Raw genomic sequence first — 57063 nt, 5'->3', positions numbered from 1 at the left:
CGGCCTGGCCGGCCGGCCGGAAGCCGAAAACCTGGTCGGCATCTATGCGGGTCTCGCCGAGATATCGAAGGAGGCAGTGCTGAAAGAGTTCGGCGGCCAGCAGTTTTCGGTGTTCAAGCCGGCGCTGGCCGACCTTGCCGTGGAAAAGCTGGCGCCGGTCGCCGGCGAAATGCGCCGCATTTCCGACGACCGCGCCTATGTCGACGCGGTGCTCAGGGATGGCGGCGAGCGGGCCGGCCTGCTGGCCGAGGCGACGATGAAGACCGTGCGCGACATCATCGGCCTGCTGCAGGGTTAATCTGCAGCCAATATCGCTACATCCGCCGGTCGCTTGCGGCCGGGCCGTGGCGGTGGCAGATTGCGACCGAAACTATTTGAGGTAGAATATGGTCTCCAAACGCCTCAGCCGCGAAGCCGGCCATCGCCGCAAGTTTTTGGCGATCATCGACGACACGCCCGAATGCGAACGGGCCGTCGTCTACGCCTCGAAGCGCGCGCAGAGCACCAGCGGCGTGCTGGTGCTGCTCTATGTGATCGAGCCGGACGATTTCCAGCATTGGCTGGGTGTCGAGAAGATCATGCGCGAGGAGGCCACCGCCACCGCGCGCGCCGCACTTGACAGCTATGCCAACAAGGTGCGCCAGAAGCTCGGCATCGAGCCGGAACTGGTGGTGCGCGAAGGCAAGCCGACGGAAGAGATCCACAAATTGATCGAGGAGGACCAGGATATCGCCATCCTCGTGCTGGCCGCCGGCGCCGGCAAGGAAGGGCCGGGCCCGCTGGTCGGCGCGGTCGCCGGCAAGGGCGCCGCCTTCCCGATCCCGGTGACAGTGGTGCCGCAGAACCTGTCAGACGAAGAAATCGACAGCCTGGCCTAAGGTGTGCTGATATTCAGGTGAGGCCGGCCTGCAAACGGCGGCTTCCTGTGCTTACTACAGCGCCGCGCGCCTTGTTGGGCGCGCAAAGGACGCTCTAGAACTCTGATTTTGCGCATGACCTTCCGAAATCAAATTCGATTTCGGAGTCATGCGCGTACCCAAAAGTACGCTCCGCTCCGGTTCTCGGAAACCGTCATTTTCGGCCCGGCCTGACCTGAATCTCAACACACCTTGGCGCAAAATCCCTGGCCAGCGCAAAAATCGAAGTGCTACAGCCCTTGCACGTCCAATAAGGACGCGCGGCGCTGTAGACGAAAATTCATTCTCTCGGGCGGCCGTTCCGGCGATGGCTTTCGCTTGAATGTCCTGCCGATAAGGCCTATTTAGAATTATTCCAAACTATATGCCCGAACGGGCTCGGAGACGTCCATGTTCATCCAGACCGAATCGACGCCAAATCCGGCGACATTGAAGTTCCTGCCCGGCAAGGAAGTGCTTGTCGAAGGCACCGCCGATTTCCGCGATGCCGACAGCGCTGCCGCGGCTTCGCCGCTGGCCGGCCGGCTGTTCGAGATCCCCGGCGTGACCGGCGTCTTCTTCGGCTATGATTTCGTCACCGTGACCAAGGACGGCCCCGACTGGCAGCATCTGAAGCCGGCGATCCTCGGCGCCATCATGGAGCACTTCATGTCCGGCGCGCCGGTCATGGCCAGGGCCGGCCCCGCCGCCGAGACCAGCCAGACCGGCGAATTCTACGACAAGGCCGACGAGGAACTGGTCATCACCATCAAGGAACTGCTCGACACGCGGGTGCGTCCGGCCGTCGCCCAGGACGGTGGCGACATCACCTTCCGCGGCTTCGAGAACGGCACCGTGTTCCTGCACATGAAGGGCGCCTGCGCCGGCTGCCCGTCGTCGACGGCGACGCTGAAGCACGGCATCCAGAACCTGCTCCGGCATTTTGTGCCCGAGGTGCAGCAGGTCGAACAGGTCTCTTAAGATCAAAGGACGTCAATTCGCCCTTCGCGCGACACAAAAAACCGGGCCAAATTGCCCGGTTTTTTGCTTTGGGACGTCAGTTGTTGCCTAGACGGTCCGCGTATGAGTTCTAGAGAACGATGACCTTGGCGCCGACGGAGGTGCGGTCGTAAAGGTCGATGATGTCCTGGTTCATCAGCCGGATGCAGCCCGACGACATCGCCTTGCCGATCGAGTTCCACTCCGGGCTGCCATGCAGGCGGTAGCCTGAATCGCCGCCCTTGTTGAATAGATACAGGGCGCGCGCGCCGAGCGGGTTGGTCAATCCGGGATCCATGCCGCCGGCAAATTTGGCGAGTTCCGGCTGGCGCTTGATCATCGCCGATGGCGGCGTCCAGGTCGGCCATTCGCGCTTCGCCGCGATGCGGGCGGTGCCGCGCCATTCAAAACCCTCGCGGCCGACGCCGATGCCGTAACGCATCGCCTCGCCGCCGCCCATGACATAATAGAGGAACTTGTTCTGCGTATCGACGACGATGGTGCCCGGCTTTTCACCGGTGTCGTAGCTCACGATCTGCCGGCGGTACTTGAACGGCACCTTTTCGATCGGAATGCGCGGCAGTTGATAGCCCGCATCGGTCATCGGGCCATAGTTGTTGGTGAATATCTGCGAGCCGATGGTGCTGCAACCAGCAATAGCCGTCGACAGCGCAAGTGCGGCGACGATTGCGAATGACTTCATGCGCATGAAAAGGTCCGATGCCCCGCCCGAAAGATAGCGGCACGAGACGGCCGCCTTGTCGCCATCATTCATGCTGGCATTTGCTTTGCTTGCCAAGCGGGCGATGCCTATATGCAGGGGCTTACATGCCGGTAAGTCCGCAGCTGTGGCTTTTCGGCAACGGCACTCATAAGATTATGTAGGAAATTCAATGGGGCGGTCCGCCAGGCCGCCGGAAGTTAGGGAACCAATCATGAATGTCGGAGATGCCGCCCAGCGTTCCGGCCTGCCGGCCAAGACCATTCGCTACTATGAGGAGATCGGCCTGATCCGTCCGGCGCGGGCCGGCAACGGCTACCGCGACTATTCGGGCGACGACATCCACCGGCTGACGTTTCTGCGCCGCGCGCGCAATCTCGGCTTTTCCATCGACGACTGCCGCCAGCTGATGGCGCTCTACCAGGACCGCAGCCGCGCCAGCCATGACGTGCGCGAGATCGCCGCCGCGCATGTGACGGCAATCGAGGAGAAGGTGCGCGAATTGCAGTCGATGCGCTCGACCCTGCAGAAGCTGATCCATGCCTGCCACGGCGATGACCGGCCGGACTGCCCGATCCTGGACGATATTGCGGGGGCGGTTTTGCCATCTGACAAAGTCGTTCCCGCACAGGTGTGAAGGTTGCGCGGCTAGGCTAGGTGGTGCTATTCGTGCCGCCAGATCTTGTAGGCTGAGATCACCAGAATTGCCGCCAGCAGTGGGAGCAGGATTTGCTCGGGGACCACGCCAAGCAACTGCCCGCCGATATATGTCCCGACAATCGAACCGCCAGCCATGGCCAGCAAGAACGCCTTGTTCCTGCCGATGACCGAAAAGCTCTGGTCGCGGCTGTAGCGGGTGAAGCCGACGAGCATCGTCGCCAGGCTTACTGCCAGCGATAGAGAGCCCGCCAGCTTGATGTCGGCACCGAACAGAAGCACAAGCGTCGGGACGAGCAGTTCACCGCCTGCCACGCCGAGCAGGGATGCCACGACGCCGACGGCAAACCCAGCAATGATCCCGGCAACGATCAATGCGGCGACGACAGCCAGGCTGGCGGCCTTGTTCAAGATCACGGCTTCAAGGGCGGCAAACCGAAACAGACCGATCAGGAACGGCGAAATTCTGCACCGCCAAGCCCGATCAAGCCGCCAAGCGAACCAACGCCAGTTCCAACTGCAAAGGCACCAAGCCACGTCGCTCAATCATTGAACCGCTATGCCGTGGCGAGACCCGGAATGCCAGCCGTTTTGCAGGTTGGGTTTGGCCATGCATCGTTATCGGCGGAGGGTCGATGATTGATCCAGCTACAGTGCCGATCAAGAAGTACCATCGACACGCTCGGCTATGGCGAATGCCTGCAGGTTCCTTGCCTTGCCGTGGTCTTCTTCGGCGTTGGCGATGATCGAGAAGAAGGCCGCACGGGCGATGTCCGTCTTTGACGCGTTCGGGTGTTCCTTCCTGGCCGCTTTGATCAATTGCTTGGGTGCCATGTCAGGCGTCACGACCCGCATCAGGGTGTCGGCTACCGCCTGCATCTCGTCCGCGTTCATCATCCACACTCCCTAGAGCTACCCGCATTTGCACAGTATCTCATATAGCTAATGTTTGGAACTTGCGGTGTCCGTTTGGGAACCAGGATTTCACGCGAAAACCACATTTCAAGCGCGCCTTTGAGTGCCTCCCAGAAAACGGGTTCAAACCGTGAACAAAGTCTGGCATGATGCCGCCATGCCAATTATCTCGCCGATTCCTCTCAATCCCCTGATCGATGGCCGCCAGTCGGAACGCGCGATGCTGGTTCGGCGCGGCGTGCAGCGGCTGCTCAGGGAGATGGGCGCGCATGTGCTGCCGGAACTGTCGCTGGCGACCGGGCGCCGCGCCGACCTCGTCGCGCTGACCCGCCAGGGCGACATCTGGATCATCGAGATCAAATCCTCGATCGAGGATTTTAGGGTCGACCGCAAATGGCCGGATTACCGGCTGCACTCCGATCGGTTCTTCTTCGCCACCCATCCCGGCGTGCCCTTGGAGATCTTTCCGCAGGAATGCGGTTTTATCCTTTCCGACGGCTACGGCGCCGAAATCCTGCGCGATGCGCCCGAGCACCGCATGGCGGCGGCAACGCGCAAGGCGCTGATGCTGAGGATCGCGCGGGCCGGAGCAGCGCGGCTGCTGGCGGCGGAACTTGCCGGCGTGGCGGTGCCGGCGCTGGAGGGCGAGAGCGAGTAGCTGGAACGTTTGTGCTCTTCCTTGACCCTTCGAGCTGCCCCACATCCGCCTGCCGGCACCTTCTCCCGGTACAGTGACGGGGAGAAGGGATCTGGCCGCGACCTTGGCGTCCTTTCTTGCAACGCTGGAAATTGGCGAAATCCTTTGCGAAGGCGTCTTTCTCCCCGTCTCTATACGGGAAGAAATGCCCGGCAGGGCAATGAGGGGCGGCGCGACGTTCGTCGGCTACTCTTCGTCCTCATCCATCCCATTCGCCGCCGGCGCCAACAGCAGCACGGCGGCGCCGAGGATGGCGGCGATGAAGGAGCCGGCGAGGATGCCGACTTTCACCGCGTCCTTGAGCTCGACATCGCTGGCGAAGGCGAGCAGGCCGATGAACAGGCTCATGGTGAAGCCGATGCCGCAGAGCAGCGAAATGCCGACCATGTGCAGCCAGCCGGCATTGACTGGCAGATCGGCGAGGCCGAGCCGGATGGCAAGCGCACAAGAACCGAACACGCCGACCAGCTTGCCGGCGACGAGGCCGGCGGCGACGCCCAGCGTCAGCGGCTCGACCAGGGCGGCTGCGCTGAGGCCAGCAAGCGAAACACCGGCATTGGCAAAGCCGAAGATCGGGATGACGACAAACGGCACTATCCTGTGCAGGCCGTGCTCGAGCCGGTGCAGCGGGGAATGGTCTGAATCCTGACTGAAGCCGGGGGTGATCTTCAAAGGTATGGTCAGGGCCAGCGCCACGCCGGCGAGCGTGGCGTGGACGCCTGATTTCAGCACCAGCACCCACAGGACGACACCAAGCAGGAGATAGGGCCGCAGTGTCAGCACCTTCATGCGGTTGAGCACGACGAGCAGAGCGATGACGGCGAAGGCGGCGCCGAGATAGGCGAGCGACAGGCCGCTCGTGTAGAACATCGCGATGATGATGACGGCGCCAAGGTCGTCGATGATGGCGAGCGCGGTGAGGAAGACCTTCAGCGACCCCGGCACGCGGCTGCCGAGCAGCGACAGCACGCCAAGCGCAAAGGCGATGTCGGTGGCGGTCGGGATCGCCCAGCCGGACAGGGCGGCTGGATTGTCGCGGTTGATGGCGACATAGACAAGTGCCGGCACCAGCATGCCGCCGGCAGCGGCGATGCCGGGCAGAGCGCGGCGCGGCCAGGTCGAGAGCTGGCCGTCCAGCATCTCGCGCTTGATCTCCAGGCCGACCAGCAGGAAAAACACCGCCATCAGGCCGTCATTGATCCAGTGCGATACGCTGAGCGGTCCCAGATAGGCGTGAAGGGCATCGAAATAGGTTTCGGCCAGCGGCGAATTGGCGACGACCAGCGCCAATGCCGCGGCTGCCATCAGGACGATGCCGCCTGCCGCCTCGCTGGCCAGGAATTCGCGAAAGATGGAGGTCGGCCGCGGCTTCTGGTCCTGCATGTCGTCTCCGTCGTGTCGCCTACCAGCCGGCAGGGACAACATCACCCTGTGCGATGATGCGCAACCGCCGATGTTACAGTGCCACGCGACCTTGGCGCGCGCAAAGAGGTCAGGCGTTAGCGCGGCGCTCGTTTGGCGAGTATCCGCTGCAGCGTGCGGCGATGCATGTTGAGACGGCGGGCCGTCTCGGAGACGTTGCGGTCGCACATTTCGTAGACGCGCTGGATGTGCTCCCAGCGCACGCGATCGGCCGACATCGGGTTTTCAGGCGGTGCGGCGCGTTCGCCCGCAGTGCGGGTAAGAGCCGCGAAAACCTCGTCGGCATCTGCCGGTTTCGACAGATAGTCGATGGCCCCCAGCTTCACCGCCGTAACGGCGGTGGCGATGTTGCCGTATCCGGTGAGGATGACGGCGCGGGCGTCGTCGCGCTTCTCGCGGATGGCGGCGACGACATCGAGGCCGTTGCCGTCGGCGAGCCGCATGTCGACCACCGCGTAGGCTGGCGGATTGGCGCGCGCCTTGGCCACAGCCTCCTCGACGCTCTCGGCCGTCTCGACCACGAAACCCCTGGTCTCCATGGCGCGGGCAAGGCGCGTGAGGAATGGCCTGTCGTCGTCGACGATCAGCAGCGAGGTGTCCTCGCCCTCAACCATTGCGCCAATCGTTTCGTCGCCATTCATCGTCTTGACATTCCTGCTGCCCGAATTTTACGCAGATATAGTTTTGGAGCGCTATTGTCCAATTCAAGCCGTGTCAAACATGGTGGCCGAAGCCGATTCAGGATTGAGAAAGACGCTGCGCGGCCACGATATCCGCACGACGGCGCCCTCGCCCGGCTCGTTTGAATTGCGGAAATCGAGCGTGGCGCCCGAGCGTTCAAGCAGGGTCTTGGCGATGAACAGCCCCAGTCCGAGGCCGCCGCCGGCCTCGGTGCCCTGGCGTGTCGACATATAGGGCTCGCCGATGCGATCGATGATTTCGGGAGGAAAGCCCGGCCCGTCGTCGGTGATCGAGAAGGTGACCGTTGCCTCGTTCCAGCTCCAGCGCACGGTGACGCTCTTGCGGGCAAAATCGACGGCGTTCTCGACCAGATTGCCGAGGCCGTAGATGACGCCGGGATTGCGCCGTCCCACCGGTTCGGGGCCGATGCGCTCGCCGGGGAGAAGCTTGATCGAGATGCCGAAATCGCGGTGCGGGGCGGTCATCTCCTCGACCAGCGAGGTCAGCGGCAGGCGGGAGAGATGCGCCTCGCCCTCGGAGGACAGGCTGGTCAGGCGTTTGAGGATCTCGCGGCAACGCTCGCTCTGCGAGCGCAGCAGCGTCACGTCCTCGCCGTATTTCGGGTCATTGCGGAGCGCCTTCTCCATCTCCTTGGCAACAAGCGTGATGGTGGCGAGCGGCGTGCCGAGCTCATGCGCGGCGGCAGCGGCAAGGCCGTCCAGCGCCGACAAATGCTGTTCGCGCTGCAGCACCAGCTCGGTGGCGGCAAGCGCGTTGGCGAGCAGCCGGGCTTCCTCGGCCACGCGGAAGGCGTAGATCGCGGTGAAGGCGATCGAGGAAAACACCGCCATCCACATGCCGGCGACGTAAATGAACGGCATCTCCAGCGGCGCGCCCTCGTACCAGGGCAGCGGCAGATGGAAGAACACCAGCAGGCTCGCCGTCACCATCACCAGCGCGCCGAGGATGGCGGTCAGGCGCAGCGGCAGCGACGTCGCCGAGATGACCACGGGCACGGTGACCAGCACTGAAAACGGGTTGGTGAGGCCGCCGGTCAGGTAGAGCAGACCGGCAAGCTGCAGGCTGTCGATGGTCAGGATGGCGAAAGCCTGCAGCGGGGTCAGCCGATGCGCCGCCGGATAACGGAAGGTCAGCAGCAGGTTCATCCAGGCCGAACAGGCGATCAGCGCGAAGCAGAGACTGACCGGCAGCGGGAATTTCAGCCCGTAGGCAACGACAAGGACGGTCAGACTCTGGCCAACAATGGCAAGCCAGCGCAGCCTGATCAGCGTGTTGAGACGCAGCCGCTGGCTTTGCTGGAAGTCGGGCGCCCGCAGGATGTTTATCATGGCCAAGGATTATAGCCGGAAAAGGAGAAAGGCTAGGTCCCCCGCGGTTTGGCGCGGCTGGTGGCGGTGGCGAGAAGCGGGTTCTCCGGCCAGACATGCCGGGGATAGCGGCCACGCATCTCGGCTCGCACATCGGCCCAGGAGCCACGCCAGAAACCGGGTAAGTCACGCGTCGTCTGGATCGGTCGGTGCGCCGGTGACAATAGCTCGAGCGTCAGCGGCACCGCGCCGTTGGCGATTGAGGGATGCAGGTCGAGACCGAACAGCTCCTGGACGCGGATCGCCAGCACCGGCCATTCACCGTCATAGCGGATCGGCACGCGGCTGCCGGATGGAGGGTCGAAATGGGTCGGCGCCAGCGCCTCGATCCGGCGCTGCAGATCGTGCGGCACCAATGCCATGAGGCCGGCCGAAAGCACGCCCGGATCGATCGCGGCAAAGGACGCCGCGCCGGAAAGGAAGGGCAGCAGCCAGTCGTCGAGGCGGTCGATGAGCGCCGCATCGGAAACATCTGGCCAGGGCGCGCCAAGCCCGCGATGCAGCCAGCCGAGCCGTTGGCGCAGCGTTTCGGCCTCCTTGCCCCACGGCAAAAGCGACAGCCCGTGTTGGCGCAGGGCGTCAAGGATGGCGCGATCGGCGGCGATGCCGGCCGGCGCCGGCAGCATGCGTTCGGACAGGGTGATGGCGCCGAGGCGAACGGTTTCACGCACACGCACCGCACGCCTGTCGCGGTCGAAACTGGTTTCGCGGTTTGTCTCGATCTTATCGGCGAGCAAAGCGCGAATGTCGGCTTCGTCTATCGCCGCCGCTGCCGTAATGCGGGCGTTCTGCGCCTTGCCCTGCAGATCGGCGACGACAAGCCAGGTTTCGCCCGCCAGCGGGTCGGCGGCGTCGAGCATGGCGCCTGAACCGTTGGCCAGCACGAAACGGCCGCGCTCTCCGCGCGCCCTGGCGACGCGGTCCGGCCAGGCATGAATGAGGAGAGCACCGGCGCTGCCCTCCCCCCCGAGGGGAGGGTCGGCGAGTGAGCCTTGCCCAGCAAGGCGAGGGAGACGGGGTGGGGTCGGCGATGGCGTGCCCGACCCAATCCCACCCCGATCCGCTTCGCGGATCGACATACCGGGGCGAACCACGGGTCTCGCCCGTCCTTCGGTCCCCCTCGAAGGGGAGGGTGAAGCCTGTTTCGCCAGCCGCTCGGCGAGTTGCCGGGCGGCGGTGGCGCGCGGCGATCTTTCGGATCGGAACCGAAGCAGCCGCCGTTCGAGGGCGGCGCCGTCGCCGCCCAGGCCACGCTCGGTGAGCAGCACGGCGAGCATGGCCGCTTCGAACGCCCGGCCGGTGTTTGCCACCTCGGCGACCATGTGAGCCAGCCGCACAGGCAGTGCCAGCCTGCGCATCGCAGCACCCGATTGCGTCAGTCGCCCTGCCTCGTCAATGGCGTCGAGCGCGCGAAGCAGCGCCCTTGCCTCGTTGAGTGCCGGGGCCGGCGGCGGATCGAGGAAGCAGAGGCTCGACGGGTCGGCGACACCGAAGGCGGCGCAATCGAGCAGAAGTCCGGAAAGGTCCGCCTCGAGGATTTCCGGCGGCGTGAAGGCGGGAAGTGCCGCGGTCTGCTCGGCCCGCCACAACCGGACGGCGACGCCGGGCTGCGTGCGGCCGGCGCGGCCGGTGCGCTGGTCGGCGGAGGCTTTGCTGACCCGCACCGTCTCCAGCCGCGTCAGGCCGCTGGCCGGCTCGTAGCGCGGCAGGCGCGACAAGCCGGAATCGATGACGACGCGCACGCCGTCGATGGTAATCGAGGTCTCGGCTATCGAGGTCGCCAGCACCACCTTGCGGCGGCCGGACGGCGCCGGCTTGATCGCGGCGTCCTGCGACTTGTTGTCGAGCATGCCGTAGAGCGGCACGATGTCGGTGTCGGCACTGACGCGGCCTTGCAGCCGCTCGGCGGTGCGCTCGATCTCGCGCTGGCCGGGCAGAAAGGCGAGCACGCTGCCGCTCTCCTCGGCAAGGGCCGCGCGGATTGCCTTGGCCATCGCGTCCTCGATGGCGATGCCGGCCGGCCGCTCGTCGTAGCGGATGTCGACGGGAAAGGCGCGGCCTTCGCTCTCGATCACCGGGGCGCCGGAAAGCAGCCGAGCGACGCGCGCGCCGTCGAGCGTCGCCGACATGACCAGCAATCGCAAATCGGTCCGCAGCGCACCTTGCACATCTAGCGCCAGCGCCAGACCAAAATCGCCGTCGAGCGAGCGCTCGTGGAACTCGTCGAAGAATACCGCCGAGACACCGGGCAACTCCGGATCGTCGAGGATCATCCGCGACAGCACGCCTTCGGTGACGACAAGGATTCTGGTCCTCGCAGAAGTGCGGTTCTCCATCCGCATGGCATAGCCGACCGTTTCGCCGGGCTCCTCGCCGAGCAGTTCGGCCATGCGACGGGCGGCTGCGCGGGCAGCGAGCCGGCGCGGCTCGAGCAGAATGATCTTCCCCGTGCCGAGCCAAGCTGCATCGAGCAGCGCCAGCGGCACCAGCGTCGTCTTGCCGGCGCCGGGCGGCGCCACCAGCACGGCACTGTTGCCATGGCCGAGCGCTTCACCGAGCGCCGGCAGGACGGCGGAGACCGGAAGCTCTGGCAAGGGTTTTCTGGTCATTGTTTCAGGGATGCATCCATCCAATCTCGCGGCAGGTCGGTCGCGCCCCGCATATCAGCGGTGGCGGTCGCCGCGCAACCGGGCAACGGACCAACTCAAAGCGGGTCCACCCCTCGCCATAGTCAAAGGCGGAAGCCACCGACGATGACGCGGCCGAGGAGCGACAGGAAGTCGGATATTTCCTAATAGAACGGCGCGGCCAGGATCACCGCCCAGATACAAGCAAATTATGCTGCAGCGCAGCGACGAATTCGCTTGCGTTGTTTAGTAAAAATTGCATCACTAAACAAATTACTAAACATCCGCCGCTAAACTGCGTCGTCATGTTTAGACCCCTGAGGAGGGGGTTGAGGTTTTTGAAACCGTCATCCGGGCGCGTTTCGCAAATGGGAGGAAGGCATGAAATCGACCTTGAAACTGACGTTGGGACTGACATCGGCGATGTTTGCGTCGACCGCCGTTTCGAATGTCGCGCAGGCTGAAGATCTGACGCTTTGCTGGGCAGCCTGGGACCCGGCCAACGCGCTTGTCGAATTGTCCAAGGATTTCACCAAGGAAACCGGCATCGGCATGAAATTCGAATTCGTGCCGTGGACCAACTATGCCGATCGCTTCCTCAACGAACTGAATTCCAAGGGCAAGCTGTGCGACCTGATCATCGGCGACAGCCAATGGATCGGCGGCTCGGCCGAGAACGGCCACTACGTCAAGCTGAACGACTTCTTCGACAAGGAGAAGATCAGCATGGACGACTTCGTGCCGGCGACCGTCGTCGGCTACTCCGAATGGCCCAAGAACTCGCCGAATTACTGGGCGCTGCCGGCCATGGGCGACGTCGTCGGCTGGACCTATCGCAAGGACTGGTTCTCCAAGCCGGAACTGCAGAAGGAATTCAAGGAAAAGTACGGCTGGGATCTCGCAGCGCCGACGACCTTCGACCAGCTGAAGCAGATCGCCGAGTTTTTCCAGAAGCGCGAGATCGACGGCAAGACGGTCTATGGCGCATCGATCTATACCGAGCGCGGCTCCGAAGGCATCACGATGGGCGCCATGGACGGGCTCTACAGCTTCGGTTTCAAATATGAGAATCCCGACAAGCCATACGAGATGGACGGTTTCGTCAACTCCGAGAAATCGGTGAAGGGTCTTGAGTTCTACAAGGCGCTCTATGACTGCTGCACGCCTCCCGGGGCTTCCAACAGCTACATGGGCGAAGGCGTCGACGCCTTCAAATCCGGCCAGGTGGCAATGCACATGAACTTCGCCTTTACCTGGCCAGGCCTGCAGAAGGACGAAAATGTCGGCGGCGACAAGATTGGTTATTTCGCCAATCCCAAGGGGCCCGACGGCGATCAATTCGCCCAGCTTGGCGGCCAGGGCATCTCGGTGGTCTCTTACTCCGACAAGCAGGAGGCTGCGCTCAAATACATCAAGTGGTTCGCCAACAAGGATGTTCAGGCCAAATGGTGGTCGCTCGGCGGCTTTTCCTGCCTCAACGCGGTCGTCAAGGATCCAGGCTTCCCAGCCAGCCAGCCTTACGCGCAGACCTTCCTCGACTCCATGGCCATCGTGAAGGATTTTTGGGCAGAGCCCAGCTATGCGCCACTGCTGCAGGCGTCGCAGAAGCGCTTCCATGATTACGTCGTCGCAGGCCAGGGTTCGGCCAAGGATGCACTTGATGGCCTGGTCAAGGACTGGACCGAGGTCTTCCAGGACGACGGCAAGATGTAGTTGGGGCAGTATCCAATCGGCTCCTCCCGAGCCACGACCGCGTGTCCCGTGCCACCCTTGGCACGGGACACAGCTCAGATAAATTCCACTGTCGAGACGACCCAAGTGACCGAAGCGGGACTGACCATGCTCAATCGGACTGCGGACAGCGTCGCCCGGGCTACGCCTGAGCCGTTGGCCCGCAAGGTCCGAGGCATCAGCGACAAGGGCCTCGCCTGGCTGTTCATCTCGCCGACGATCCTGTTGCTGCTCGCCGTCAACATCTTCCCGCTGTTCTGGGCGATCTATCTGTCCTTCACCAATTACCGCGCCAACCGTCCCAACGAGGTGGTCAGAAACGTCGGCCTTGCCAACTACAAGCGCATCCTCGGCGACCAGGACATCTGGATCGCCATGCAGACGACGGCGCATTTCGTGTTCTGGACCATCCTGCTGCAAACGCTGATCGGTTTTACCCTGGCCTGGCTGATCGATCGGAAGTTTCGCGGCCACGCCTTCTGGACGACCATCATTCTGGTGCCGATGATGCTGTCGCCGGCAGTGGTCGGCAATTTCTGGCGCTTCCTCTACGAGCCGCAGATCGGCCTGTTCGCCTATGCCATCTCGTTCGTCACCGGCATTCCGGCAACGCAGATCGGCATGCTCTCCAACGTGTCGCTGGCGCCGTGGTCGATCGTCATCGTCGACAGCTGGATGTGGACGCCTTACGTGATGCTGATCTGTCTCGCCGGCCTGCGCTCGATCCCCGAATACATCTATGAGGCTGCCGAGGTCGACCGCGCCTCCAACTGGCGGCAGTTCTGGTCGATCACGCTGCCGATGGCGCTGCCCTTCATCATGCTGGCGGTACTGTTCCGCGGCATCGAGAACTTCAAGATGTTCGATATGGTCAACCTCCTGACCGGCGGCGGACCGGGATCGACCACCGAGGTCGCCTCGATCACGCTGAAGCGGCAGGCCTTCGAAAGCTGGCGGACCGGCTATTCCTCGGCCTTCGCCATAATCCTGTTCGTTGCGGTGTTCGGGCTGGCCAACATCTATGTCAAGGCGCTCAACAAGGTGAAGCAGAGATGAGCCTGACGTCAGCCCATTCTGTTGTCGCACCCTCCGCGATTTCGAAGCGCGTCGCCGGCACAATTATCGTGCTTTACGCGCTGATCTCGATCGTGCCGCTGTTGTGGATCTTCGCCACCAGCTTCAAGACGCCGCCGGACTCGATCGCCTATCCGCCAAAAATCCTGTTCCAGCCGAGCCTCGAGGGCTACTGCAATCTGTTCTCGACCCGCACCCGGCAGACACCGGAATACATCAACGCGCTGGGACCGGCGACGGGCATCTGCGATGAGACAGTGCGCAAGCGCAACATGGTGATCGCCGGCCCGTCCAATTTCATGCCGCGCTTCGTCAATTCGCTGATCATCGCCTTCGGCTCGACCTTTTGCGCGGTGTTCCTCGGCACATTGTCGGCCTATGGCTTCTCGCGCTTCAAGGTGCCGCTGGCCGACGACCTGCTGTTCTTCATCCTGTCGACGCGCATGATGCCGCCGATCGCGGTCGCTATTCCCATCTACCTGATGTATCGCGAGATTGGCCTGTCGGACACCGCGCTCGGCATGATCCTGCTCTATACGGCGGTCAATGTGTCGCTCGCCGTGTGGCTGCTGAAGGGCTTCATCGACGAGATCCCGCGCGAGTACGAAGAAGCGGCGATGATCGACGGATATACGCGGCTGCAGGCCTTCTGGCGCACCGTGCTGCCGCAGGCGACCACCGGCATTGCCGCGACCGCCATCTTCTGCCTGATCTTCGCCTGGAACGAATATGCCTTCGCCGCACTGCTGACCTCGGGCACGGCGCAGACAGCACCGCCCTTCATCCCGACCATCATCGGCGAAGGCGGCCAGGACTGGCCGGCGGTCGCCGCAGGCACGACGATCTTCCTGGTGCCGATCCTGGTGTTCACCATCCTGCTCCGCAAGCAGTTGCTGCGCGGCATCACCTTCGGCGCGGTGCGCAAATGAGCCTGACCCAACCCGCAAAACGCAAGTCGCGCTGGCCGCGTGCGTTCCGGCGCGGCCTGATGGAGAACGTCGCCACAGCGATCATTGCCATTGGCTTCCTGATGCTGTTCCAGCCGTTCGCGCTGCCGCTCTACACCTATTCCTTCATCACCATGCTGGCCGGCACGGCGATGTTCATCATCGTCTCGAAGTTTCCGGAGTAGACGATGGCGGAGATCAGGGTCGAGCATCTGAGGAAGGCATTCGGCGATTTCGTCGCCGTGCAGGATTCCAACTTCGTCGTTAGAGATGGAGAGTTCTTCGTCATGCTGGGGCCGTCGGGTTGCGGCAAGACGACGACGCTGCGCATGATCGCCGGCCTGGAGTTGCCGACCGGCGGCAAGATCCTGCTCGGTGGCGAGGACGTTACCATGCGGCGTGCCCGCGAGCGCGACATCGCCTTTGTCTTCCAGCTGTTCGCGCTCTATCCGCATATGAATGTGCGCAAGAACATCGGCTTCCCGCTGCTGGCGCAAGGCACGCCAGGCATCGAAATCCGCCGGCGCGTCGAAGAGACGGCGAAGCTGTTGCGCATCGACCATCTGCTCAACAAGTCGGTTTCCGGTCTTGCCGGCGGCGACCGCCAGCGCGTGGCGCTCGGCCGCGCCATCGTGCGACGGCCAAAATGCTTCCTGATGGACGAGCCGCTCGGCACGCTCGACACCGAATTCCGCGATCTCATGGTGCATGAGCTGCGCGAACTGCACAACCGCATCCACGCCACCACGGTCTATGTCACGCATGACCAGATGGAAGCGATGTCGATGGCCGACAAGATCGCGGTTATGAACCACGGCGTCATCGAACAGTTCGGCACGCCGCGCGAAATCTATGACCGGCCGGCGACCATGTTCGTCGCCGATTTCATCGGCTCGCCGCCGATGAATTTTCTCGGCTTTGGCGGCGGGCTTTCAAAGGGCGCCAGGGAGATTGTGGTGCAAGGCGCCAAAGTGGCAGTGCCGGAGGTGCGGGAGGACATCGCGCCGGCCGAAATGGCGCTCGGCATCCGACCGGAACACATCCGCTTCGACGACGCTTCGAAGCTGCGCGGCGCCATCTATGGCACCGAGTATCTCGGCAGCACGCAGATCGTTGCGGTGGAGACATCCGGCGGCATCATCAAGGCGCGGGTGCCGGCCGAAATCCGGCTCAATGCGGGCGACCATGTCGGCCTGGCGCTGAGCAGCGCACGGCTGTCGCTGTTCGAGAAGGGCTCCGGCCGCGCGGTGCGAACCGCAATCCATGACGGGGCTTCCCAGGGAAGAGCGCATCATGGCTGACGTGCAGATCAATGGTGTGACCAAGAGCTTCGGCGAACATGTCGCCGTGGACACTCTCGATCTGCACGTCGCCGACGGCGAATTCGTCGTGCTGCTCGGCCCGACTGGGGCCGGCAAGACGACGACGCTCAGACTTATCGCCGGATTGGAACGGCCGGAAACAGGCTCGATCCATATCGGCGGCCGCGATGCGACAATGCTGTCGCCGGCCGAGCGCGACACCGCCTTCGTCTTCCAGCAATATTCGCTCTATCCGCATCTGTCGGTCTTCGAAAATCTGGCCTTTCCGCTGCGCTCGCCGGCGCGGCGGCTGAGCGAGGACGCGGTGCGCCGCCGCGTCGAGGATGTGGCCAGGATGGTGCGCATCCATCACAAGCTCTCCAGCCGCTCCACCAAGCTTTCCGGCGGCGAGATGCAGCGCGTCGCCATCGGGCGCGCTTTGGTGCGCAAGCCCTCGATCTATCTGATGGACGAGCCGCTGTCGTCGCTCGATGCCAAGCTGCGCGCCGACCTCCGGCTCGAACTGAAGCGCATCCAGGCCGAGGTCGGCGCCACCATGCTTTATGTCACGCACGACCAGATCGAAGCGATGACGATGGCCGATCGCATCGGCATTCTTGCCGACGGCGTGCTGGCGCAGATCGGCACGCCGCGCACCATCTACTCGGAGCCGGCAAACCTTCATGTCGCCGCAAGGCTCGGCCAGCCGGCAATCAATCTGTTGCCGACCGGCCTGCTGCCGGATGGCGACATGCCGGCGGGAACCAAAACGATCGGCGCGCGTACAGAACATCTGTCGATCGGCAAGGCATCGAATGGCCCCGCCGACGGCGTTGTTAACTGGGTCGAGCATCTGGGCGACCAGAACCACCTGCATGTGACGGTGGGAAGCAGAAAGCTGGTGACGCTGACCGATCCCGACATCCAATTGGAAAAGGGCGACCGGGTGATTATCCGCTACCGGGCGCCGCTGTTCTTCGACCAGGCCGGAAACAGGATTGCAAACCGATGAGCCCCGGGACATTGGAAAAGAACGGGACACTGGACAAGACTGCGACACTGGACAAGACCGGGACGATGGACAAGCTTGACCTGAAGACGCTGATATCAGTCACCGCCGACACGATTGCCGCTCACGCCGAAGAGCTGACCAGGCTCGACCAGGCAATTGGCGACGGCGACCATGGGCTGAACATGAAGCGCGGCTTCGAGGCGGTGCGCGCCGAGGCCGACACGTTCGCGACAAAGCCGCTGCCGGACGCTCTGAAGGCGATCGGCACCAAGCTGGTAATGACCGTCGGCGGGGCTTCGGGCCCCTTGTTCGGGACGCTGTTCATGGCGCTCGGCAAAGAAATTTCCGTAGAGCCGGATCGCGCCAATCTGATGTCGGCGTTCGGCAAGGCGATCGAGGCGGTGGCAGCCAGGGGCAAGTCGCAGGTCGGGCAGAAGACCATGCTCGACGTGCTGCAACCGGTGCATGACGCCCTGCTGCAGGGAAAGACCGGATCGGAAATCGCCGATGTCGCGGACAGTGCTGCCGATGCCACCGTGCCGATGAAGGCCTTGCGCGGGCGCGCCTCGTTTCTCGGCGACCGCTCCATCGGCCATATGGATGCCGGGGCACGCTCGACCGCGCTTCTGGTGCGGGCTGTCACCGAGACCATCGAGGGGCAAGCATGAGCAATGTCGGCATCGTCATCGTATCGCATTCACCGCTGGTCGCCGAGGGCACGGCCGACATGGTGCGCCAGATGGTCGGCGACGAAGTGCCGCTTGCATGGTGCGGCGGAAACGGCCATGGCGGGCTGGGAACCAATGTCGAGGCGATCATGGGCGCGATCGACAAGGCCTGGTCGGAGGCAGGTGTCGCTATACTTGTCGATCTTGGCGGCGCCGAAACCAACAGCGAGATGGCGGTCGAGATGATCGGCGAGCCGCGCGCGCACAAGATCATCGTCTGCAACGCGCCGATCGTCGAGGGCGCGGTGATGGCGGCGACGGAGGCGTCCGGCGGCGCCTCGCTCAGGGAAGTGGTGGCGACGGCACACGAATTGTCGCCATCGTGAATGAACAGGAATTTTGACTCAATGTCCGCATCGGCTGAAGCCACCGTTCTGATCACCCATGAGGTCGGCCTGCATGCGCGCCCTTCGGTGAAATTCACCAAGCTCGCCAAGACGTTTTCGGCCGAAGTCGAAGTGGCGCTCGCCGCCAACGGTCCTTGGTTCGACGCCAAGAGCATCGTCAAGGTGATGGCGGCCAAGGCGCCGAAAGGCACGGTGCTGCATATCAGAGCCAAGGGCGACGGTGCCGGCGAGGCGGTCGGCGCGCTCGTCGAGCTGGTGCGGCGCGACTTCGACGAGGGCGTGGACCATGCCCGAACCGCTTAAGCTGAAGGGAATCCCGGCTTCGGCCGGCTATGCCGAAGGGCCGCTGTTCAACCTCGACCCGGTCGTCGCGCGCTATAGAAGTAAAGCGACCGCAGCTGACGAGAGGCTCGCGCTCGAAACGGCAATCGGCACAGCGACAGGCCGGCTTGCCAAGCTGATCCAGGCAACCGAGGGCGATGCCGCCGACATTCTCGAATTCCAGCTCGCCATGCTGGAGGACGATGCGCTGACCGGCCCGGCCTTTGCCGCGATTGCCGCCGGCCAGCCGGCCGATGCGGCATGGCGGCAGGCGCTTGACGCCGAAATTGTCGGCTACGAAACGTCGGATCAGGATTATTTCCGGGCACGCGCCGCCGACATGCGCGACATCAGAGACCAGGTGCTTCGCGCGCTGACCGCGGACAGCGCGGCTGCCGCGCCGACAGGCGCCATCTTCTACGGCGAGGACATCGCGCCGACGCGCTTTCTCGAAACCGACTGGAGCGCCGGCGGCGGCATTGCGCTGAAGGCGGGCAGTACCGCCAGCCACGTCGCCATGCTGGCGCGCTCGCGCGGCGTGCCTATGATCGTGGGGCTCGGTGCTTCGCCGGCTGATCTTGCCGGCGTCGCCCTGCTCGATGCCGAGCACGGCGGCATCGTGTTGAGGCCAACAAGGGCAGAGGTCGAGGCGTTCCGGCAATCGTCGTCGTCTTTCGCGGCACGTCGCGACAGGGCGGAAACTTTTTTGACTCGGCCGGCGGTGACGAAAGCCGGCACTGCGGTACGGGTGCAGGTCAACATCGCCGATCCGTCCGATGTCGACGGTATCGATGTCTCGACCTGCGATGGCGTCGGGCTGATGCGGACCGAGTTCCTGTTCGGCAAGACGCTGCCGGACGAGGAAACGCAGTATCGCGCCTACCGCAAGGTGCTCGAATGGGCTGAAGACAAACCGGTGACTATTCGCACCGTCGACGCCGGCGGCGACAAGCCGGTGCCGGGCTTCACCGTCGAAGAGGGCAATCCGTTTCTCGGCCTGCGCGGCATCAGGCTATCGCTGGCGAGACCGGAGGTTTTTCGGGTGCAGATCAGGGCGCTGCTGCGCGCCGCCTTGCATGGCAATCTCAAGGTGATGTTCCCGATGATCGCAGTGTGGGACGAGTATCAGCGAGCAGCTGCGCTCTTCGCCGAAGAGCAGGCCGAGCTTGCCGCGCGCGGCGTCGCGCAAAAAATGCCGCCGCTCGGCATCATGGTCGAGGTGCCGTCGGTGGCGATCGCTCCTGAGGCGTTTGCCGAGGTCGCCTTCTTCTCGATCGGCTCGAACGACCTGACCCAGTATGTGATGGCGGCGGCGCGCGACAACGCGTCGGTCGCGCATCTCAATTCGATCAGGCATCCGGCCGTGCTTCGGCTGATCGCCTCGGTCGCAGCGTTCGGCCGCGCGCAAAAGATTCCGGTCAGCCTGTGCGGCGACGCCGGCGGCGATCCGGCGGCGATCCCGGCGCTGATCGAGGCCGGCCTGCGCGACCTTTCCGTGGTTCCCGCCCAGCTCGCAATGGCCAAGGCGGCCATTGCGGACGTCTCGATCTAGGCACCGGCATGGCCGAAACCAAGAAGACGCCTGAAGCCGGCTCCGAAGAGGCGATCCGCGCCTACAAGACGATCCTGTCGCAGGTCCTCGACCAGCGCCCATCCGGCATGCGCCAGCGCCTCGCCGACGCGTTGGGCAAGCATCGCAGCTTCGTCACCCAGATTTCCAGCCCGGCCTACTCGATCCCGATCCCGTCAAAACATTTGCCGGCTATTTTCGCCGTCTGCCATTTCAGCCCGGCCGAACGCGACCATTTTCTTGCCGCCTACCATCAGGCGCATCCGGGAAAAATGTCGCTGGCATCCGGCATGCGCAAGACGCGGCATGTTTCGCTCATCGTTCCCGATTTCGGCGACGACAAACAGAACGCGGCGCTCGACAGGGCGGTCAACGATTTCATCCAGAAGATCACCAGCATCGCCGGCAAGGGCGGGACATAGTCGCGCCACGTTCAGCTATTTCGGGAGAGACGGCCATGAAGAAGTTTCTGAATTCTGTGGACACGGTGCTGACCGAAAGCCTCGACGGCTTCGTTGCCGCCCATGCCGACATCCTTGTGCTTGGCGACGAGCATAAATTCGTGCGCCGCAGGACACTCAAGCCCGGCAAGGTAGCGCTGATTTCCGGGGGCGGCTCTGGCCACGAGCCACTGCATGGCGGGCTGGTCGGGCATGGCATGCTGGATGCCGCCTGCCCCGGCCAGGTGTTCACCTCGCCGACGCCGGACCAGATGATGGCGGCCGCGGAGGCGGTCAACACCGGTGCCGGCTGCCTGTTCATCGTCAAGAACTACGAGGGCGACGTGATGAATTTCGACATGGCTGCTGAAATGTCGGAGGGTGTGATGCAAGTGGTGGCCAATGACGACGTCGCGGTCGAGAACTCCTCCTACACCACTGGCCGACGCGGCGTTGCCGGCACGCTGGTGGTCGAGAAGATCCTCGGCGCCGCGGCCGAGCAAGGCATGGCGCTGAAGCCGTTGAAGGCGCTTGGCGAACGCATCAATGGCGCGACGCGCTCGATGGGCGTTGCGCTGACCAGTTGCACCGTACCGGCCGCCGGCAGGCCGACCTTCGATATCGGCGACGGCGAGATGGAATTCGGCGTCGGCATCCATGGCGAACCCGGGCGCCGCCGCGACGCGTTGAAGAGCGCCGACGCCATCGCCGAGGAGATCTGCGCGGCGATATCTGGCGATCTCGGTGACAGGGCAAAAGGCCCGGCGCTGCTTTTCGTCAACGGCTTCGGCGGCACGCCGCTGATGGAGCTCTACCTGATGTACAACAGCGCCCGGAAAATCTTCGAGAAAAACGGCGTGACGGTCGCCCGTTCACTGGTCGGGTCCTATGTGACATCGCTCGACATGGCCGGCTGCTCGATCACGCTGACCATGCTCGACGATGAGACGACCGCATTGTGGGACGCACCGGTGCATACGGCTGCGCTGCGCCGGGGGATGTAGCACGGCCAACACCGCGCCACGGCTATAGCAACAGTATTAAGCAAGTAGGCGCTTTCTACGACCTGGCCGGTTGCGGCGATAAAGCGGCGGTCACGTCCATTTCGACCAAAGCGAGGTCGCCAAGACGAATTTGCACGTGCTTGCAAAAACAGCATACGCTATTTCCAAGGACAGAAACATTCCTGGGAGAAAGCTGGATGGCGTCACGCTACCACGAGGTCTATGACGGCTGGAAACGCGATCCGGAAAAATTCTGGGCGGATGCGGCCAAAGCAATCGACTGGTTCTCGCCGTTCGAAACGGTCTTCGATGCGAATGCCGGCGTCTATGGGCGCTGGTTTGGCGGCGCCTCCTGCAACACCTGCTTCAACGCCGTCGACCGCCACGTGGCGGGTGGCCGCGCCGATCAGATCGCGCTGATCCATGACAGCGCGATTTCCGGCACGGTCAGGAAATTCACCTATGCCGAATTGAAACGCGAGGTGGTCGCGCTGACGTCGGTGCTGAAGAACCGCGGCGTCCAAAAAGGCGATCGGGTCATCATCTACATGCCGATGGTGGCGGAAGCTGCGTTTGCCATGCTTGCCTGCGCCCGTATCGGCGCCGTGCATTCGGTCGTCTTCGGCGGCTTTGCTTCGCACGAGCTCGCCACGCGCATCGACGACGCCAGGCCGAAGCTGATCATTTCCGCCTCTTGCGGCCTGGAGCCCGGGCGCGTCGTCGCCTACAAGCCGCTGCTCGACAAGGCGATCGAGATGTCGCGGCACAAGCCCGAAGCCTGCCTCATCCTGCAGCGCGATCAGCTGCGCTGCGAGCTAAAGGAGAACCACGACATCGACTATGCCGACGCCGTCGCCCGCGAGCGGGCCGCGGGCGCCAATGTCGACTGCGTTCCGGTGCTCGCCACCGATCCGCTCTACATCATCTACACGTCCGGAACGACCGGCCAGCCCAAGGGCATCGTGCGCGACAATGGCGGCCACATGGTTGCGCTGAAATGGTCGATGGAGAACGAGTTCGGCGTCAAGCCGGGTGAGGTGTTCTGGGCGGCTTCCGACGTCGGCTGGGTGGTCGGCCATTCCTACATCGTCTACGGCCCGCTGCTGCATGGCTGCACGACGGTCCTGTTCGAGGGCAAGCCGGTCGGTACTCCCGACGCCGGCACCTACTGGCGGGTGATATCAGAGCATGGCGTGGTCGCGCTGTTCACCGCGCCGACCGCATTCCGCGCCATCAAGGGACAGGACCCCAAGGGCGAATTCGTCCCGAAATATGACCTGTCGAAATTCCGCACGCTGTTCCTCGCCGGCGAGCGCGCCGATCCGGAAACCATCAAATGGGCGGAGCAGAAATTGAACGTGCCGGTAATCGACCATTGGTGGCAGACCGAGACGGGCTCGCCGATGACGATCAACCCAGCCGGATTAGGGCTACTGCCGGTGAAATACGGCTCGCCCGGGGTGCCGATGCCCGGCTACGACATCCGTGTGCTCGACGATGCCGGCCACGAAGTGCCGCGCGGTACGTTGGGCAATGTCGTGGTCAAGCTGCCGCTGCCGGCCGGCTGCCTGCCGACGCTATGGAATGCCGATGACCGGTTTCGCCAAGCCTATCTCGAGGAATTCCCCGGCTTCTACAAGACGGCGGATGCCGGCATGATGGACGAGGACGGCTATTTGTTCGTGATGGCCCGCACCGACGACATCATCAATGTCGCCGGCCACCGGCTGTCGACCGGCGCCATGGAGGAGGTGCTGGCCGCGCATCCGGACGTTGCCGAGTGCGCTGTCGTCGGCGTGGCAGATGCAATGAAGGGCCAGGTCCCGCTCGGCTTCGTCGTGCTGAATGCCGGTGTCACGCGTGACAGCGCCACCATTGAGACCGAGGTGGTCACGCTGGTGCGCGAGCGGATCGGCCCGGTCGCCGCCTTCAAGACGGTGGTCACGATCAAGCGCCTGCCCAAGACACGCTCCGGCAAAATCCTGCGCGGCACCATGCAGAAGATTGCCGACAAGGAAGACTGGACAATGCCGGCGACCATCGACGATCCGGTCATTCTCGACGAAATCACCGCGGCGCTGAAGGGACGCGGAATCGGGCTTTAGCTGCTTTCGGAGCGCGGCAGGCGGATCGCGGCTTCGGACGAATTCACGAATTCATCCTGCACTGCAATCGTCTGTTGTGCAATGCAGCAATAGCCCTTAAACCTTTGCGTGGGGGGCCATTCCGAAGGCACGGCATGGCTCAGCAAAAAACAACATTCGGCGGCGTCGACATCCTGCGTTTTGTCGCCGCTGTCCTCGTGATGGTCTACCACTACGGCTTCTGGGTGTGGGCGTTCCCCGAGGGCGTTTCGGCGCGTGCGACGGGCGGCATCCCGCCGCATCCGGAAATAGGCGGACTGGTCCAATTCGGATGGGTCGGCGTCCAGATATTCTTCGTCATCAGCGGCTTCGTCATCGCCTTCAGCGCCGAGCATTCGACACCGCTGCGGTTTTTCGAGGCAAGGGTGAAACGATTGGCGCCGGCCGTCTGGATCTGCGCACCAGTCACCGCGATGGTGCTGCTTCTCGTCGATCTCAGTTGGCCGACGGACGCTGTCACCACGCTCATACGCACCGCCCTGTTCGTTCCGTTCAACCCCTGGGTCGACAGCGTCTACTGGACGCTCGGCATCGAGATCGCCTTTTATGCCATCGTCTGGATCCTGCTGCGGCTCGGCCGCTTCGACCTGATGGAAGCGGTGGCAGTTGCGCTCGGCGCGATCAGCACGCTTTTCTGGTGCCTGTACTATCCATTCGACTGGACGGACCTTGCCGAGGCGCGCTGGCTCGACCTGCTCCTGGTGCATCACGGATGTTTTTTCGCGACAGGTGTGCTGTTCTGGCTGATGCGTTTCAAGGCAGTGACGCCCGCCCGCCTTGTCTTCTGCGCCTTGTTCCTGGCCGGCGGCGTGCTGCAGATCATAAGTGCTGTCGACGTCCGCAGCATCAAGGTCGAAGCCGCGATGCCCTACGGGCCACCGATCGTCCTGTTCCTCGCTGCCATGGCGCTGATGGCGTGGTCGTTACGGCTCGACCTGTCCTGGCGCGGCTGGCGCCGGATCGGCCTGATGACCTACCCTCTCTATCTGATCCATAATGTCGTCGGCGCAGCCATTCTCGGCGCCTTGATGCGTGCGGGAGTGCCATACCTGCTTTCGGTGGTCATCGTCGGGGCGACAATGATCGCCGCGAGCTGGCTGATTGCGATCGAGGCCGAACCGCGCATCCGGCTTCTGCTCGACCACACCATCTTCCGCTACCGTCTCAAGGCGGCGTAACGCGCCAGCGTTGTCACGCCGGTTCCTGGCTGCAAACGTCCTACGGTGGAATGTCCGGCACAAAGCAGGGTGCGGACGCTTTTGCGCGACCCGTCGCGGCTCGGCGACCTGATCAAGCGAGGAAATCGACCGGCACCCTAAGGAACGTCATTCGCTACCGACCCTACCGGCTCGTGCACAGGCTGCCGGTCGTGGTCTGTTCGAGGGGCATTCGTCTTCGCTCACGACGGCCTCGGCCCGGTATCGGCCCGACGGCGGAAGACGACGATCTGCCGGTCCTACAGACCGGCCTCAGCTGTTCACCTTCGTCCGCGCTTCCGACTTCTCCAGATAGTATGACGAATATCTGTCGAAGAATTTTTCCGAGCCGCCGATCGATCCATACTTCGCCAGCTTCTTCAAATCGACCTTGTTGAGGACGACGCCGACGATCTTGTTGGCGATATAGGATTCCGAACTCAATATGGATTGCACCATCGCACGCGGCGTGCGCCCCCACTCGGTCACGAGCACGAAGCCGTCGGCAAGCGGCGCAAAGGCCTTGGCATCGACCACGGGGCCGAGCGGCGGCAGATCGACGACGATGTACTGGAAGGTCTCCTTGGCATTGTCGATGAAACGCCGCATCCCGGCCGACGACAGAAGCTCGCTTGTGTGCGAGAAATGACCGCGCGGCACGGCGGGGACGATCGCCAGCTTGGTCTGCCGGTCGATCTTGCCGACGGACTGCCAGGTCTGCCCACTCACCACCGCTTCCATCAGGCCTTGCTCGGCCTCCATGCCAAGGCTGCGGCTGAGGCCGGGGTTACGCAGGTCGCCGTCCACCAGCAGCGTTTTCGACCCGTTGGCGGCAAGCAATCCGGCCAGATTCGCCGCCACGGTTGACTTGCCCTCGCCGGGAAGGACCGAGATCACGCCAATGACCCGGCTGCCTTGCCCTTCCATCACCACGTCGAAGGCAATCTTGGCGCTGCGCAGCGTCTCGGAAAACATCGATGCCGGGGCGTCGATGCTCACCCGCATGCGCGCGCGTCTTTCAGCCGCCGATGGTGATGGGGCGGTTTTGATATCCGCCTGACCGTCATCGCGCTTGTCGTCCTTGGCGACCTTGCTGCCAATGATCGGCAGGTAGCCGAGGAATTTGAGGCCGACGCGATCGCGAACGTCTTCGCCGGTTCTGAAGAACCGCTCCCTGAACTCATTCAGGCCACCAACCCCGGCTCCCAACATCACGCCAAGCACGAGCGAAAGTCCCAGCACTATGGACGTGCGCGGGGTTGCCGCGGACTTCGGCAGCGTCGCGTCCGAGATGACGCGGATCTTGCCGACCGGGAAGGATTGCTGCTGGGAGGCTTCCTCGTAGCGGCCAAGGAACGTTTGATAGAGCGTCGAGAGCGCCGTTGCCTTCTGCTCCAGTTCGCGCAGCTTGACCTGCGACTGGTTGTCGATGGAACTCTTGCCAGCCGCTAACGCGACATTTGCACGGAGCGCCGTCTCGCGCGCGAGAGCGACTTCGTATTCGTTGCGGTAGCTTTCGGTCAATTGCTTCAGCTCGCCGAATATCTGCGCCGATATGTCGGCCCTTTCCTTGGCAAGTGCGACCGCCTGGGGATGCTCAGCCCCGAAATTGGCTTCGATATCCTGCTGCCGCTTGGCGACAGTGAGATAGCGGGTCTTGAGCGTTGAAATGATCGAGTTGCTCGGCTGGTCGGCGGATATCGCGGCGTCCCTGAATGCGTTGTCCGAACCGCTTTCGACGATCGACTTGTATTGCTGGTAGCGGGCGCTGGCGCGGGCGGTGTCGGCCTGCGCCTCAATGAGCTGGCCATTGAGGTCCGACAGTTGCTTGTCACTGATCAACTGGCCGTCATCGACGGCCAGCCCATGTTCGGCCCTGAACTTCTCGACGGCGAGCGCCGCTGCCTGGGAGCTTTCGCGAAGCTCCGTCAGCCGACCTTGCAGCCAGACCGCCGCCCGCTCGGTCGCATCGAAGCTCGCATCGAGCTGATCGGCGAGATAGGCGTCGGCATAGGCTTTGGTAACCGCGGTCGCAAGTGCGGGGTCCGTGGCCTGGTAGGCGATGGAGATCACATAGGCGCGACCGATGCGCTCGGCTTGCACCTCGTCCTGCAGTTTGAGGATTGCGTAATCGCGCCGCGACGAGGCAATCATCGCGTCACGCGTCGCCGGGTCAAGCTGAGTAACGTCGGCCGTACCCACGGCGGGATTGGGACGGAAATACCGGACCACGCCGCGCACAAAACCGGCAGCCTTCGACACGGCCGACGTCGGAGGGTTCATGAAAGCGTCGTTCTGATCGAGCTTCTGCTTGTCGACGACCACCGCCGCCAGTCTCGCCGAGTGGAGTATTTCGATCTGGCTCAGAATGGCGGAGTCGGTCTGCATGCTGACCGACGCCGCCGAGACCTCGTCAACGACCTTGTTCAATCCTTCGTCGATCAGCACACGGCTCGTCGCCATGTAGGTGGGAGGCGTGGTCTGCAAATAGAGCACGCCCAGAAAAAGTCCGATGGCAGCGCATGCCGCAACCACCTTTGCCTGCCTTGCTGCCATGCCGAGCAGGCGCTCGACATCGATGAAATCGTCGGCGCTGACTGGGTCCGAACTCGGCAATGGTTTCCTCTTGTCGAGAGGAAAATTGGCATAATTCATCTTCGGTCCAATTCAAGTTTGCATCTAGAGCGGCGGTCTCTCAAGTCGAACGCGCCGCCGCTCTATTTTTGTTTGAGCCTCGGATCCCAAACCCTGTCTCCACTCGGGTCCGCTGCTCTCGTTTTCAGGCGCTAGAGCGGGAGCATCAGCATATGCCCTACGCAAGCTTCATGCCAGCCACCGCGAGACCTGGGCAGTCAAACATATCGGCATGTCTTGCGTCACCATTCATATGCTTGCTCCCAGAAAATGGGCTTTATGCGGCTTCTACCCGGCGCTCATGCAACCGGACGAACTCCTGAAGCATCTCGAAGATCGGTCCCTTCATGTCGTCGCGCGCCAGCGCGAAGGCGACATTGGCCTGGATGAACCCTTCCTTCGAGCCACAATCGAACATCCGGCCGTTGAAGGGCTGCGCGAAGAAAGCCTGGCTTTGCGCAAGGCGGACCATGGCGTCGGTCAGTTGGATCTCATTGCCGGCGCCGCGCTGCTGATTGCCGAGCAGCCCGAATATTTCAGGCTGCAGGATATAGCGGCCGTTGATGTAGTAGTTCGACGGCGCATTCGCCGGAGCCGGCTTTTCGACCATGGCGGTGACCTCGAAGCCCGAGCCGACATCGGCGCCGCAGCCGACGATGCCGTATTTGCTGGTCTCGGTCGGGTCGCAGCGCTCGACGGCGATGACGTTTCCGCCGGTCTGCGCATAGAGGTCCGCAATTTCAGCGAGACATCCGCGACCGCCGAAGGACACCATGTCCGGTAACAGCAATGCGAAGGGTTCATCGCCGATGACTTCCCGGGCGCACCATACCGCATGGCCGAGACCTTGTGGTGACTGCTGCCGGATGAAGCTCGTCGCACCAGCCACGGGAAGCAGGCTTTCCAGCGCCTGAAGCTGCGCCGTCTTGCCGGTCTGCTCCAAAGTTCCGATCAATTCTGGATGCAGGTCGAAATAATCCTCGATGACCGCCTTGTTTCGGCCCGTCACGAAGACAATGTGCTCGATGCCGGCTTCGAACGCCTCGTCCACCGCATATTGCACGACAGGCCTGTCGACGACCGGCAGCATTTCCTTCGGCATCGACTTGGTCGCCGGCAGGAATCGCGTTCCAAGCCCCGCTACCGGTATGACTGCCTTCCTGACTTTCTTCATTGCATATTCCTTCTGAGGAGATCGACTTCAACCTGTCGCAGGCCGCGAAAACTATTTTTCAGCTGCCTGCACCCTTCACCTCCCCCGCACCCACGGCAAATTGCGCCGCCAACCTTCGCAGCCGAACGGCGATCGGCATGCCCATATGCCAAACCGCCGCCGGATCGCTGAGCGCCGTCCACACCGCCTTGAGTGGGGATCGCGCCTTGATGTGCTGGACCAGAGAAAGGAACGACGCCGCCTTGCGCAGGCTGCGCGTGCGCCTTGCGAAAGCGGCTGCGGCCTTTGCGTCCATCGAATGGGCTCTGGCGAAAACGAGGTCGGCCTTACGCATCGACTCGACGTGATGAAGTTCGAGCACGCGGGAAATGGAGCCGGTCCGGATATGGTAGACATAGCCGGTCGTCGGCTCGACCACGCACTTGCCGCCCTTGGCCAGAGCACTGGCCAGCAGGATGTAGTCCTCGCCGATGATCAGGCTTTCGTCATAGCGAAGCCCGTTTTCGTTCAGAAACCGGCGCTGGAAGATCGGTTTGAGATAACCGAGATTGAACCTGGATTCGAAGACCACATTGCCGGCAATATAGTCCGCCAGCGAGATTTCACTCAAACCCTCGAGATAGTCGGCCGGGAACATCGTCTCTTCGGCAACACCGTCCTCGCGAACCACCTGGAGATTGTCGACTGCGATCGCGGCGCCCGCTTTCTCGGCGCGGTCAATCATGGTGCAGATCCGCCCGGGATAGACCGCGTCGTCGGAATCGAGGACCGCCACCCACCTGCCGCGGGCAAGCTCAAGGCCGACATTCCTGGCGCCGCCTGGACCGCGGTTTTGCTCAAGTGCGACGACGCGGACGATGTCTTCGGGGTAGGATCGCGCCAGATCGAGCGTCCGGTCGCGCGACTGGTCATCGACGACGATCACCTCCACGCTCACATCGCGCTGGGCGATGGCGCTGGCTATCGCCCGCTCGATGGTCAGCTCCGAATTGTAGGCGGCAATGACAAAGGTGACGTCAGGCTGCACGCTTGCCCCCTTCCTGCGGCGAGGGCAGGCCGTATTGGCGGATTTCACGCACGCCGACAAGACCGCTCACGACGCCGACATGCATGATGCCGCGAAGCACGCTGCGGTTCCTGCGCACGGGACTGATGGCGACCGGGATTGCCGACGCGAAACAAAAGACCGCCTTTGCCGAGGCGAGGCCGACTTGCCTGACCAACGCGAGGCCATGCGCGTCGCGCCCCAGCAGGTGTCCATGCGTCTGCCCGACGCGGAACCGGCGGCGACGGAGCCAGTCGAAAGCCGCCCTGGCGCGCGGCACCACTTCATCGACCCAGGCCTGCGGCGAAAAGGCGATGCGACCGCCGGCCTTGACCATATGGTCGAAGAATTCGGTGTCCTCGCCACCGGTCTGACCACGCGCCAGGCTGAATCGCCGGCCGCGGAGGCTGTCGGCGCCCATCCTGAGCAGGACGTTGCAGGTGTAGCCGGTGCGGATCTCGCCGCCCACCCAGACGGGCAAGGTGGAGTGAAAATCGCCGCGGCGCATCCAGTTGGGCGCATCCGGCCGATAGCGCGCCCGCACTGGCCCGAGCACGGCGGCAGCGCCACTCAAGTCCGCCGTCGCAACCAGTTCGACAAGCCATCTCGAGGATGCCGTTTCGTCGTCGTCGAGGAAGGCGACGAAATCCGCCGTGCTGGCGTCGAGGCAAGCATTGCGGGCGATTGAGATGTTGCGTGCCGGGCAATGACGATAGCTGATCGGCAGCTTCAGCGTCTGCGCCAGCGTCGCCACCAGCAGTTCGGCCGTTGGCCCGTCATCATTGTCGGCGACGATGACGCGGATGTCGAATCCCGAAGGCAAGTCCAGGGCGGCGACCGAGCGAAGCGTGTCGGCAAGCTCCGGCCGCCTAAACGTGCAGACGCAGACGTCGACGCTGCGGTTTTTTTCGGCCACACCCATCACGCCACCCTTCTACGTTGCAATCGCGGTCCAAGCAGTTGCAGCCAGAAACCGACGGACCAGCCGAAATGCATGACCATCGCCGAAATCCCGGCAAGGGCGCTGTCCGGATTGCGCTGGCTGATCGCAATCCACACGCCATAGCCGAGACAAACCGACGCCCACACCAGAATCGGCATGACTGCCAGCCAATGCACGAAGAAAAAGGCAGAGAGAAGGACGACAGGGAACACCAGGAGCGGCACCATCTGCCGGACCTTCGGTATCATGCGGTGCTTGAGAACGTTCTTTGCCCGGCCGCGGCCATAGCCGAGATACTGGAAATAGAGGCCGGCGAGCGACGAGCGCGGGTAATAGATCATTTGCGTCTTGCCGCTCATCCAGATCCGGTAGCCGGCCTTGCGCAGCCGGTAGTCGAACTCCGCATCCTCGTTGTGGCTGAACGTCTCGTCATAGCCGCCCACCGCCTTGAACGCCGAAATCCGCATCAGCGCATGGTGACCGTGGTCGACCCACTCTCCCGCCGAGAGATGCCGGTGCTTGGAGCCGCCCGTGCCGAGCTTGGAATTCTGTGCAGCCGCAACCGCGTTCTGCACTGTGCCGCTGCCGCTGGTCAGCATCGAGACGACGACCGAATCGGCGCCGGTGGCCAGCGCCTCTTCGATCAGCCGATCGCAATAATCCGGAGGGTAGCCGCCATGCGCGTCGATGCGAATGAAATATTCAGCCCCATCGCCGTACCTGGCGATGGCGAGATTGATCGCCGCGCTCTGGAGGCGCTTTTCATTGTCAAGAAGGATGACCCTCGGATCCTTCCTGGCGATCTCCTCGACGATCGCCCTGGTGCCGTCCGTGCTACCGCCATCGGCAACGATGATCCGGGCGCCGAGCCTTTCGGCGGCCGGTCGAAGTTCATGAACAAGCGCACCGATGTGAGCCGCTTCGTTCAGGCACGGAATCACGATCAGGTTGGACGGCATTTCGGTCTGCATCATCGGCCCATGTCCTTCCCTAGCCATCCTAAGCCAGTGCCTCGGCAGCATATGAACCGGGCGCGACCGTCAACCCGCGAAGCTTCTCGACGAGCGCCCGGCAATCGCTGCGATCGTGGCTCCAGGTTCGCGGATTTCGGGCAAGAACACGCGCCCGCAATTTCCCGAAACGATGGTCCTCCAACTCGCCCAAGGCAGTCTCGAGTGCCTCGGGAGTTGCTTGAGGCAAGAGAACACCGATTCCCTGCTGGTCGAGGAACCGGCCGGTTTCGGTGTGGCCCATCGAGATCGGCACGGCGCCGAAGCGGCAGCCCTCGTAGAGGCGGTTGGGCAGCAGCCATTCAGAATTCAGCCCCTGCTCGAAAAAATCGATGGCCCAGGAAAAATGAACCTCACGGTAGATCGTCGCCATATCTTCGGGATTCCGATAGGGTCCGCCAAACGAGAGCCAGGGCTCAGATTCGACGAAACCGTGGAAATCCGGAAATTCGGAAAGCGCCGGACGGCCCCTGAGGATGATTTCGAAGCGGCCCTCAAGTCGCCGGGAAAATTCGGCCAGCAGTTCCAGGGAGCGGCGGCATCGGAGCGCGCCGAACCAGCCGATCCGCCAAGGCGGAGCGACGGGCTCCGCCGCCGTGCGATCATTCAGCGAAACCGCGGCAGGCTCGAAATATTTGTTTTCGAGCAGTTCGACCGGCGCGGCAATCTGCCCGAACGGCTTGAAATAGTTTGCGATGAAGGCCGGCGAACTGGTGACCAGCAGCTTTACATCCCTGGCCAGATAGCGCTCCGCGCCGCGCATCGCCTTGCCCAGAAAATCGTCGCGAAGCATCAGGCGATGGATGTCGAGACACTCATAGACGATCGGCACGGTTGCCTGGAATGCCGATTTGGCACGCCGGGCAAGCGCCAGCATTTCCAGATTGCGCGCGATGATGAGGTCGGGTCTTGGCATCGAACCGAGTTTCGACCTGATCGAAACCGCCGCCTGGGTGACCGCTGCCAGCCGCTGGGCGAATCGCCCATCGCGCGTTGCGCCAAGATCGATCGGATGCAAGCCCTCGACCTCGGCGATCGGGCTTGCTGACCGGCGAAAGCCTGCCAGTGTGACCTGGGCACCGCCTGCCTTGAGCATTATGATCCGCCGGCGCACTGCCGGATCGGAGACGTCGTGCACCAAGTACAAGACATGCAGCATGAAAAACTCGACCGCTGTTGGCCCGCCCGAAAGAATCCTAGTACAGCTCGTGCTGCATCGCAACATTTTTGGTGCAGCGTAGCAAAAATCAATGTTTTTTGTTGCGCTGCAATATTATTGCCGTAGTTTGATGGTGGCATCGGGCATGGGTCGGGACTCCGGGACCGGCACGAAAATCAGGGACCCTGAATTTGCAAGCCAATGCATTCGACCCGCCAGAGGGCTCTCTCCGCAGATCGGTCGGACGCGGCGCTATCATCACGGCTTTGGCGCAATCGGTGCGGGTTGCGACGCAGATCGTCTCCGTCATCGTGCTGTCGCGCCTGCTCTCGCCGCAGGACTTCGGCGTCGTGGCGATGTGCGCGCCTGTGCTGGCGTTCATCGCGCTGTTCCAGGATTTCGGCCTGACCCAGGCGACGGTTCAGAAAAGCGGAATCAAGCATGAAGAGGTCAATTACCTCTTCTGGGTCAATGTCGCGGTTAGCGCATTGCTCGCCTGCGTGCTTGCCGGCGCGGCGCCTCTGGTCGCCGCCTTCTATGGCGAACCGCGGGTGTCTGGTCTGGTGGCAGCACTCGGGCTGCAGATCATAGCCTATGGGCTGGGCGCCCAGCATCTGGCGCTGTTGACACGCCGAATGCAGTTCGCCCGCTTGGCCATCATCGACGTCGCAAGCGCCATTGCCGGCCTTGCCGTATCGATCGCCTGGACTTTCATCGACCGTTCCTACTGGGCGCTTTTTGCCGGCACCCTGACAGCAGCCGTACTGCCCACGCTTTGCTACTGGGCAAACTCGCGATGGCGCCCCAGCCTGCCGCGCAAGGTCAACGGCATCAGCGAGCTGATCAATTTCGGCGCCGGCATCACCGGGTTCAACTTCGCCAACTTCTTTGCCCGAAATCTCGACAATGTGCTGATCGGAAAATACTGGGGCGAAGCGCAGCTTGGACTCTATGACCGCGCCTACAAGCTGCTCCTGTTTCCGTTGAGCCAGATCACCAATCCGCTGTCGAAGGTCATGGTGCCGGCTCTTTCCAGGCTGAAGGACGAGCCGGATCGCTACCGCAGCGCTTATCTTCGCGTCATGCCGCTGATATTGCTGGTCGCACTTCCGGGTGTCGCCTTCGCCATCGCCATGGCCGACGTGCTGATACCGTTCGTGCTCGGCGAGCAGTGGCGGCAGAGTTCCAGCATCTTCCTGGCGCTCGGTTTTGCCGGTCTGCTGCAGCCGCTCAACAACCCGGCGGGATGGCTTTTCATCAGCCAGGGCCGCTCGGGCGATTTCATGCGCTGGGGCATCATAACAGCCTTGACGTCGGTGCTGGCCTTCCTGATCGGCCTGCCCTATGGCGCGCTGGGCGTGGCGATCGCCTATGCGGTCAGCGAGTATCTCAGAACGCCTTTTCTGTGGCTGTATATCGGAAAGACCGGGCCGCTGCGGGCAAGCCATATGCTTCGCGCGGCAACGCCCTTCGTGCTTGGCGCGCATCTGGCGCTTGCCGCGATCTGGTTCGCCAAGCCGTTGCTGCCGCAACAGCACATCGTCGCGATGGCGAGCGCGGTGGCGCTGTCCTACATGATCACGGTCATGACCGCGCTGGCGTTTGCTTCCGGCCGCGAGGCGTTGCGGGAGGCCCTAAAACTGCTGCCGGCACGGGCGCCTAAGGCAGCGCCAAGCGAGGCGAAGTAACTTGCACGGACACCCATACGAGGACCAGGTCTGATCCCATGCACTACCGATCGATCTCCGACATGAATGACGCGATTGTCAGGAACCTTCACCGGTTGCCGCGCGATATCGACCTGGTGGTCGGGGTCCCGCGAAGCGGCATTCTCGCCGCCACCCTGCTCAGCCTGACGGCAAACATTCCGATGACCGACCTGGATAGTTTCCTGGCCGGTAAGATCTATACTTCGGGCGTCACCAAACGGCGCGCCGCGCTCGACCGCCAGGCGACCGATATGCGCAAGGTCCTGGTGATCGACGACAGCGTCAGCGGCGGCGCTGCCATGAGAGAGGCGCGCAGCCGGGTAGAGGCCGCCGGCATCAAGGCGGACTTCACCTTTGCCGCGGTGTTCGGCCTGCTGCCCCAACACGAGGAAACCGACATCGTCCTCGAGGTCGTGCCGCATCCAAGGATGTTCCAATGGAACTTCATGCACCACAAATTCCTCGCGCAAAGCTGCGTCGACATTGACGGCGTGCTTTGCCTGGACCCGACCGAAGCAGAGAATGACGACGGCCCCGCCTATGAGAAATTCCTGGGCGAAGCGCTGCCTCTGTTTGGCCCGACCCGCAAGATCGGCTGGCTCGTCACCAGCCGGCTCGAGAAATACCGCACGCTTACCGAAGCATGGCTGGCAAAGCACGGCATAGAATACGACAAGCTGATCATGCTTGACCTGCCGAGCAAGGCTGAACGGCAACGGCTTGGCGTGCATGGCAGTTTCAAAGCCGATTTCTACCGCAAATCCGATGCCATCCTGTTCATCGAAAGCGAGCACCAGCAGGCCCTCAAGATCGCCGAGCTTTCCGGCAAGCCGGTGCTGTGCGTTGAAACGCATCTGGTAATTTATCCTGACACGCTGTCACTTCCGGCACTTGGACAGGCGGCGCGCAACCTTCCGGGCAGGTTAAGGCAGATCAGTTCGCCTGACGGGCGCAAGACGGCAATCAAGACCGTCGCGCGCACGCTGCTTGGCGAACGCGGTTACGAGACGCTCAAAAGCCGGGTCAAACGACCGGCTTGAACCTGGTTTCGGGACTTAAAGCGCGTCACGCGACGCGCGCTTTTGTTTTGTTTTATGCAGTCGTTATCGCAAAACCGCTACGCACCCTCGGGTCAGGCCGCCCAGGGTCAGGCCCGAGGGAATGCTTTTGCGCGACATGGGTTAGGCGGCTTGCCGCGAAGGCTGTTGTGTCGCCCTCTCCAGCATCGAGAAGAAGGTCGCGAATTGACCCGCCGGATCGAGTTCCGGGCGCTCGGAGAATGCACGCGCCGCCGCTGAAAGCCGCCCATATTCCAGGCTGTCGGTCCACAGACGCCTGACCGCTGCCACCCAGTCGGCGAGTGGGGCATCGTAATCCAGCACCACGCCACCGGAGCCGATCGCTTCGGGCAGGCCGCCACGACGCGAGCCGACGACTGGAATGCCGCTGCAATGGGCTTCCGACGCCACCCGACCCCAGGCCTCTTCCCATTTGCTGGGAGCCAGCAGGATTTTCGTGCGGCCGTAGACCGTCTTCATGTCGTTGGTCCGGCTCTCCAGGGTGACGTTGCCGAGCGGCGCGATCGTCTGCTCGATCCGGGCCCGATGATCATCGTCAAGCTTCCAGCTTTCGACGAACAGGAACGGGATTTCAGAGCAGGCGGCGGCGATGCGCACCGCAAGCTCGAAACCTTTTTCCTCATAGGGGTTGATCAGCGTGACAAACTCGCCCGTCGTCGGCGTGCGGTAGAGCGCGGGATTGATGGTCGGCGGTATAACCGTCGAATCGATATCGAATTTTGCCTTGTAGGTGCGCGCCGTGAACTCGGAATTGGCTATGTAGAGCGCCGAATGCAGCTCGCGCAGATCGCCGCCCAATTCGTGGAACTCGACATTCCTGAGATAGACGACCAGCGGCACGCCTTCGGCCTGCAGCGCCTTGCCGATCGGAACCGACTTGTGGCACTGGACCACGGCGACATCCGGCCTCAGCTTTTCGACGGCGAAACCCGCCGCCTCCCAGGGAAACCAGGCGCGCACGACCGGATAGCCCGGAAAGCTGTCGATGACAGCGCGCTGCCTCAAAAGTTTCATCTTGGCGCGCGCCTTGTAGCCGAAGACGCCCTGGCCGAACAGGGCGGCGAGCACCGAAGCCTCATGCCCGTGCTCGCGCAACTGTTCGGCAAGGTGATGGGTGCTGGACTGGACACCGCCGCTGAACTGGGGCGTGTAACCGTTACCGCCTGCAAAAAGCACTTTCATGGTTTCGGCTCCTTGTCGCATTCTCAAGTTTACGGGCAATGACGCACGGCTTATTTTCGGATGCTGGCTTGCGAACCGCTTCAAGCATCCTGCTGCGTCTCCAAATTGGCGAACGGATTGGTACACGGCTGCCATCCGGTGAACCGGACCGGGTCGGCTGGCGAACTGCGCCGGGCGTAGTCGGTCAGCATATGGAACTCGGCAATGACCCAGCGGTCGAAATGCCTCAGGTCCTGTTTTTTCTGTTCGGGCAGAAACCGGCGTGCGGCGCCCAATTTCAGCGCCTCAAGCACAGTGACAGCATCGCCCAGCTTTGTGTTTGGAAATATCCAGGGGTTCCGCTTCTGGAATTCCAGGACGAACTGCTGCAAATGTTCGATGCGCATGTTCAGCCTGCCGAAATATCTTTCGAGCGTGACGCGCACCAGGTCTTCGTCCGAAAGCGAGGAAACGGTGGCGTAGGCGATGCCGGTCGAAGCAACTCCGCCAGCCATGATGGCCAGTGCCGCGCGTCGCGAAACCTTGGTCATCCGGCCATTTCCTTTCCTGCTATCCGGCTCGCCGCCCGCAGGGAGAGGGCTGCCGCCGTCAGGCTCGGGTTGGCGCAGGAACAGCTTGGATATGTGCTCGAGCCGACGACAACCAGGTTCCTGAGCTGATGGTGGATCATGTCCCGATCGACCACCGAATCCGCCGGGCTCGAGCCCATCCGCAACGTGCCCTGGACATGCGACTCGGTGCGCCGGATGCCGCGATCGAAGATCTCTTCGACCGGCAGCGGGGCCAGAAGCGCCGCCAATTTCTGCTTTGCCCGCGCCATGCCCTTGACCGCATAGTCGGATGCTCCCGCGAAACTGACGAAGGCGTTTTCATCCTCGTCGAGAATCACGAGATTTTCCGGGTCGAGCAGGTCTTCGGTAACAATGATGATGGGAAGCGTCTGACGGACACGTCCCTTTTCAGGGCGCATCCCGTGCTGCCAGCGGTTTTCGAAATAGACCAGCGCCGCAGCATGGTCCGATCTGTGAGCGCCGTCATAAAGGCCGAAATTCAAGCCGGTGGTGATGGTGCTTCCGTCGAAATTATCGACACCGTCGAGATAGGCTTCGAAATTCCATCCGTAGGATTCGTGCAGGCCGCGCCCGACGAATTCGCCCGACAGGCCGGACCGCAACATGATCGCCGGGCTCTGGATGGCATTGGCGCCCAGTATGAAAAGATCGCCGCTGACCGAATATTCCTTGCCCTCATGCACGAATGCGACCGAACGGACTGAACCGCCGATATGGTCGAGCCGGCGCACTTCAGCGCCAAGGCAGACCGAAACGTCGGGATGCTCGAAGACGTGCATCAGGCCATTGTTGGCGGTGAATTTGGCATCGACCGGGCATAATCCGCACCGCAAGTTGGCGCAGCAAGAAGACCGTTGCGCGGTCGGCACGCGCGCGCGGGCTGTCGGCATGACAAAATGCTGGTCCGGCTGCGCCGCTTTCATCATCCGGTCCGGCGTCGACATGTGATGCGGTGGCTGGGGAAATGGCCTGGAACGCGGCATCATCGCCGCCATGTCGGGGTCGCCTGAAATCGACATGACGTCCTCTGCATCGCAGTAAAACGGCTCGAGCTCGTCATAGCTGATCGGCCAGTCGTTACCGACGCCGTAGAGGCTTTTCAGCCTGAAGTCGTTCGGGTGAAAGCGCGGCGTCTGGGCGAACCAGCAATTCGTTCCGCCACCCAATCCGATGGTGTAATTCCACGGCTTGTCAGAGTTGGTCTTGTAGGTGGTCTTGTCCTCGATGTCGGTGTTGACGTTCTGCTCGAGCTGCCATTCATGCGTGTTGTGCCCGCCCCATTCCAGAACCAGAATGCGTGCCTTTCGCTGCTTGGCGAACGCATGCAGGAAGAAGGCCGAACCGAAACCGGAACCGACTGCGACAAGATCGAAATGCTCGTTGGCGATCTGTTCCGGCCTGATGCCCAGCACCATCAGAGAAGACCCCTTGTTGACACGAGCGCGTTCATCGAAGCCTTCGCGATCGTCCTTGATGTCCTAGCCACCGGCCTGTCCCGCCTGATCTCACGCCGCCATCCTGCCGATCGAGTGATATTCGATGCCGTAGCGAGCGATGACCTTGGGGTCGTAGAGGTTTCGACCGTCGAAGATGATCGGCGTGGACAGCGCATCCTTGATCGCGTCGAACGACGGTGCCTTAAAATTCTTCCACTCGGTGGCGATCATGAGCGCATCGGCGCCACGCAGCGCTGCCTCCTTGGTCCCGCACAAGAGCAGATCCTCGCGCAGTCCGTAGACGGCCTGGCATTCCTGCATCGCCTCGGGATCGTAAGCCTGCACTTTGGCACCGGCCTTCCAGAGCGCTTCCATCAAGACCCGAGCCGGCGCCTCACGCATGTCGTCGGTATTGGGCTTGAACGCCAGGCCCCACAGCGCAAAAGTCTTGCCCTTCAGATTGCCGTTGAAACAGCGGTTCACCTTATCGAACAGGACCGATTTCTGTTCGTTGTTGCGTTCCTCGACGGCGCGCAGCAGCTTGGCATCGAATTTGACGCCTTCGGCGGTCTTGATCAGGGCGCGCACATCCTTGGGGAAGCACGAGCCGCCATAACCGAGGCCCGGATAGATGAAGTGGTAGCCAATGCGCGGATCGCTGCCGATGCCCTTGCGGACCTCCTCGATGTCGGCGCCGAGTTCCTCGGCCAGATTGGCCATTTCGTTCATGAAGCTGATCTTGGTCGCCAGCATGCAATTGGCCGCGTATTTGGTGAACTCGGCGCTGCGCACATCCATCACGATCATCTTCTCGTGGTTGCGGTTGAATGGGGCGTAAAGCTCACGCATCACCGCCTCGGTGTCCTCGCTGCCGGTGCCGACGATAATGCGGTCGGGCTTCATGCAGTCGGCCACCGCGGAGCCTTCCTTGAGGAATTCCGGATTGGAGGCGACGTCGAAAGTAAGATCCTCGCGGCCCCGCGCCTTCAGCGTCACGGCGATCCTGGCCTTAATCTTTTCGCAGGTGCCGACCGGCACGGTCGACTTGCCGACGACGATCTTGGGCGCATCCATCTCCCGGCCGATGGCCTCGGCAACGGCCAGCACATATTTGAGGTCGGCCGAACCATCCTCGCCCGGAGGCGTGCCGACAGCGATCATCTGGATCTGGCCATGCTTGACGGCGGCCGCGGCGTCGGTGGTGAACTTGATGCGGCCGGCCGCATGGTTCTCCTTGACGAGGTTTTCGAGCCCGGGCTCGAAAATCGGAATGAGGCCCTGATTGAGCCGCTCCACCTTTTTCACGTCGATGTCGACGCATAATACCTGATGGCCGACTTCGGCAAGCACCGCCGCCTGCACCAGACCGACATAGCCGATTCCAAAGACCGTCAAATTCATTTGATTTCATTCCTGTTCAAGACTTCGGAGCGCTTTCGGCCCGGCCGGTTCAGATTGGTCTCTACTTAATGCTGCATGCCAGCGATTCCGGAAACTGGCATGGCTGGCCGAGCGCCGTGAATGCGATGCGATCCACTTGCAAGGTAAGCTTGCGACCCGGATCCGAAAACGGCCCGAGCCATTCCTTCATCGTGTTGCTGCCCCAGAGGCTAAAAAATATCTTTTGCGCATGGCTGGGCAGCTTTGCCGGATCGGTGATCGTGTTCACCAGCTCGCCATTGACGTACCAGCGCAGCCGGTCCTTCTCCCAGACGAAGGCGTAATCGTTAAAAGCCTTGTCGGTGCCGCCAGCTACATCGACCACTTTCTCGTTATTGCCCTTGCCAGCGATGTAGGCGTTGACCTGCACTTTGGAGGTGTCCTTGGTCAGCACCTCGAAGTCGATTTCATCCCACGGCTGCTTGTCGGTTGGGCCGATGTAGGTGAAGAAGGAGGCGTTGATGCCAGAGCCCGAATCGGTTTTCATCCGCGCCTCATAGGTGCCATAGCCGAAGCGCTGCTTGGATTGGACCTCGCCGCAGGCAAAGTCGCGATCCTTCACCTTCTGCTTTTCGAAACCGAGCGTCAGCATGCCATTGGAAAGCTTGACCTGTCTTTTGGACCAGATGCAGTTCTGATACTTGCCGTTCGCCCAGCCGTCGGCAATGTACCAACGCGCCCGGTCGAAGCTGGTGAAATCATCGACGAACGATGGCGCAGTCGGGATGTCCTGCGAACGGGAAGGGGTCGGGCCCGCAACCAGGCTGCCGAGTGCGACCAGCAGAAACGCTCCGCCCGAACATAGCTGCCTCAGTTTCCCTTGCCTCATCATGCGCGTGAGCGGCCGGTCGCCGGTTGCTGGGGTGGACGTGCTTTTCGAATCCGCGTTCATACCAAACTCACCTTGTGCTGTGCGCCCCCCCAACCCAAGTCGATGTTCAAAACCATGACGAAACGAGCTGATCTTGACCTTCTGCCGGTAGCGTCCCCGGTTGCCTGCTTCTTGCCCAGTGCCAGCCAGGCTCTTTGAAATTTCACCCCGCGCCGGCGGCAGGGTTGGCGAAATCGGCCTTGGTGGCCGAGCCAGGTTGGGCGCTTTCATCGAAGATAGCATCCAGCGAATGCCGGAGACCCTTCATCAATTCGTTCTGGCGGGCGAGCGCCGCGATGCGCCGCTCGTAATTCAGGATCGACTTCGTCAGTTCGCTGACCTCGGAGGATCTGCTGGAGGAGGCCGCGCCATTTTCCATCGCCTCGACCAGGAAGGCGGCGTTGGTGGCCTTGGTCCGGTAGCGATTCTCAAGCCCGTTTTTCTCCGCCTCGATCTCGGCTGCGATCTGGTCAAGCAGCTTTGCCAGGCGGTCAAGGCGCGAGATATCGGTCTGCCTGTCTCGAGCCGGATCCCTTGATCTGAAGCCAAATATCGAGGCCATGCGCTCAGTTTCCTGTCATAGCCGGCCTAAGCTGTCCCTTGTGCCCGGCCGGGCCAAAAAAGTTCTTGTCGCATCGTCCAGCTCCTCTGACAGGCGGACATTTTCGGCCGATTCAAACAGCCAATCAGAATTGCTGCACCGCAACATACATGCCATTCCCAAAGCGAGTAGGCAACCACCTAGTGCGGCGAATCGGAAATTCGCATCGCTTTGAGGCAGGGTAAGGACCTGTTGACATGATCGGTGTGGGGCGCCGGCGGACCAGATCAAGCCTCGCCGACCGGGCTGGTTGCGGCCATGAGAAAGCGCCGCGACGGCACAGGCTGTTTCGAGCCAAAGCCGGCGCGGCGAAACAGCGCATCCAGCTTGTCGGCGGCCACGCCGCGAACGATGGGGATGAGATTGGATTGGCTGGCCAGGGCGTAGGCCGCAGCCGCTGTCAGCCCTCTCTCGTTCTTCACGTCGAGGAAGTTTCGCAACCGATATTTGTCGCGCACCTGCCGTTCGTGCTTTCTGAGCACGGCCTTGGAGCCTTCCGGCAAACTGTCGATCGCCAGCAGCGCCAGATCCGCGTCGGCCAGACGCTTGAGATCCTGCGTCTTGTGCTGGCCGCTCAGCGAATCCGCGCGAACGATCGCGCCGTAGCCGCAGGACCTGATGACCTTGAAGCGCGCCCCGCAAGCAACTGCGCGCGCGTAGAGTTCATAGTCTTCGCCCAGCCGCAGGTTTTCGTCATAGCGCAGCCCATGCCGGTCCAGAAAAGCGCGGCTGATCACCGGTTTGAGAAAACCCAACTCACCTCTCTGCACACGACGACTGGAGATGTTGCCTTCGATGAAGCGCTCGAAATCGAGAAATTCCGGATCGGCCGAAAACCGCGGAGCGGTGATTTTCGAAACGTCGGTCGCCGCATCGTCCCTGATCATCATGATGTTGTCGGCAGCGAAATCCCAATCGGCGCTGGCGAACAACTCGCGAAATCTGCCCTCGAGAAAAAAATCGTCGGCGTCCAGAATGCTGATGAACGGCGATTTGGAACTGGCGATCGCGGCGTTGCGGGCCAAGGAAGGACCGCCGTTGACGTCGAGCCGGATGACGGAAAGCCTGCCGCTGCCATCGTCGGCCGCTCGAACGATTTTCGCGGTATCGTCAGTGGAGGCGTCATCGACGACGACGACTTCGGCCACCTCCGGCTCGCGCAAGGCCGATGCGATGGCAACCGCAATTGTCCGCGCCGCGTTGCGAGCGGCAATGATCACGCAGACTTCCGGTTCTGTCATCAATTCGCCTCTCGACTGCACAGGTAGCTCCGAATTTTCTCCCCAATGCAGCTCTCGTTCTCACTGACTGCCCGGCTGTACGAAACGTCAGCCGGCGCTTATGCTGCGAGTGCGAAGCATCGTTAAAATCACTCGCTCCGTCCAGTCTTTCCTTTCGGGGTCGTCATGGCGCAAATCGACGGGCGGTGAAATGCCAGCGGATAGACGGGCCGCTTCGCACACCGTCCCTGCCCATTCTGGATGGGTGATCAGCGCACTCGAATCGCTGATCACCAGGTCGATCGACAGGATTTAGGCAGTGGTGGCCAGGGAATCCGAGGCTGAAGGGAAATCACAAGTCGGTTGCCCAGGATGCTGTCGGGCGAGCAGTGCGCCAGGGACCTGGCCGACGCTACCTGCCGTTAGGTCAGTGGAGGCTTCTCCTGGCACTGAACTTCTCGCCATCGGCCGCTTCGGTCGAACTCAGCTTTCGTTCGACGTCGCGAATCTTGTCAGCCGACGTCGGGGTATTTCTGGCAACCATGGCGAAAACGAGCAGAAAGTAGCCCAGTTGAATGACAATGGCGCAGGCTATGGCGCGAAGAAGCGTTGTGCCTAGCGAAGCGCCGTTGAGATAAGACCAGGCGACCACGATCGCCAGCGCGAAAATCATGCCGATAATGAATTTTGGTAGCGACATACCCGACAGCCCGTCAACCTGCTCGGGCAAAAATCGATGATTGACCACCCCGAGCCTCCCTTCGCCATGCGAGCTTGTTGAGGCCACCCGCTTTTTGGCCGGTTGCTTCCGGCCTTCCCACGCTGTCCATACTCTGACAGAAACAATTTGCAACTCTATTAAGGTGTGCAATAGCGGGCAAGGCCAGCCGCAAATTATTTTGCATAAGTTCGGGGGATCGACTCTGCCATGTTGCGACGCACACCCCGGCATCACAACCAATCACCCGGTATCGACTCACGTCAGTAAGAGCCGCAATATTAATCAGTATTTTACTTTAGGAGCGCTTTATATTTTAAAAAGCTACAGCACGATAATTCTCAACCACGCGGCACAAAGAGCGATACGCCCAAAATCAGCCTCAAAAAGGCACTAACTTTTTCAAGGTTGCCCATAATTTGTCACGAACGCGCCATAAAAGGCCAAAATTTGCGCAGGATCGGTTTATTATTTAATCAATGCATGACGCGATTATTTCAGGCGCTCAAGGAATTGTGTGTTGCGATGCAGCATTTTTTTGATATCGTGCGGCAAACCATCCGTTCAACGTATGGAGTTTATGCATGAGGGACGTAGCCAAGCCGGCCGACGCGGATTTTCCACAGGCCGGTATCGACTTTCCACCAATCGGCGGCCTGCTCAAACGCAGCTTCGATATCGCCGGTTCACTGATTGGGCTGGTTGCTCTCAGTCCGCTGTTTGTGATGGTCGCGCTGCTTGTCAAGTTTTCCGACGGCGGGCCGATTTTCTACGGTCACAGGCGGATCGGGCGGGGCGGACGGATTTTCCCGTGCCTCAAGTTTCGCACTATGGTGCAGAATGGCGAACAGGTGCTGGCGGCATACCTTGCCGCCAACCCGGACGCCAAGGCCGAATGGATAGCTACCCGCAAGCTCAAGAACGATCCGCGCGTCACGCGTGTCGGGGCCGTGCTGAGGAAGCTCAGCCTCGATGAACTGCCGCAGATCATCAACATCCTTCAGGGTGACATGAGCCTTGTCGGTCCTCGCCCGGTGGTGCGTGACGAGCTCGAAATCTACGGCAGTTCGGCCGTCTATTACCTGAAATCGCGCCCTGGCCTGACCGGGCTCTGGCAGGTCAGCGGCCGCAATGACGTTTCCTATGACAGCCGTGTCGCGTTCGATCGCCACTATGTCGAAAACTGGTCGCTGTTCGAGGACATTCGCATCATCATCAAGACCGTGCCTGCCGTCTGGATGTCGCGGGGCTGCTATTGACCGGCCGGCAGCCGGTGCGCGGAGTGACTGTCCAGACGCCAGGCATTCTGCAGCAAGCTTCATCGGACCGGCCCAAAGCGAATCGGAAAACATACAGTTGAAAACAGACATCTTCGAAATCTCCTGGGCCGGCACGGTTAGCAATCGCATGCGACCGATGCGGCTTATGACCACCTGCCTCGCGCTGGCGCTCGCCGTTCCGCAACTCGCCGCGGCCGACGAGTACCGGCTTGGATCCCAGGACAAGCTGACCATCCGCGTGGCCGAATGGCAGACCGTTGAAGGCACGTTCCGCGACTGGACAGCCGTCAACGGAGAATACACGATCGGCCCGTCTGGAACATTGTCGGTGCCGTTCGTCGGCGAAATGCCGGCATCCGGCAAGACCACATCCGAGATCGCGGCGGCGATCAGCCAGGCGCTCCAGCGCAAGCTCGCTCTGGCGGACCGGCCGGAAGCCTCCGTCGAAATGGCGCAGTACAGGCCGTTCTACATTTCCGGGGAGGTGCAGACGCCGGGCCAGTATCCCTACGTGCCCGACCTGACCGTCCTGAGGGCGATGAGCATCGCCGGCGGTGTCCGGCGGGCCCCCGAAGGACAGCGGTACGACCGCGACATGATCAACGCCAAGGGCGAGTTTGACGTTCTCCAGGACCAACGGGTCCGACTGATCGTTCGGCGCGCGCGCATCGAAGCACAGATCGCCGACAAGCCGACATTCGACGTGCCGAAAGAGCTGGCCGAGGATCCGAAGCTGGCAAGCATCGTTGCCGACGAGATGGCGATCCTGACGGCCGATCAAAAGAATCTCAAACTGCGCCTTCAGGCGCTCGACGATTTGAAGAAGCTGCTGCAGAGCGAGATCGATTCGCTGCAGAAAAAGATCGTCAACCAGCAGCGGCAGGTCGACCTGGCAAAGGAACAGCTCAGCGGCATCGGTTCGCTGGCGCAAAAGGGCCTTGTGGTCAACACTCGGGTTCTGGGTTCGCAGCAAACGATCGCCGACCTGGAAGGACAGATCCTGGATTACGAAACGGCTATCCTCACCGCCAGGCAGTCGATCAGCAAGGCCAACCAGGACGCCATCGACCTGGAGAACACCCAGAATGCCGACCTCGCCACTGGCCGGCAACAGGCAGAAGCCGATCTCGCCGAAACAATGCTCAAGATGAACATGCACACCGGCCTGATGGCCGAAGCCATGTCGGGGAACCCGGCGCTACAAGGCTATCGCGACGGCGAAGAGCCAACGATGTCGTTTGGCCTGGTCCGGATGGTCGACGGCAAGACCAGCGAAATCGCCGCCAGCGAAGATACACCCGTGCTGCCTGGGGACGTGATCAAGGTGAAGCTGGTGCCAATGGCAAGCCAGTAAGCCTTCAAGCGATCGGCCGATCCGATCAAGCCGAACAGATTCGATCGGCAAAGAGTTCGACCCCGACGAGTTCGACCTTGAACTCGTCGACACTGTGCTCGCTGCCCGACAAGCCAGCCTGCCGCCAATTCGGGACGTGAGTAATTACAGCGCAAGGAGATGTTGTGCTTTAGTTGCAACTCAAATCCGAGGAGGACTTCGTCATGCACAGTGCAAGGGACGAGATCGTCAGTCGAGAAAGAGAATTTCACAATCTAAGGTTTAGTCAGGAGGAGGATCCAAGAGGAAGCCTGGACAAGTGGTATCGAACGATTCGACATGGCGCTGAACGTCAAGACGAGCAGATAAAACGGCTTTCGAAAAATGCAGACGTGCTCGAGTACGGTTGCTCCAATGGCGGGTGGTCCCTGCATTCCCTGCACCTGCCCGATCATTGCCGATCTCTGACGGGGATCGATATTTCGGATGTAGCGGTAAACAAGGCGAACGAACGGGCGAGCGCGCTTGGAAGCACGAACGCTACATTCCTGGCGATGAATGCGGAAGCCATGTCGTTCGAGGACAACAAGTTCGACCTGGTGTATGGACGCGGGATCATCCATCACCTGGACCTGGACCGGTGTTTTTCCGATGTGGTCCGTGTCCTGAAGCCGAACGGCGTGGCGTCCTTCTACGAGCCGATGGGACACAATCCGCTCCTGAATGCCTACAGAAAGCGGACACCCCTCATCCGCACCGCTGATGAACATCCCTTGCTGATTTCGGACTTCGCTTTGGCCCGCCGCTATTTCAGCGATGTCCAGGTGGACTATTTCGGCCTGTGCTCCGTAGGAAGCGCGCTGATGCCGCGAACCATCTCGGAGACCGTCTACACGGTTGGCAAAGCTGTCGATTCAGTGGTTTTGACGCTTCCCTTTGTGAAGCGGTTCGCATGGTACGCGCTCCTGACCCTCAGGGCCTGATCAACAGGCAGCAAACCCAACTCGGGCGAGGCTCGCCTGCTGCCTGTGAGATGAGATGATTGCTTGGCCTTGCGCTGTCAGGCGGCGTTTTTGTGCGCGCCACCAAAATCAAGGTAATATTTTAGCCCTTGCTTAGCGCCCTGCGGTTTCTGGTTCCGCGAGGTCCGCTGCGGTCCATCGGGGACGGGCGACATGCACCCTGACCAGCTTGAAGTAGCTGTAATACAGAAGGAAGGAACCCGTGATGTAGGGATTGAAGGTGTCGATCTCAACGAAGGACCGAATGAACAAAAGCACCATCACGCCGGCAAGAATCACCGACTCGGCTTGCCATGCCCTGAATATCAGGGCCGATATATGGCCCCATAGCGTGCGCAGGATGATCAGCGAAATCAGCGTCGCCCCGACATAACCGAGCTCGACGAGGGCTTCGATATAGGTGTTGTGGAAGTGGAAGCCGCTTCGGGTTGTGATGTAGAATTCGTTCCAGAGCCGCTCGGCCTCGGCGAACCCCTGCACCCAATAGGCCGCGTAGCCGACGCCGAGGACTGGCGCCTGCTGCGCCGCTTCCCAGCCCTGCTCCCAAAGATAGGTCCGTCCGGTGAGCGTGGAATCCTTTCCGAAGGCGCCAAGGACGAAATCCAGAAGTCCTGCAAAGGCAACCACGGTGACCACGACCAGCCCGCATGCGCCGACCACGAAAATCACCCGTCGGTAGCGGAGTGGAAGCTTTTTGGCCATGGCAAGCAGAGCCACCAGAGCGAGAACTGCCGGTATCGAAGCCGTCGAGGTGGCGGAATGCGCCATGATCAGAAGATAGGCCGATAGGACGAGGATGGGCGCCGTCAGGATGAAGCTTATCCGGCCGCGCCTGAGAAAAACCAGGAAGACAATGCAAAAATAGATGCCAAGGGAGGCGACAAACCCGATCTGGTTCTTGGAGCTGAATGCGCCGACGAAATTGTACGTCCCGTCGAGCATATCATAGGAATAACCCCCGACCTTGAGCGAATAGAGCAGGACGACAAAAATCCCGATCAGTGAGCCTATCGTCAACGTCCGGACGCTGACGGTGCGCGCGGCGATGTAGGCGCAGGCGATATGGGAGCAATACTGGATTGACGTCCTCAACGTGATACCGGGGGCATCCGACCAGAACACCGAGAGGCAGACATAGAATGCAAACGCCAGCGGCAGCCACGCGCTGGAGGCATGCCGCAACAGCCGCCGGTAGTCTACCAGAATCAGGGGAAGCCAGACCGCATAATAGGCCAGGATCAGGATCGGCCCGAAAACCGAGGAGTAGGAGAACGCCCAAATGGAGATGGCAACAGCAAATGCGCCGTAGACGGTGCTCTTCTCCGGGTCGACCAACAGAGATTTTGGAATCTTCATCTCGGTAGCGAATTCCCGTCCATGCAGTTCAATGCCGATTCGCCGCCGCGCCATGCGCGAACGCTCTGATTGTGCAGTGCAATATTAACCCATCCCCCACAGCCTGTCACCCAAATGAGGCAAAAACAGCCATAAGGCGCCCCGAGACGGCGGTAAAAGGCCACGACAGGCCGTGCGGCAAGAACCCGAGCATCCCGGCGCAGGGCTGGGGCATCGCTATCGGCGCCGTCAAAAGCCATCGCCGCCGCATTTAACGAGACGGTCGGCATGACCGCCGCGCGAACTGTTTTTGCAGTTGTTTTCAGCACCGGACCGAAAAATAGCAGCCGGCATTCGTTGCATCCGTTGCAATGAATGAGGCCCTCCGCGTACGCTATCTCGGGAACAACCAGACGATGGCCGCACCAACAATAGGCAGACGCTGGTCGTCCCCGATCTGCTGGGTTGGAGCAAACGGATGGACAAACCTCGAATCTTCCTGGGCTCGTCGGGGAAGCAGAAAAAACTGCTGCAGGCGCTGACACGCGGTCTTGAAGACATCGCGCATGTGGAACCCTGGACGACGTCCTTCAATCCGGGGACAACCACACTGGGGCGCCTGCTCGAGCTTACGCGGGAAGTCGACTTCGCCGCTTTCGTCTTCGCCCAGGACGACTGGACGAGTGGAAGCCTGCCAGCATCATCTGCTCCTGTATCCGCTCAAGCTTCTCCGCGAGACAATGTCGTCTTCGAAGCCGGCCTTTTCGGCGGAGTCCTTGGAATGCGCCGAACGTTTATCCTTCATGCCAACGGTTCCAAGCTTCCAAGCGATCTCCTGGGCCTGACGTCCGTGAGGTATGGCGAAGCGACGACCGCCGCGGAGATGAGAGCGGTCAACCAAAAGCTGCGAAAAGCTGTTGAAAATGAAGGCCGCGTCGCCCGAATAGAGGGCCTTTGGTGGCAGTTTTCCCTGTCGGAGCGGACCGTAAAGGAACCGTCCGCCGTGAGCCTCCTGCGTATCTCGCGAGACCGCGATGGCGCGTTGGAGTTGGCCGGCCGCTCATGGCAAGAGAATGGCAGTCTGTCCGCCAGATACTGGAGCGAGGCGGTAAAGGAGAGAAAGGAGCCTGCCGGCATCTTCTACTTTTGGAATGGAGAACGGCCCTTGGATGCGAACGCGTCGCAGTTGTACGGGACGGGGGAGATCCGGCTGGAGTCCGCCGATCGCGCGTCCGGGTACTTTACCACACGCGCCGACACGCAGCCAAAACTGAACGCGCGCACCTCAGGCGTCTACTTGCGCGCCGAACCGGAGGACTTGAGCATCCTGGACGGGCGCGACAACCAGCGACGAGTGGAGTTGATCGCGGAGCGGCTGAGCCATTGGAGGTCGATCAAGAACGTTTGAACGGCGCCCATGGGAGTCGCTCGGACGGGCCCGGCGCCTCGCCGCGACCGCAGCTCAGTATCTTATGGAGAGGAAACAGCCAAGAGCGGCTCTCAACCGCCTGCTCCTGGCCCACCATGAACCTGTTCGAGGCTCCAGTCCCCGGCTTGAACTTCTCCGCTGTTGACTTCACATTCGCCGCCGGCGGTGTCGCCAGCGCCCGTCGGGGCGGGCAAATGAGGGAGACCATATGCCAATGAGTTTTGCGGGACGGTTTGCCGGACGATCGGCCGTGGTCACCGGTGGCGCCTCAGGCATCGGGCTGGCCGTCGCGCAACGAATCGTTGAAGAGGGCGGGCGCGTTTGCGTCTGGGATCGCAACTCCACCCAGATCGAGCAGGCCAAGGCTGTCATCGCCGACTTGCACGGCGTGACCGTCGACGTCGCCGATCCTGTAGCGGTCGCACAGGCCGCCCGGCAGACGATCGAAGCCCTTGGCGCGGTCGATATCCTGGTCACCAGCGCGGCCATCACCGGACCGAACATGACGACCTGGGACTATTCGGTGGAGGATTGGCACCGGGTCATCGACATCAACATCAACGGCGTCTTCTACTGCAACAAGGCGCTGGTTCCGCACATGCTCGAGCGCAATTACGGCAGGATCGTCAACATCGCTTCGATCGCCGGCAAGGAGGGAAACCCGAATGCCTCTGCCTACAGCACCTCCAAGGCGGCGGTGATCGGCCTGACCAAGTCGCTGGGCAAGGAACTGGCCAAGACCAAGGTGACGGTGAACTGCGTCACGCCGGCAGCGGTGCGCACCGCGATCTTCCAGCAGATGAGCCAGCAGCACATCGATTTCATGCTGTCGAAAATACCAATGGCGCGGTTTGGCGAGGTCGAGGAGGTGGCGGCGCTGATCTCGTGGATCGCTTCCGAGGAATGTTCCTTTACGACGGCTGCCGTTTTCGACGTTTCCGGCGGCCGGGCGACCTATTGAAGCAACTGGAACGATTTGCAACCTGGGACGCCGGACTGGAGTTTACGTCGTTTGCTTAGGGTCGAACCTCCACAGTCCGACGAAGAACTGCTCGACCGCTTCCAGCGCGCCGCCTTCGGCTATTTTCTGGAAACCGTGAATGCGGAAAACGGACTGGTTGCCGACACGTCGCGGCCAAATTGGCCGGCAAGCATCGCAGTCGTCGGCTTCGCCCTGTCCTGCTATCCGGTCGGGATCGAGCGCGGCTGGATAGCACGAGACGCAGCCGTGAAGCTGACGCTTGCCGCACTGCGTTTCTTCTGGAACAGCCGGCAAGGCGATGGCGACGACGTCACCGGCCACAAAGGCTTTTACTACCATTTCCTCGACATGCGGACCGGCCTGCGCGCCTGGCGATGCGAGTTGTCGGTGGTTGACACGGCGCTGCTCATGGCCGGCGTGCTCACGGCTGGCGCCTATTTCACAGGCGACACTGACGACGAAACCGAAATCCGCGAGCTGTCGGAAATGCTCTACCGACGCGTCGACTGGCGATGGAGTCAAGGCAGCAGACCGACCTTGCGACAGGGCTGGAAGCCGAAGAGCGGTTTTCTGCGTTATGGCTGGGAAGGCTACACCGAAGCGACGATCCTTTACGTCCTGGCAATGGCCGCCCCCGACAAACCCGCCTCGGACGACAGCTATGCCGGCTGGACGGCGACATATCAGTGGGAAAACATCTACGGCCACGACGTGCTCTACGGCGGCCCGCTGTTCATGCACCAATTCTCGCATGCATGGATTGACTTCGATGGCATCCGGGATGCGTTCATGCGGGACAAGAACTCGGACTATTTCGAAAACAGCCGCCGCGCGACCTACCTTCACCGGGACTATGCGCGGCACAACCCCTCTGGCTATGACGGCTACGGCGAAGCACTTTGGGGACTTTCGGCGGGTGACGGACCCGGCAAATTCCGCGCGCGAATCGAGCGGCGGCCGCGCAAATTTTCCGGCTATGCAGCGCGTGGCGCACCGTTCGGCCCCGATGACGGAACGATTGCGCCGTGGTCGTATCTCGCATCGCTGCCCTTCGCACCGGAAATCTGCCTGCCTGCGCTGCGCCACCTCAGAGAACGCCACCCTGAGGTGGTCGACGGTTTCAGGATGCCGAGCGGCTTCAACCCGACGCTGGCGAACCGGCGGAAGTTCGGGCCGAGCGGCTGGATATCGGATGCGCACTATGGACTGGACCAAGGCATCGTCGTGCTGATGATTGAAAACCACCGCTCGCGGCTGATCTGGGAGCTGATGCGGTCGAGCCCGCATATCCGTCGCGGCCTGTGCAAGGCCGGGTTCTCCGGCGGCTGGCTGTCGCAGCCGGCGAGCCCTCCTCGCAAGGACCCCTGCTGAATGACGGCTAAAACGCGCCGCGTTTGACCGGCCTCCTGCGACGCGCTTTAGGTTGCTGTTTCATGCATGTGCGCGACATGCATTAGCGCCCAGTGGTCGCTGTCGTTTCGGCCACGAAGACGTTCGCCTTCCCGGCAACTCGCGCTGCTGGGAAGGCCGTTCGATTTCGTCTGGCTTGATTTACTTAGCCGGCGAACGTGTAGGCGGTCTTTACCGTAGTGTAGAATTCCGCTGCGTAGCGGCCTTGCTCGCGCGGGCCGTAGCTCGATCCCTTGCGTCCGCCGAAAGGCACGTGGAAGTCAACGCCCGCCGTCGGCAGATTGACCATCACCATGCCGGCCTCCGAGTTGCGCTTGAAATGCGTGGCGTGCTTGAGGCTCGAGGTGCAGATGCCCGACGTCAGCCCGAACGGCGTGTCGTTCGCTACCGCCAGCGCCTCGTCATAGTCCTTGACGCGGATGACGTTGGCGACCGGCCCAAAAATCTCCTCGCGTGAAATGCGCATGGCGTTGGTGGCTTGCGTGAATAGCGCCGGTTGCAGGTAGAAGCCGCGGGTTTCGCGATCGAGCCGCTCGCCGCCGAAGGCGAGATCGGCGCCTTCCTGGCGGCCGATGGCGATATAGTCTTCGTCCTGTTTCATCTGGCTCTGGTCGACGACGGGTCCGATCTGGGTTTTCGCCTCGAGGGCGTCGCCGACGACCAGCTTGGCGAGGCGATCTTTCATCGCATCGACGAAGCGGTCATGGATGCCGTCCGTCACGACCAGGCGGGACGACGCCGTGCAGCGCTGGCCGGTCGAGAAATATGCGCCATTGATCGCGCAGTCGACCGCGACGGCTAGGTCTGCATCGTCGAGCACGACGAGCGGGTTCTTGCCGCCCATTTCGAGCTGGTACTTGCGCATGTGCTCGACGCTGGCGGCAGCCACGCGCTTGCCGGTGCCGACCGAGCCGGTGAAGGTGATGGCATTGAGGTCAGGGCTGTCGAGCATGGCCTGGCCGACTACCGAACCCTTGCCCATGACGAGATTGAGCACACCCTTAGGCAGGCCCGCACGGTGCAATATGTCGACAATGGTCCAGGCGCTCTCCGGAACCAGCTCGGCCGGCTTGAAGACGATGGTGTTGCCGTAGGCCAGGGCAGGAGCGATTTTCCACGCCGGGATGGCGATCGGGAAATTCCAGGGTGTGATGATGCCGACGACGCCGACCGCTTCGCGTGTGATCTCGACACCGACGCCGGGCCGCACGCTTGGAACCAGCTCGCCCGACAGGCGCAGCGTCTCACCAGCAAAGAAATCGAAAATCTGGGCGGCCCGCACGGTTTCGCCAATTCCCTCGACCAGCGTCTTGCCCTCCTCGCGCGCCAACGCCCGGCCGATTTCATCTTTCCGCGCGGTGATCTCGTCCGACGCCTTCCTCAGCACCGCATGGCGTGCCAGCAAGCCCGATCGGGACCACGCAGGAAATGCCGCTTTCGCCGCCGCGATGGCCTGCCGCGCCTGCTCGGCGTCGCCCGACGCATATTCGCCGACCACGTCGTCGAGATTGGAAGGGTTGATGTTGCGGGAGCCGGCATCGCCCACCCACTCGCCATCGATGAGGTTCTTTCGAAACGGGATCATGTCGCTGTCTTCCTTGTCCTTCGATTGCCGTCTATCTGGACCACCAGCCGCCACACCGCAAGGCCGCCAGCGGCAAAGTTCTGCTCCTCGACAGGCATGTGCTAAGCAGGTTTCGGAAAAGTGTTCGATGTTTTCCGATAAAAACCTGCGACAAACACAAACCCGGCAGGCGAAGCCCGGCAAGCCTGCTTGGGTGTCGAGGTGGTAAACCATGATTCTAGTGCGGCGCGACGCGGATCGCGCCAGGAGGAGGCTGCCATGTCCGACAGCGCGTTGCCGCTGGTGATCAGTGCGCCCGAGCCACGCACGCTCGACCTGATTTTCACGCCCGAGGCACTGGCGAGATTCCGCGCCAGATACCGTATCGTCGAAACGTCGCCAGAAGGCGTCGCGGCCCTGCCACACGATGTGCTCGCCGAAGCGCGCTACATCGTCGGCCAGCCGCCGATCGCGCCGGAGTCGCTGGAAAGGATGAGGGCGCTGCGCTGTGTCTTCAATGTCGAGAGCAACCTCATCAACAACATGCCGTATGAAACGCTGTTTTCGCGCGGCATCCATGTCGTCACCACCGGCATGGTGTTTGCCGAGCCGGTGGCCGAGCTCGGTCTTGCCATGGCGCTCAACCTCGCCCGCGACATCGTCGACGCCGATCTTGCGTTTCGTCAGGGCAAGGAGCTGTGGGGCGGCGAGGGTAACCGGACGGCGCGGCTTCTCTCCGGCGCGGATGTCGGTATCATCGGCTTCGGCGATCTCGGCCGTGCGCTCAACCGGCTGCTGTCGGGCTTTCGCACGCGGACCAAGGTCTTCGATCCGTGGCTGCCGCCCTCGATCCTGATCGAGAACGGCGTCGAGCCGGCTTCCCTCGACACGGTTTTGTCGAGTAGCGATTTCGTCTTCGTCGTCGCTTCGGTGACCAGCGAAAACCAGGGTTTTCTCGGCACTGAGGCCTTTGCCAGGATGCGCAAAGGAGCCGCCTTCATCCTGCTCAGCCGTGCCGGCGTGGTCGATTTTCCGGCGCTGATGGATGCAGTTCGCAGCGGCCACATCGTCGCCGCCAGCGATGTGTTTCCGCAAGAGCCGCTGGCGCAGGACCATCCTGTCCGCACGCTGCCCGGCTTCCTGCGCTCCGCCCACCGGGCCGGCGCGCTCGACATCGCTTTCAAGCGCATGGGCGACATGGTGCTGGAAGACATGGACCTGATCGACCGCGGCCTGCCGCCAATGCGTTCGAAGCGGGCCGAACGCGAGACCGTTTCGCGCATGCGCTCGAAGCCGGTCGACAAGAACTGAGCCGTCAGGCCCAGCGGCTGCGAGGTTTCTCAGATGGTGAACGACCAGAACAGGCAGGCGAGCGTCGCTGCGGCGAAGACGACAAAGAACAGGCTTCTCAGCAGGATATTGCGGCGCAGCTCGTTCATGAAGAGATGGCAGCCGACGACGGCCACGACAAACAGGAACCGCCAATTCAGCAGTGCCGGCAGGACATTGCTTCGATCGAAAGCCCATCTGGCGGCGAGGCCGCCAATGATGGCCGCGAACAACACGATGACTGTCCAGAAGATCGCATCCGCAGCATGTGTCAGGACGATGCCGGCGACCCTGATCGGCAGGATCATCATCAGCAACGCGCTGAAGAAGTACACGCCCGCGAGTGGGATAAACGTCCCGGCATCGGCGACGTCGTCCAGGCGTTCTGCGCCGATCGCACCAAAGGGATAGCCATGCCTGGCCACTGCCAGGCTGAGAGCCATCAGCAAAGCCGTCAATATGGCCACCAATGCGAATGAAGTGAGGGCTTTGCTCATAATAGTCCTGCTCGGAACGAATCGAATAAGGACGTTGGTAGCCCACCGTTTGTAAATTGCTGGTAAGCATCGCGACGCGCTTTGGACGCCCTCACTCCGCCGCGTGAAGGCGCCGCGCCTCGATGATGGTCCTGATCTCGGCGCGGCAGGAGCCGCAATTGGTGCCGGCATGCAAGGTGGCGCCGATCGCTTCGACGCTTACGCAGCCTCCGCGCACCGCTTCGGCGATCTGATTGGCGCCGACCCCGAAACAGGAGCAGACGATGGCGCCGCGATCGACGCTGTTGCCGCCCGGCCGCCCCGCCACGATCGCCAGTCGCCCGCGCCGATCGGCATGGTCCGCGCTCAACTGCTCGACCGCCCAGCCGCGCGACACCGCGACCGGCCTGGGCGCAAGATAGAGCGCGCCAGTCAGCCGGCTGCCGGCAAAGCGGGCGAAGCGATAGTGCCCGCCGGCGACATCATGATAGGCGAGCGTCTCGCCTGGCGCGTCCGCCCCGAAAAGCGAGGCCGCGAAACCCGGCCAGTCCCGGTCGGCTTCCAGCGCAAGCTCGAGACGCCAGCCGGCGGCGCAGCGGGCGAGGCTCCAATAGTCGGCGTCGATCGAGGCTGGCCGTTCGGCAAGCACTGCGAAGCCGAACGCGACGGCAGCGAAGCGTTCCACCCTGGCGGCAACATTCTTCGAGGCCGGCTGTCCTGAAATCGGATCGGTGATGGGCGCCACCAGCGCATCGACACGAGCCCGCGCGGAAAACTGGTCCGTCCAATGCATCGGCACGAAGACCGAGCCTGGCCGCTGCCGCGCCGTCACCAGCGCACGAAGCAGCACCTCGCCATGCTCGGTTGAGACACGGACGATATCGGCATCGCCGATGCCGAAGTGCTGCGCGTCCGCCGGGTAGATTTCGGCGAACGGCTCGGCCAGGTGCTGCGACAGCCGCTGGCTTTTTCCCGTCCGCGTCATGGTGTGCCAGTGGTCGCGAACCCGCCCGGTATTGAGCACCAGCGGGAATTTTTCGTTCGTGCGGGTTTGCGGAACTGGACGGATCGGGATGAAGCGCGCCTTGCCGTCGGGTGTGTAGAAGTTGCCGTTGGCGAAGAAGCGGGTGCTGGCTGAGCTATGTCCAGCTTGAACACCCCCCTGGGGGGGGGGGGGGGGGGGGGGGGGGGGGGGGGGGGGGGGGGGGGGGGGGGGGGGGGGCGGGGGTGGGGGGGGGGGGGGAGGAGGGGGGGGGGGGGGGACCCGCCCAACCAGCCCGGGGGGGAGATAG

52 protein-coding genes and 1 pseudogene (1 of these 53 running past the window's edge) are annotated in these 57063 nt (G+C 62.2%); 28 read left to right on the top strand and 25 right to left on the bottom strand.

Annotated features, from left to right (window positions below; genetic code table 11):
* The 3 genes from trpS to AC0L2A_RS14315 all read left to right on the top strand — a co-directional run.
* Positions 1-298, top strand: the final stretch of a protein-coding gene (gene trpS / locus AC0L2A_RS14325; RefSeq protein ID WP_128183356.1) for a tryptophan--tRNA ligase. Its footprint begins 770 nt before the window's first position; only the last 298 of its 1068 coding nucleotides appear in the window; its start codon lies off the left edge, out of view; the stop codon is at positions 296-298.
* 88 nt (positions 299-386) lie between these two features.
* Positions 387-878 carry a universal stress protein gene (locus AC0L2A_RS14320; protein WP_023796709.1) on the top strand — a complete coding sequence of 164 codons (492 nt, stop codon included), beginning with the start codon at positions 387-389 and terminating at the stop codon, positions 876-878.
* A gap of 429 nt (positions 879-1307) precedes the next feature.
* Complete coding sequence (locus tag AC0L2A_RS14315) at positions 1308-1877, top strand: NifU family protein (protein ID WP_023796710.1); 570 nt, start codon at positions 1308-1310, stop codon at positions 1875-1877.
* 109 nt (positions 1878-1986) lie between these two features.
* Here AC0L2A_RS14315 and AC0L2A_RS14310 read toward each other — a convergent pair whose 3' ends face one another.
* Positions 1987-2604, bottom strand: coding sequence for a L,D-transpeptidase (locus tag AC0L2A_RS14310; RefSeq protein WP_027151583.1), 618 nt, complete (start codon positions 2602-2604; stop codon positions 1987-1989).
* 226 nt (positions 2605-2830) lie between these two features.
* Here AC0L2A_RS14310 and cueR point away from each other — a divergent pair, with 226 nt between their 5' ends.
* Positions 2831-3253, top strand: coding sequence for a Cu(I)-responsive transcriptional regulator (cueR, locus tag AC0L2A_RS14305; protein ID WP_287361657.1), 423 nt, complete (start codon positions 2831-2833; stop codon positions 3251-3253).
* Between the two features lie 26 nt (positions 3254-3279).
* Here cueR and AC0L2A_RS14300 read toward each other — a convergent pair.
* Both AC0L2A_RS14300 and AC0L2A_RS14295 read right to left on the bottom strand, forming a co-directional pair.
* Positions 3280-3761, bottom strand: a pseudogene (locus tag AC0L2A_RS14300) (TSUP family transporter).
* Positions 3762-3933: 172 nt separating this feature from the next.
* Positions 3934-4167 carry a hypothetical protein gene (locus AC0L2A_RS14295; protein ID WP_473609288.1) on the bottom strand — a complete coding sequence of 78 codons (234 nt, stop codon included), beginning with the start codon at positions 4165-4167 and terminating at the stop codon, positions 3934-3936.
* A gap of 178 nt (positions 4168-4345) precedes the next feature.
* On the opposite strand from AC0L2A_RS14295, the gene AC0L2A_RS14290 reads away from it, so the two are divergent.
* Positions 4346-4846, top strand: coding sequence for an MmcB family DNA repair protein (locus AC0L2A_RS14290; protein WP_287214037.1), 501 nt, complete (start codon positions 4346-4348; stop codon positions 4844-4846).
* Positions 4847-5071: 225 nt separating this feature from the next.
* Here the strand turns inward: AC0L2A_RS14290 and nhaA are convergent, their stop codons facing one another.
* From nhaA to hrpB, 4 genes are all read right to left on the bottom strand, one after another.
* Positions 5072-6268 carry a Na+/H+ antiporter NhaA gene (gene nhaA / locus AC0L2A_RS14285; RefSeq protein WP_473609260.1) on the bottom strand — a complete coding sequence of 399 codons (1197 nt, stop codon included), beginning with the start codon at positions 6266-6268 and terminating at the stop codon, positions 5072-5074.
* A gap of 116 nt (positions 6269-6384) precedes the next feature.
* Positions 6385-6948: an ActR/PrrA/RegA family redox response regulator transcription factor gene (locus tag AC0L2A_RS14280; RefSeq protein ID WP_023796717.1), complete on the bottom strand. Its 564-nt coding sequence runs from the start codon at positions 6946-6948 to the stop codon at positions 6385-6387.
* 63 nt (positions 6949-7011) lie between these two features.
* Complete coding sequence (locus AC0L2A_RS14275; RefSeq protein WP_023796718.1) at positions 7012-8337, bottom strand: ActS/PrrB/RegB family redox-sensitive histidine kinase; 1326 nt, start codon at positions 8335-8337, stop codon at positions 7012-7014.
* 32 nt (positions 8338-8369) lie between these two features.
* Positions 8370-10985 (bottom strand): ATP-dependent helicase HrpB, encoded by a 2616-nt coding sequence (gene hrpB, locus AC0L2A_RS14270; protein ID WP_473609262.1) that lies wholly within the window; start codon positions 10983-10985, stop codon positions 8370-8372.
* 399 nt (positions 10986-11384) lie between these two features.
* Between hrpB and AC0L2A_RS14265 the strand changes: the two genes are divergently transcribed.
* The 14 genes from AC0L2A_RS14265 to AC0L2A_RS14200 all read left to right on the top strand — a co-directional run bounded on the left by AC0L2A_RS14265 (position 11385) and on the right by AC0L2A_RS14200 (position 24800).
* Positions 11385-12716 (top strand): ABC transporter substrate-binding protein, encoded by a 1332-nt coding sequence (locus tag AC0L2A_RS14265; RefSeq protein ID WP_023796720.1) that lies wholly within the window; start codon positions 11385-11387, stop codon positions 12714-12716.
* A gap of 126 nt (positions 12717-12842) precedes the next feature.
* Positions 12843-13790 (top strand): carbohydrate ABC transporter permease, encoded by a 948-nt coding sequence (locus tag AC0L2A_RS14260; protein ID WP_473609289.1) that lies wholly within the window; start codon positions 12843-12845, stop codon positions 13788-13790.
* Complete coding sequence (locus AC0L2A_RS14255; protein WP_128183364.1) at positions 13787-14737, top strand: carbohydrate ABC transporter permease; 951 nt, start codon at positions 13787-13789, stop codon at positions 14735-14737. The genes AC0L2A_RS14260 and AC0L2A_RS14255 overlap by 4 nt, the downstream gene beginning before the upstream one ends.
* Positions 14734-14940 (top strand): hypothetical protein, encoded by a 207-nt coding sequence (locus AC0L2A_RS14250; RefSeq protein ID WP_091592832.1) that lies wholly within the window; start codon positions 14734-14736, stop codon positions 14938-14940. The genes AC0L2A_RS14255 and AC0L2A_RS14250 overlap by 4 nt, the downstream gene beginning before the upstream one ends.
* 3 nt (positions 14941-14943) lie before the next feature.
* Positions 14944-16056, top strand: coding sequence for an ABC transporter ATP-binding protein (locus tag AC0L2A_RS14245; RefSeq protein ID WP_473609263.1), 1113 nt, complete (start codon positions 14944-14946; stop codon positions 16054-16056).
* Positions 16049-17068, top strand: coding sequence for an ABC transporter ATP-binding protein (locus AC0L2A_RS14240; protein ID WP_473609264.1), 1020 nt, complete (start codon positions 16049-16051; stop codon positions 17066-17068). The genes AC0L2A_RS14245 and AC0L2A_RS14240 overlap by 8 nt, the downstream gene beginning before the upstream one ends.
* A gap of 65 nt (positions 17069-17133) precedes the next feature.
* A complete protein-coding gene (dhaL, locus tag AC0L2A_RS14235) occupies positions 17134-17736 on the top strand; it encodes a dihydroxyacetone kinase subunit DhaL (protein ID WP_287207782.1) in 603 nt (200 codons plus the stop codon).
* Complete coding sequence (gene dhaM, locus AC0L2A_RS14230; RefSeq protein WP_027151568.1) at positions 17733-18122, top strand: dihydroxyacetone kinase phosphoryl donor subunit DhaM; 390 nt, start codon at positions 17733-17735, stop codon at positions 18120-18122. Before dhaL ends, dhaM begins: the two co-directional genes overlap by 4 nt.
* Positions 18123-18143: 21 nt before the next feature.
* Complete coding sequence (locus AC0L2A_RS14225; protein ID WP_023796727.1) at positions 18144-18446, top strand: HPr family phosphocarrier protein; 303 nt, start codon at positions 18144-18146, stop codon at positions 18444-18446.
* Complete coding sequence (gene ptsP, locus AC0L2A_RS14220; RefSeq protein ID WP_473609266.1) at positions 18430-20016, top strand: phosphoenolpyruvate--protein phosphotransferase; 1587 nt, start codon at positions 18430-18432, stop codon at positions 20014-20016. The genes AC0L2A_RS14225 and ptsP overlap by 17 nt, the downstream gene beginning before the upstream one ends.
* Positions 20017-20024: 8 nt before the next feature.
* Positions 20025-20456, top strand: a complete 432-nt coding sequence (locus AC0L2A_RS14215; protein ID WP_023796729.1) for a hypothetical protein — start codon at positions 20025-20027, stop codon at positions 20454-20456.
* 35 nt (positions 20457-20491) lie between these two features.
* Positions 20492-21478 carry a dihydroxyacetone kinase subunit DhaK gene (gene dhaK / locus AC0L2A_RS14210; RefSeq protein WP_473609267.1) on the top strand — a complete coding sequence of 329 codons (987 nt, stop codon included), beginning with the start codon at positions 20492-20494 and terminating at the stop codon, positions 21476-21478.
* A gap of 197 nt (positions 21479-21675) precedes the next feature.
* Positions 21676-23583 (top strand): propionyl-CoA synthetase, encoded by a 1908-nt coding sequence (locus AC0L2A_RS14205; RefSeq protein WP_473609268.1) that lies wholly within the window; start codon positions 21676-21678, stop codon positions 23581-23583.
* Between the two features lie 134 nt (positions 23584-23717).
* Complete coding sequence (locus AC0L2A_RS14200; protein WP_027151563.1) at positions 23718-24800, top strand: acyltransferase family protein; 1083 nt, start codon at positions 23718-23720, stop codon at positions 24798-24800.
* A gap of 291 nt (positions 24801-25091) precedes the next feature.
* Here AC0L2A_RS14200 and AC0L2A_RS14195 read toward each other — a convergent pair whose 3' ends face one another.
* From AC0L2A_RS14195 to AC0L2A_RS14170, 6 genes are all read right to left on the bottom strand, one after another.
* Positions 25092-27473: a polysaccharide biosynthesis tyrosine autokinase gene (locus tag AC0L2A_RS14195; RefSeq protein WP_473609269.1), complete on the bottom strand. Its 2382-nt coding sequence runs from the start codon at positions 27471-27473 to the stop codon at positions 25092-25094.
* 256 nt (positions 27474-27729) lie between these two features.
* Positions 27730-28626: a UTP--glucose-1-phosphate uridylyltransferase gene (locus AC0L2A_RS14190; RefSeq protein ID WP_023796734.1), complete on the bottom strand. Its 897-nt coding sequence runs from the start codon at positions 28624-28626 to the stop codon at positions 27730-27732.
* A 58-nt stretch (positions 28627-28684) separates the two neighbouring features.
* On the bottom strand, positions 28685-29653 hold the full coding sequence (locus tag AC0L2A_RS14185; protein WP_091592817.1) for a glycosyltransferase family 2 protein: 969 nt from the start codon (positions 29651-29653) through the stop codon (positions 28685-28687).
* Complete coding sequence (locus AC0L2A_RS14180) at positions 29643-30593, bottom strand: glycosyltransferase family 2 protein (RefSeq protein ID WP_473609270.1); 951 nt, start codon at positions 30591-30593, stop codon at positions 29643-29645. The genes AC0L2A_RS14185 and AC0L2A_RS14180 overlap by 11 nt, the downstream gene beginning before the upstream one ends.
* Complete coding sequence (locus tag AC0L2A_RS14175; RefSeq protein ID WP_473609290.1) at positions 30593-31585, bottom strand: glycosyltransferase family 2 protein; 993 nt, start codon at positions 31583-31585, stop codon at positions 30593-30595. Before AC0L2A_RS14175 ends, AC0L2A_RS14180 begins: the two co-directional genes overlap by 1 nt.
* Positions 31586-31613: 28 nt before the next feature.
* The gene (locus tag AC0L2A_RS14170) at positions 31614-32783 is read right to left on the bottom strand and encodes a glycosyltransferase family protein (protein WP_473609271.1); all 1170 of its coding nucleotides are present in this window, start codon (positions 32781-32783) and stop codon (positions 31614-31616) included.
* Positions 32784-32974: 191 nt separating this feature from the next.
* Here AC0L2A_RS14170 and AC0L2A_RS14165 point away from each other — a divergent pair, with 191 nt between their 5' ends.
* Together AC0L2A_RS14165 and AC0L2A_RS14160 are read left to right on the top strand one after the other, a co-directional pair.
* A complete protein-coding gene (locus AC0L2A_RS14165; RefSeq protein ID WP_287354971.1) occupies positions 32975-34471 on the top strand; it encodes a lipopolysaccharide biosynthesis protein in 1497 nt (498 codons plus the stop codon).
* Positions 34472-34509: 38 nt separating this feature from the next.
* A complete protein-coding gene (locus tag AC0L2A_RS14160) occupies positions 34510-35532 on the top strand; it encodes a phosphoribosyltransferase (RefSeq protein WP_473609272.1) in 1023 nt (340 codons plus the stop codon).
* Between the two features lie 141 nt (positions 35533-35673).
* On the opposite strand, the gene AC0L2A_RS14155 is transcribed toward AC0L2A_RS14160, so the two are convergent.
* From AC0L2A_RS14155 to AC0L2A_RS14120, 8 genes are all read right to left on the bottom strand, one after another.
* On the bottom strand, positions 35674-36753 hold the full coding sequence (locus tag AC0L2A_RS14155; protein WP_473515119.1) for a glycosyltransferase: 1080 nt from the start codon (positions 36751-36753) through the stop codon (positions 35674-35676).
* Positions 36754-36833: 80 nt separating this feature from the next.
* On the bottom strand, positions 36834-37283 hold the full coding sequence (locus AC0L2A_RS14150) for a hypothetical protein (RefSeq protein WP_023796742.1): 450 nt from the start codon (positions 37281-37283) through the stop codon (positions 36834-36836).
* The gene (locus AC0L2A_RS14145) at positions 37280-38740 is read right to left on the bottom strand and encodes a GMC oxidoreductase (protein ID WP_473609273.1); all 1461 of its coding nucleotides are present in this window, start codon (positions 38738-38740) and stop codon (positions 37280-37282) included. The genes AC0L2A_RS14150 and AC0L2A_RS14145 overlap by 4 nt, the downstream gene beginning before the upstream one ends.
* A gap of 90 nt (positions 38741-38830) precedes the next feature.
* Positions 38831-40162: a UDP-glucose dehydrogenase family protein gene (locus tag AC0L2A_RS14140; protein ID WP_023796744.1), complete on the bottom strand. Its 1332-nt coding sequence runs from the start codon at positions 40160-40162 to the stop codon at positions 38831-38833.
* A gap of 61 nt (positions 40163-40223) precedes the next feature.
* The gene (gene exoK, locus AC0L2A_RS14135) at positions 40224-41093 is read right to left on the bottom strand and encodes an endo-1,3-1,4-beta-glycanase ExoK (RefSeq protein ID WP_473515201.1); all 870 of its coding nucleotides are present in this window, start codon (positions 41091-41093) and stop codon (positions 40224-40226) included.
* Positions 41094-41235: 142 nt separating this feature from the next.
* On the bottom strand, positions 41236-41634 hold the full coding sequence (locus AC0L2A_RS14130) for a hypothetical protein (protein WP_091592800.1): 399 nt from the start codon (positions 41632-41634) through the stop codon (positions 41236-41238).
* A gap of 266 nt (positions 41635-41900) precedes the next feature.
* Positions 41901-42914 (bottom strand): glycosyltransferase family 2 protein, encoded by a 1014-nt coding sequence (locus AC0L2A_RS14125; RefSeq protein WP_473609275.1) that lies wholly within the window; start codon positions 42912-42914, stop codon positions 41901-41903.
* 406 nt (positions 42915-43320) lie between these two features.
* A complete protein-coding gene (locus tag AC0L2A_RS14120) occupies positions 43321-43641 on the bottom strand; it encodes an exopolysaccharide production repressor exox (RefSeq protein WP_473515122.1) in 321 nt (106 codons plus the stop codon).
* A 554-nt stretch (positions 43642-44195) separates the two neighbouring features.
* Here AC0L2A_RS14120 and AC0L2A_RS14115 point away from each other — a divergent pair.
* From AC0L2A_RS14115 to AC0L2A_RS14105, 3 genes are all read left to right on the top strand, one after another.
* Positions 44196-44870, top strand: coding sequence for a sugar transferase (locus AC0L2A_RS14115; RefSeq protein ID WP_091592795.1), 675 nt, complete (start codon positions 44196-44198; stop codon positions 44868-44870).
* 166 nt (positions 44871-45036) lie between these two features.
* Positions 45037-46245, top strand: coding sequence for a polysaccharide biosynthesis/export family protein (locus tag AC0L2A_RS14110; RefSeq protein WP_473609292.1), 1209 nt, complete (start codon positions 45037-45039; stop codon positions 46243-46245).
* A 173-nt stretch (positions 46246-46418) separates the two neighbouring features.
* On the top strand, positions 46419-47207 hold the full coding sequence (locus AC0L2A_RS14105) for a class I SAM-dependent methyltransferase (protein WP_473609276.1): 789 nt from the start codon (positions 46419-46421) through the stop codon (positions 47205-47207).
* 132 nt (positions 47208-47339) lie between these two features.
* Here AC0L2A_RS14105 and AC0L2A_RS14100 read toward each other — a convergent pair whose 3' ends face one another.
* Entirely contained in the window at positions 47340-48602 is a 1263-nt protein-coding gene (locus tag AC0L2A_RS14100) for an O-antigen ligase family protein (protein WP_473609277.1), read from the bottom strand.
* Between the two features lie 457 nt (positions 48603-49059).
* Here AC0L2A_RS14100 and AC0L2A_RS14095 point away from each other — a divergent pair, with 457 nt between their 5' ends.
* The 3 genes from AC0L2A_RS14095 to AC0L2A_RS14085 all read left to right on the top strand — a co-directional run bounded on the left by AC0L2A_RS14095 (position 49060) and on the right by AC0L2A_RS14085 (position 52363).
* A complete protein-coding gene (locus AC0L2A_RS14095; RefSeq protein WP_473609278.1) occupies positions 49060-49989 on the top strand; it encodes a TIR domain-containing protein in 930 nt (309 codons plus the stop codon).
* 229 nt (positions 49990-50218) lie between these two features.
* Positions 50219-50971 carry an SDR family NAD(P)-dependent oxidoreductase gene (locus AC0L2A_RS14090; RefSeq protein ID WP_091592787.1) on the top strand — a complete coding sequence of 251 codons (753 nt, stop codon included), beginning with the start codon at positions 50219-50221 and terminating at the stop codon, positions 50969-50971.
* A 51-nt stretch (positions 50972-51022) separates the two neighbouring features.
* Positions 51023-52363, top strand: coding sequence for a glucoamylase family protein (locus AC0L2A_RS14085; RefSeq protein WP_473609279.1), 1341 nt, complete (start codon positions 51023-51025; stop codon positions 52361-52363).
* 184 nt (positions 52364-52547) lie between these two features.
* Here the strand turns inward: AC0L2A_RS14085 and AC0L2A_RS14080 are convergent, their stop codons facing one another.
* Positions 52548-53984, bottom strand: coding sequence for an aldehyde dehydrogenase family protein (locus AC0L2A_RS14080; protein WP_473609293.1), 1437 nt, complete (start codon positions 53982-53984; stop codon positions 52548-52550).
* A 261-nt stretch (positions 53985-54245) separates the two neighbouring features.
* On the opposite strand from AC0L2A_RS14080, the gene AC0L2A_RS14075 reads away from it, so the two are divergent.
* A complete protein-coding gene (locus AC0L2A_RS14075; protein ID WP_473609280.1) occupies positions 54246-55277 on the top strand; it encodes a hydroxyacid dehydrogenase in 1032 nt (343 codons plus the stop codon).
* A gap of 29 nt (positions 55278-55306) precedes the next feature.
* Here the strand turns inward: AC0L2A_RS14075 and AC0L2A_RS14070 are convergent, their stop codons facing one another.
* Both AC0L2A_RS14070 and AC0L2A_RS14065 read right to left on the bottom strand, forming a co-directional pair.
* A complete protein-coding gene (locus AC0L2A_RS14070; protein WP_023796760.1) occupies positions 55307-55792 on the bottom strand; it encodes a hypothetical protein in 486 nt (161 codons plus the stop codon).
* A gap of 91 nt (positions 55793-55883) precedes the next feature.
* On the bottom strand, positions 55884-57063 hold a 1180-nt coding region (locus AC0L2A_RS14065; RefSeq protein ID WP_473609282.1), incomplete at its 5' end, for a molybdopterin dinucleotide binding domain-containing protein.

This window comes from Mesorhizobium sp. WSM4844 (assembly GCF_055811775.1).
This window is presented reverse-complemented; position numbering and strand designations above follow the sequence as displayed.

What these genes read in the sequence shown, in the direction of transcription:
- AC0L2A_RS14320 (WP_023796709.1), top strand. Translation starts at nt 387, where the DNA reads ATGGTCTCCAAACGCCTCAGCCGCGAAGCCGGCCATCGCCGCAAGTTT.
- AC0L2A_RS14315 (WP_023796710.1), top strand. Translation starts at nt 1,308, where the DNA reads ATGTTCATCCAGACCGAATCGACGCCAAATCCGGCGACATTGAAGTTC.
- AC0L2A_RS14310 (WP_027151583.1), bottom strand. Translation starts at nt 2,604, where the DNA reads ATGCGCATGAAGTCATTCGCAATCGTCGCCGCACTTGCGCTGTCGACG.
- cueR (WP_287361657.1), top strand. Translation starts at nt 2,831, where the DNA reads ATGAATGTCGGAGATGCCGCCCAGCGTTCCGGCCTGCCGGCCAAGACC.
- AC0L2A_RS14295 (WP_473609288.1), bottom strand. Translation starts at nt 4,167, where the DNA reads ATGAACGCGGACGAGATGCAGGCGGTAGCCGACACCCTGATGCGGGTC.
- AC0L2A_RS14290 (WP_287214037.1), top strand. Translation starts at nt 4,346, where the DNA reads ATGCCAATTATCTCGCCGATTCCTCTCAATCCCCTGATCGATGGCCGC.
- nhaA (WP_473609260.1), bottom strand. Translation starts at nt 6,268, where the DNA reads ATGCAGGACCAGAAGCCGCGGCCGACCTCCATCTTTCGCGAATTCCTG.
- AC0L2A_RS14280 (WP_023796717.1), bottom strand. Translation starts at nt 6,948, where the DNA reads ATGAATGGCGACGAAACGATTGGCGCAATGGTTGAGGGCGAGGACACC.
- AC0L2A_RS14275 (WP_023796718.1), bottom strand. Translation starts at nt 8,337, where the DNA reads ATGATAAACATCCTGCGGGCGCCCGACTTCCAGCAAAGCCAGCGGCTG.
- hrpB (WP_473609262.1), bottom strand. Translation starts at nt 10,985, where the DNA reads ATGACCAGAAAACCCTTGCCAGAGCTTCCGGTCTCCGCCGTCCTGCCG.
- AC0L2A_RS14265 (WP_023796720.1), top strand. Translation starts at nt 11,385, where the DNA reads ATGAAATCGACCTTGAAACTGACGTTGGGACTGACATCGGCGATGTTT.
- AC0L2A_RS14260 (WP_473609289.1), top strand. Translation starts at nt 12,843, where the DNA reads ATGCTCAATCGGACTGCGGACAGCGTCGCCCGGGCTACGCCTGAGCCG.
- AC0L2A_RS14255 (WP_128183364.1), top strand. Translation starts at nt 13,787, where the DNA reads ATGAGCCTGACGTCAGCCCATTCTGTTGTCGCACCCTCCGCGATTTCG.
- AC0L2A_RS14250 (WP_091592832.1), top strand. Translation starts at nt 14,734, where the DNA reads ATGAGCCTGACCCAACCCGCAAAACGCAAGTCGCGCTGGCCGCGTGCG.
- AC0L2A_RS14245 (WP_473609263.1), top strand. Translation starts at nt 14,944, where the DNA reads ATGGCGGAGATCAGGGTCGAGCATCTGAGGAAGGCATTCGGCGATTTC.
- AC0L2A_RS14240 (WP_473609264.1), top strand. Translation starts at nt 16,049, where the DNA reads ATGGCTGACGTGCAGATCAATGGTGTGACCAAGAGCTTCGGCGAACAT.
- dhaL (WP_287207782.1), top strand. Translation starts at nt 17,134, where the DNA reads ATGGACAAGCTTGACCTGAAGACGCTGATATCAGTCACCGCCGACACG.
- dhaM (WP_027151568.1), top strand. Translation starts at nt 17,733, where the DNA reads ATGAGCAATGTCGGCATCGTCATCGTATCGCATTCACCGCTGGTCGCC.
- AC0L2A_RS14225 (WP_023796727.1), top strand. Translation starts at nt 18,144, where the DNA reads ATGTCCGCATCGGCTGAAGCCACCGTTCTGATCACCCATGAGGTCGGC.
- ptsP (WP_473609266.1), top strand. Translation starts at nt 18,430, where the DNA reads ATGCCCGAACCGCTTAAGCTGAAGGGAATCCCGGCTTCGGCCGGCTAT.
- AC0L2A_RS14215 (WP_023796729.1), top strand. Translation starts at nt 20,025, where the DNA reads ATGGCCGAAACCAAGAAGACGCCTGAAGCCGGCTCCGAAGAGGCGATC.
- dhaK (WP_473609267.1), top strand. Translation starts at nt 20,492, where the DNA reads ATGAAGAAGTTTCTGAATTCTGTGGACACGGTGCTGACCGAAAGCCTC.
- AC0L2A_RS14205 (WP_473609268.1), top strand. Translation starts at nt 21,676, where the DNA reads ATGGCGTCACGCTACCACGAGGTCTATGACGGCTGGAAACGCGATCCG.
- AC0L2A_RS14200 (WP_027151563.1), top strand. Translation starts at nt 23,718, where the DNA reads ATGGCTCAGCAAAAAACAACATTCGGCGGCGTCGACATCCTGCGTTTT.
- AC0L2A_RS14195 (WP_473609269.1), bottom strand. Translation starts at nt 27,473, where the DNA reads ATGAATTATGCCAATTTTCCTCTCGACAAGAGGAAACCATTGCCGAGT.
- AC0L2A_RS14190 (WP_023796734.1), bottom strand. Translation starts at nt 28,626, where the DNA reads ATGAAGAAAGTCAGGAAGGCAGTCATACCGGTAGCGGGGCTTGGAACG.
- AC0L2A_RS14180 (WP_473609270.1), bottom strand. Translation starts at nt 30,593, where the DNA reads ATGGGTGTGGCCGAAAAAAACCGCAGCGTCGACGTCTGCGTCTGCACG.
- AC0L2A_RS14175 (WP_473609290.1), bottom strand. Translation starts at nt 31,585, where the DNA reads ATGCAGACCGAAATGCCGTCCAACCTGATCGTGATTCCGTGCCTGAAC.
- AC0L2A_RS14170 (WP_473609271.1), bottom strand. Translation starts at nt 32,783, where the DNA reads ATGCTGCATGTCTTGTACTTGGTGCACGACGTCTCCGATCCGGCAGTG.
- AC0L2A_RS14160 (WP_473609272.1), top strand. Translation starts at nt 34,510, where the DNA reads ATGCACTACCGATCGATCTCCGACATGAATGACGCGATTGTCAGGAAC.
- AC0L2A_RS14155 (WP_473515119.1), bottom strand. Translation starts at nt 36,753, where the DNA reads ATGAAAGTGCTTTTTGCAGGCGGTAACGGTTACACGCCCCAGTTCAGC.
- AC0L2A_RS14150 (WP_023796742.1), bottom strand. Translation starts at nt 37,283, where the DNA reads ATGACCAAGGTTTCGCGACGCGCGGCACTGGCCATCATGGCTGGCGGA.
- AC0L2A_RS14145 (WP_473609273.1), bottom strand. Translation starts at nt 38,740, where the DNA reads ATGGTGCTGGGCATCAGGCCGGAACAGATCGCCAACGAGCATTTCGAT.
- AC0L2A_RS14140 (WP_023796744.1), bottom strand. Translation starts at nt 40,162, where the DNA reads ATGAATTTGACGGTCTTTGGAATCGGCTATGTCGGTCTGGTGCAGGCG.
- exoK (WP_473515201.1), bottom strand. Translation starts at nt 41,093, where the DNA reads ATGAACGCGGATTCGAAAAGCACGTCCACCCCAGCAACCGGCGACCGG.
- AC0L2A_RS14130 (WP_091592800.1), bottom strand. Translation starts at nt 41,634, where the DNA reads ATGGCCTCGATATTTGGCTTCAGATCAAGGGATCCGGCTCGAGACAGG.
- AC0L2A_RS14125 (WP_473609275.1), bottom strand. Translation starts at nt 42,914, where the DNA reads ATGACAGAACCGGAAGTCTGCGTGATCATTGCCGCTCGCAACGCGGCG.
- AC0L2A_RS14115 (WP_091592795.1), top strand. Translation starts at nt 44,196, where the DNA reads ATGAGGGACGTAGCCAAGCCGGCCGACGCGGATTTTCCACAGGCCGGT.
- AC0L2A_RS14110 (WP_473609292.1), top strand. Translation starts at nt 45,037, where the DNA reads ATGACCACCTGCCTCGCGCTGGCGCTCGCCGTTCCGCAACTCGCCGCG.
- AC0L2A_RS14100 (WP_473609277.1), bottom strand. Translation starts at nt 48,602, where the DNA reads ATGAAGATTCCAAAATCTCTGTTGGTCGACCCGGAGAAGAGCACCGTC.
- AC0L2A_RS14095 (WP_473609278.1), top strand. Translation starts at nt 49,060, where the DNA reads ATGGACAAACCTCGAATCTTCCTGGGCTCGTCGGGGAAGCAGAAAAAA.
- AC0L2A_RS14090 (WP_091592787.1), top strand. Translation starts at nt 50,219, where the DNA reads ATGCCAATGAGTTTTGCGGGACGGTTTGCCGGACGATCGGCCGTGGTC.
- AC0L2A_RS14075 (WP_473609280.1), top strand. Translation starts at nt 54,246, where the DNA reads ATGTCCGACAGCGCGTTGCCGCTGGTGATCAGTGCGCCCGAGCCACGC.
- AC0L2A_RS14070 (WP_023796760.1), bottom strand. Translation starts at nt 55,792, where the DNA reads ATGAGCAAAGCCCTCACTTCATTCGCATTGGTGGCCATATTGACGGCT.